The organism is Photobacterium satsumensis, from assembly GCF_050336935.1.
Taxonomy (GTDB): domain Bacteria; phylum Pseudomonadota; class Gammaproteobacteria; order Enterobacterales; family Vibrionaceae; genus Photobacterium; species Photobacterium satsumensis.
In genome coordinates this window covers 1-57671 of record NZ_JAKJSK010000015.1, presented here as the reverse complement: position 1 = coordinate 57671, position 57671 = coordinate 1, and the positions used below count along the sequence as shown (strand labels likewise).

53 protein-coding genes, 8 tRNA genes and 1 rRNA gene (1 of these 62 running past the window's edge) are annotated in these 57671 nt (G+C 50.2%); 49 read left to right on the top strand and 13 right to left on the bottom strand.

From position 1 onward, the window contains the following. Positions 1 to 114, bottom strand: the 5' portion of a protein-coding gene (rsgA, locus tag L4D79_RS25070; protein WP_428655580.1) for a small ribosomal subunit biogenesis GTPase RsgA. It extends 939 nt beyond the left edge of the window; 114 of the gene's 1053 nt are visible here — the first part of the coding sequence; its start codon is at positions 112 to 114; its stop codon lies off the left edge, out of view. A 138-nt stretch (positions 115 to 252) separates the two neighbouring features. Between rsgA and orn the strand changes: the two genes are divergently transcribed. From orn to L4D79_RS25025, 9 genes are all read left to right on the top strand, one after another. After that, positions 253 to 798, top strand: a complete 546-nt coding sequence (gene orn / locus L4D79_RS25065; protein ID WP_428655578.1) for an oligoribonuclease — start codon at positions 253 to 255, stop codon at positions 796 to 798. A gap of 132 nt (positions 799 to 930) precedes the next feature. Then, a tRNA-Met gene (locus tag L4D79_RS25060) sits at positions 931 to 1007 on the top strand. 18 nt (positions 1008 to 1025) lie between these two features. Then, a tRNA-Gly gene (locus L4D79_RS25055) sits at positions 1026 to 1101 on the top strand. A 95-nt stretch (positions 1102 to 1196) separates the two neighbouring features. Further along, a tRNA-Gly gene (locus L4D79_RS25050) sits at positions 1197 to 1272 on the top strand. A 95-nt stretch (positions 1273 to 1367) separates the two neighbouring features. Next, positions 1368 to 1443, top strand: a tRNA-Gly gene (locus L4D79_RS25045). A gap of 69 nt (positions 1444 to 1512) precedes the next feature. After that, positions 1513 to 1589, top strand: a tRNA-Met gene (locus L4D79_RS25040). Between the two features lie 24 nt (positions 1590 to 1613). Beyond that, positions 1614 to 1689, top strand: a tRNA-Gly gene (locus L4D79_RS25035). Positions 1690 to 1757: 68 nt separating this feature from the next. Then, positions 1758 to 1834 (top strand) — tRNA-Met (locus tag L4D79_RS25030). 24 nt (positions 1835 to 1858) lie between these two features. Next, positions 1859 to 1934: transfer RNA gene (locus L4D79_RS25025), tRNA-Gly, on the top strand. Between the two features lie 846 nt (positions 1935 to 2780). Here L4D79_RS25025 and queG read toward each other — a convergent pair. Continuing rightward, positions 2781 to 3914: a tRNA epoxyqueuosine(34) reductase QueG gene (gene queG / locus L4D79_RS25020; protein WP_428655576.1), complete on the bottom strand. Its 1134-nt coding sequence runs from the start codon at positions 3912 to 3914 to the stop codon at positions 2781 to 2783. Between the two features lie 175 nt (positions 3915 to 4089). On the opposite strand from queG, the gene L4D79_RS25015 reads away from it, so the two are divergent. From L4D79_RS25015 to motX, 12 genes are all read left to right on the top strand, one after another. Next, positions 4090 to 5580, top strand: coding sequence for an NAD(P)H-hydrate dehydratase (locus tag L4D79_RS25015; RefSeq protein ID WP_428655574.1), 1491 nt, complete (start codon positions 4090 to 4092; stop codon positions 5578 to 5580). A gap of 7 nt (positions 5581 to 5587) precedes the next feature. After that, entirely contained in the window at positions 5588 to 6052 is a 465-nt protein-coding gene (gene tsaE, locus L4D79_RS25010) for a tRNA (adenosine(37)-N6)-threonylcarbamoyltransferase complex ATPase subunit type 1 TsaE (RefSeq protein WP_428655571.1), read from the top strand. A gap of 4 nt (positions 6053 to 6056) precedes the next feature. Further along, positions 6057 to 7946 (top strand): LysM peptidoglycan-binding domain-containing protein, encoded by a 1890-nt coding sequence (locus L4D79_RS25005; protein ID WP_428655569.1) that lies wholly within the window; start codon positions 6057 to 6059, stop codon positions 7944 to 7946. 2 nt (positions 7947 to 7948) lie between these two features. Then, the gene (gene mutL / locus L4D79_RS25000) at positions 7949 to 10138 is read left to right on the top strand and encodes a DNA mismatch repair endonuclease MutL (protein WP_428655567.1); all 2190 of its coding nucleotides are present in this window, start codon (positions 7949 to 7951) and stop codon (positions 10136 to 10138) included. Further along, positions 10131 to 11066 (top strand): tRNA (adenosine(37)-N6)-dimethylallyltransferase MiaA, encoded by a 936-nt coding sequence (gene miaA, locus L4D79_RS24995; protein WP_428655565.1) that lies wholly within the window; start codon positions 10131 to 10133, stop codon positions 11064 to 11066. Before mutL ends, miaA begins: the two co-directional genes overlap by 8 nt. An 86-nt stretch (positions 11067 to 11152) precedes the next feature. Continuing rightward, entirely contained in the window at positions 11153 to 11422 is a 270-nt protein-coding gene (gene hfq / locus L4D79_RS24990) for an RNA chaperone Hfq (protein ID WP_428655563.1), read from the top strand. A 25-nt stretch (positions 11423 to 11447) separates the two neighbouring features. Next, positions 11448 to 12737 (top strand): ribosome rescue GTPase HflX, encoded by a 1290-nt coding sequence (gene hflX / locus L4D79_RS24985; RefSeq protein WP_428655561.1) that lies wholly within the window; start codon positions 11448 to 11450, stop codon positions 12735 to 12737. A gap of 57 nt (positions 12738 to 12794) precedes the next feature. Further along, complete coding sequence (gene hflK / locus L4D79_RS24980; protein ID WP_428655558.1) at positions 12795 to 13952, top strand: FtsH protease activity modulator HflK; 1158 nt, start codon at positions 12795 to 12797, stop codon at positions 13950 to 13952. Between the two features lie 2 nt (positions 13953 to 13954). Next, on the top strand, positions 13955 to 14953 hold the full coding sequence (gene hflC / locus L4D79_RS24975; protein ID WP_428655556.1) for a protease modulator HflC: 999 nt from the start codon (positions 13955 to 13957) through the stop codon (positions 14951 to 14953). A gap of 89 nt (positions 14954 to 15042) precedes the next feature. Further along, positions 15043 to 15237 carry a DUF2065 domain-containing protein gene (locus tag L4D79_RS24970; RefSeq protein WP_428655554.1) on the top strand — a complete coding sequence of 65 codons (195 nt, stop codon included), beginning with the start codon at positions 15043 to 15045 and terminating at the stop codon, positions 15235 to 15237. A 121-nt stretch (positions 15238 to 15358) separates the two neighbouring features. Further along, positions 15359 to 16675 (top strand): adenylosuccinate synthase, encoded by a 1317-nt coding sequence (locus L4D79_RS24965; RefSeq protein ID WP_255045088.1) that lies wholly within the window; start codon positions 15359 to 15361, stop codon positions 16673 to 16675. A 272-nt stretch (positions 16676 to 16947) separates the two neighbouring features. Then, positions 16948 to 17577, top strand: a complete 630-nt coding sequence (gene motX / locus L4D79_RS24960; RefSeq protein ID WP_428655550.1) for a flagellar protein MotX — start codon at positions 16948 to 16950, stop codon at positions 17575 to 17577. Positions 17578 to 17671: 94 nt separating this feature from the next. On the opposite strand, the gene hmpA is transcribed toward motX, so the two are convergent. Next, complete coding sequence (gene hmpA / locus L4D79_RS24955) at positions 17672 to 18856, bottom strand: NO-inducible flavohemoprotein (protein WP_428655548.1); 1185 nt, start codon at positions 18854 to 18856, stop codon at positions 17672 to 17674. A 104-nt stretch (positions 18857 to 18960) separates the two neighbouring features. Here hmpA and nsrR point away from each other — a divergent pair, with 104 nt between their 5' ends. From nsrR to rplI, 6 genes are all read left to right on the top strand, one after another. After that, positions 18961 to 19392: a nitric oxide-sensing transcriptional repressor NsrR gene (nsrR, locus tag L4D79_RS24950; RefSeq protein ID WP_428655546.1), complete on the top strand. Its 432-nt coding sequence runs from the start codon at positions 18961 to 18963 to the stop codon at positions 19390 to 19392. 117 nt (positions 19393 to 19509) lie between these two features. Next, on the top strand, positions 19510 to 22065 hold the full coding sequence (gene rnr / locus L4D79_RS24945; protein WP_428655544.1) for a ribonuclease R: 2556 nt from the start codon (positions 19510 to 19512) through the stop codon (positions 22063 to 22065). A gap of 3 nt (positions 22066 to 22068) precedes the next feature. Next, on the top strand, positions 22069 to 22809 hold the full coding sequence (gene rlmB, locus L4D79_RS24940; RefSeq protein WP_428655542.1) for a 23S rRNA (guanosine(2251)-2'-O)-methyltransferase RlmB: 741 nt from the start codon (positions 22069 to 22071) through the stop codon (positions 22807 to 22809). 257 nt (positions 22810 to 23066) lie between these two features. After that, entirely contained in the window at positions 23067 to 23465 is a 399-nt protein-coding gene (gene rpsF / locus L4D79_RS24935; RefSeq protein WP_255044247.1) for a 30S ribosomal protein S6, read from the top strand. A gap of 302 nt (positions 23466 to 23767) precedes the next feature. Continuing rightward, positions 23768 to 23995 (top strand): 30S ribosomal protein S18, encoded by a 228-nt coding sequence (gene rpsR / locus L4D79_RS24930; protein ID WP_005421136.1) that lies wholly within the window; start codon positions 23768 to 23770, stop codon positions 23993 to 23995. Positions 23996 to 24032: 37 nt separating this feature from the next. Further along, entirely contained in the window at positions 24033 to 24485 is a 453-nt protein-coding gene (rplI, locus tag L4D79_RS24925; protein ID WP_107351036.1) for a 50S ribosomal protein L9, read from the top strand. Between the two features lie 109 nt (positions 24486 to 24594). Here rplI and L4D79_RS24920 read toward each other — a convergent pair whose 3' ends face one another. Further along, a complete protein-coding gene (locus L4D79_RS24920) occupies positions 24595 to 25350 on the bottom strand; it encodes a DUF481 domain-containing protein (RefSeq protein WP_428655537.1) in 756 nt (251 codons plus the stop codon). Positions 25351 to 25576: 226 nt separating this feature from the next. On the opposite strand from L4D79_RS24920, the gene L4D79_RS24915 reads away from it, so the two are divergent. The 6 genes from L4D79_RS24915 (at position 25577) to L4D79_RS24890 (ending at position 32005) form a co-directional block, all read left to right on the top strand. Continuing rightward, complete coding sequence (locus L4D79_RS24915; RefSeq protein ID WP_107351039.1) at positions 25577 to 26974, top strand: replicative DNA helicase; 1398 nt, start codon at positions 25577 to 25579, stop codon at positions 26972 to 26974. Positions 26975 to 27065: 91 nt separating this feature from the next. Further along, positions 27066 to 28145: an alanine racemase gene (gene alr / locus L4D79_RS24910; RefSeq protein ID WP_428655534.1), complete on the top strand. Its 1080-nt coding sequence runs from the start codon at positions 27066 to 27068 to the stop codon at positions 28143 to 28145. A gap of 40 nt (positions 28146 to 28185) precedes the next feature. Then, positions 28186 to 29436, top strand: coding sequence for a BamA/TamA family outer membrane protein (locus L4D79_RS24905; RefSeq protein WP_428655532.1), 1251 nt, complete (start codon positions 28186 to 28188; stop codon positions 29434 to 29436). Between the two features lie 185 nt (positions 29437 to 29621). Next, on the top strand, positions 29622 to 30377 hold the full coding sequence (locus L4D79_RS24900) for a hypothetical protein (RefSeq protein ID WP_428655530.1): 756 nt from the start codon (positions 29622 to 29624) through the stop codon (positions 30375 to 30377). After that, positions 30374 to 31264: a Sec-independent protein translocase family protein gene (locus tag L4D79_RS24895; protein WP_428655527.1), complete on the top strand. Its 891-nt coding sequence runs from the start codon at positions 30374 to 30376 to the stop codon at positions 31262 to 31264. The genes L4D79_RS24900 and L4D79_RS24895 overlap by 4 nt, the downstream gene beginning before the upstream one ends. Before the next feature lie 54 nt (positions 31265 to 31318). After that, entirely contained in the window at positions 31319 to 32005 is a 687-nt protein-coding gene (locus L4D79_RS24890; protein WP_428655524.1) for a hypothetical protein, read from the top strand. A 33-nt stretch (positions 32006 to 32038) separates the two neighbouring features. Here the strand turns inward: L4D79_RS24890 and L4D79_RS24885 are convergent, their stop codons facing one another. Next, positions 32039 to 32458 (bottom strand): secondary thiamine-phosphate synthase enzyme YjbQ, encoded by a 420-nt coding sequence (locus L4D79_RS24885; protein ID WP_428655522.1) that lies wholly within the window; start codon positions 32456 to 32458, stop codon positions 32039 to 32041. A gap of 280 nt (positions 32459 to 32738) precedes the next feature. Between L4D79_RS24885 and pgi the strand changes: the two genes are divergently transcribed. Next, positions 32739 to 34391 carry a glucose-6-phosphate isomerase gene (gene pgi / locus L4D79_RS24880; RefSeq protein WP_428655520.1) on the top strand — a complete coding sequence of 551 codons (1653 nt, stop codon included), beginning with the start codon at positions 32739 to 32741 and terminating at the stop codon, positions 34389 to 34391. A gap of 73 nt (positions 34392 to 34464) precedes the next feature. On the opposite strand, the gene L4D79_RS24875 is transcribed toward pgi, so the two are convergent. The 3 genes from L4D79_RS24875 to zur form a co-directional block, all read right to left on the bottom strand. Next, the gene (locus tag L4D79_RS24875) at positions 34465 to 34674 is read right to left on the bottom strand and encodes a cold-shock protein (protein ID WP_428655518.1); all 210 of its coding nucleotides are present in this window, start codon (positions 34672 to 34674) and stop codon (positions 34465 to 34467) included. 270 nt (positions 34675 to 34944) lie between these two features. Beyond that, on the bottom strand, positions 34945 to 35409 hold the full coding sequence (locus L4D79_RS24870) for a chemotaxis protein CheX (protein WP_255044256.1): 465 nt from the start codon (positions 35407 to 35409) through the stop codon (positions 34945 to 34947). A 37-nt stretch (positions 35410 to 35446) separates the two neighbouring features. Then, complete coding sequence (gene zur / locus L4D79_RS24865) at positions 35447 to 35890, bottom strand: zinc uptake transcriptional repressor Zur (RefSeq protein ID WP_428655516.1); 444 nt, start codon at positions 35888 to 35890, stop codon at positions 35447 to 35449. A gap of 987 nt (positions 35891 to 36877) precedes the next feature. Between zur and dusA the strand changes: the two genes are divergently transcribed. The 7 genes from dusA (at position 36878) to L4D79_RS24830 (ending at position 43909) form a co-directional block, all read left to right on the top strand. Further along, positions 36878 to 37897, top strand: a complete 1020-nt coding sequence (gene dusA, locus L4D79_RS24860) for a tRNA dihydrouridine(20/20a) synthase DusA (protein ID WP_428655696.1) — start codon at positions 36878 to 36880, stop codon at positions 37895 to 37897. A gap of 219 nt (positions 37898 to 38116) precedes the next feature. Beyond that, positions 38117 to 38347 (top strand): envelope stress response protein PspG, encoded by a 231-nt coding sequence (pspG, locus tag L4D79_RS24855; protein ID WP_428655514.1) that lies wholly within the window; start codon positions 38117 to 38119, stop codon positions 38345 to 38347. Positions 38348 to 38495: 148 nt separating this feature from the next. Next, positions 38496 to 39140 (top strand): TIGR04219 family outer membrane beta-barrel protein, encoded by a 645-nt coding sequence (locus tag L4D79_RS24850; RefSeq protein WP_428655512.1) that lies wholly within the window; start codon positions 38496 to 38498, stop codon positions 39138 to 39140. Positions 39141 to 39257: 117 nt separating this feature from the next. Then, positions 39258 to 39491 (top strand): thymidylate kinase, encoded by a 234-nt coding sequence (locus tag L4D79_RS24845; RefSeq protein ID WP_255044259.1) that lies wholly within the window; start codon positions 39258 to 39260, stop codon positions 39489 to 39491. Positions 39492 to 39634: 143 nt separating this feature from the next. Beyond that, positions 39635 to 41464, top strand: coding sequence for an assimilatory sulfite reductase (NADPH) flavoprotein subunit (locus L4D79_RS24840; RefSeq protein WP_428655509.1), 1830 nt, complete (start codon positions 39635 to 39637; stop codon positions 41462 to 41464). Further along, positions 41464 to 43155 carry an assimilatory sulfite reductase (NADPH) hemoprotein subunit gene (gene cysI / locus L4D79_RS24835; protein ID WP_428655507.1) on the top strand — a complete coding sequence of 564 codons (1692 nt, stop codon included), beginning with the start codon at positions 41464 to 41466 and terminating at the stop codon, positions 43153 to 43155. The genes L4D79_RS24840 and cysI overlap by 1 nt, the downstream gene beginning before the upstream one ends. Next, on the top strand, positions 43148 to 43909 hold the full coding sequence (locus L4D79_RS24830) for a phosphoadenylyl-sulfate reductase (protein ID WP_428655505.1): 762 nt from the start codon (positions 43148 to 43150) through the stop codon (positions 43907 to 43909). Before cysI ends, L4D79_RS24830 begins: the two co-directional genes overlap by 8 nt. Before the next feature lie 131 nt (positions 43910 to 44040). Here L4D79_RS24830 and L4D79_RS24825 read toward each other — a convergent pair whose 3' ends face one another. Together L4D79_RS24825 and bamJ are read right to left on the bottom strand one after the other, a co-directional pair. Then, a complete protein-coding gene (locus L4D79_RS24825) occupies positions 44041 to 44529 on the bottom strand; it encodes a DUF2780 domain-containing protein (RefSeq protein ID WP_428655503.1) in 489 nt (162 codons plus the stop codon). Between the two features lie 211 nt (positions 44530 to 44740). Continuing rightward, on the bottom strand, positions 44741 to 45361 hold the full coding sequence (gene bamJ, locus L4D79_RS24820; protein WP_428655501.1) for a BamJ family beta-barrel-assembly machinery protein: 621 nt from the start codon (positions 45359 to 45361) through the stop codon (positions 44741 to 44743). 122 nt (positions 45362 to 45483) lie between these two features. Here bamJ and L4D79_RS24815 point away from each other — a divergent pair, with 122 nt between their 5' ends. Continuing rightward, complete coding sequence (locus L4D79_RS24815) at positions 45484 to 46197, top strand: LysM-like peptidoglycan-binding domain-containing protein (RefSeq protein WP_428655499.1); 714 nt, start codon at positions 45484 to 45486, stop codon at positions 46195 to 46197. Positions 46198 to 46268: 71 nt separating this feature from the next. On the opposite strand, the gene L4D79_RS24810 is transcribed toward L4D79_RS24815, so the two are convergent. From L4D79_RS24810 to L4D79_RS24800, 3 genes are all read right to left on the bottom strand, one after another. Next, the gene (locus L4D79_RS24810; RefSeq protein ID WP_428655694.1) at positions 46269 to 46721 is read right to left on the bottom strand and encodes a GNAT family N-acetyltransferase; all 453 of its coding nucleotides are present in this window, start codon (positions 46719 to 46721) and stop codon (positions 46269 to 46271) included. A gap of 108 nt (positions 46722 to 46829) precedes the next feature. Next, positions 46830 to 47384: a Crp/Fnr family transcriptional regulator gene (locus L4D79_RS24805; protein ID WP_428655497.1), complete on the bottom strand. Its 555-nt coding sequence runs from the start codon at positions 47382 to 47384 to the stop codon at positions 46830 to 46832. Positions 47385 to 47488: 104 nt separating this feature from the next. Then, positions 47489 to 49450 carry a bifunctional 2',3'-cyclic-nucleotide 2'-phosphodiesterase/3'-nucleotidase gene (locus tag L4D79_RS24800; protein ID WP_428655494.1) on the bottom strand — a complete coding sequence of 654 codons (1962 nt, stop codon included), beginning with the start codon at positions 49448 to 49450 and terminating at the stop codon, positions 47489 to 47491. A gap of 411 nt (positions 49451 to 49861) precedes the next feature. Here L4D79_RS24800 and cysG point away from each other — a divergent pair, with 411 nt between their 5' ends. The 7 genes from cysG to L4D79_RS24765 form a co-directional block, all read left to right on the top strand. Beyond that, a complete protein-coding gene (gene cysG, locus L4D79_RS24795) occupies positions 49862 to 51286 on the top strand; it encodes a siroheme synthase CysG (protein ID WP_428655491.1) in 1425 nt (474 codons plus the stop codon). A 13-nt stretch (positions 51287 to 51299) separates the two neighbouring features. Continuing rightward, the gene (gene cysD / locus L4D79_RS24790) at positions 51300 to 52208 is read left to right on the top strand and encodes a sulfate adenylyltransferase subunit CysD (protein ID WP_428655489.1); all 909 of its coding nucleotides are present in this window, start codon (positions 51300 to 51302) and stop codon (positions 52206 to 52208) included. A 10-nt stretch (positions 52209 to 52218) separates the two neighbouring features. Beyond that, the gene (cysN, locus tag L4D79_RS24785; protein ID WP_428655486.1) at positions 52219 to 53649 is read left to right on the top strand and encodes a sulfate adenylyltransferase subunit CysN; all 1431 of its coding nucleotides are present in this window, start codon (positions 52219 to 52221) and stop codon (positions 53647 to 53649) included. A 5-nt stretch (positions 53650 to 53654) separates the two neighbouring features. After that, positions 53655 to 55382, top strand: coding sequence for an SLC13 family permease (locus tag L4D79_RS24780; RefSeq protein WP_428655484.1), 1728 nt, complete (start codon positions 53655 to 53657; stop codon positions 55380 to 55382). Positions 55383 to 55406: 24 nt separating this feature from the next. Beyond that, entirely contained in the window at positions 55407 to 56027 is a 621-nt protein-coding gene (cysC, locus tag L4D79_RS24775; protein ID WP_428655482.1) for an adenylyl-sulfate kinase, read from the top strand. A gap of 15 nt (positions 56028 to 56042) precedes the next feature. After that, positions 56043 to 56789 carry a 3'(2'),5'-bisphosphate nucleotidase CysQ gene (gene cysQ, locus L4D79_RS24770; RefSeq protein ID WP_428655480.1) on the top strand — a complete coding sequence of 249 codons (747 nt, stop codon included), beginning with the start codon at positions 56043 to 56045 and terminating at the stop codon, positions 56787 to 56789. A 693-nt stretch (positions 56790 to 57482) separates the two neighbouring features. Then, positions 57483 to 57671: ribosomal RNA gene (locus L4D79_RS24765) — 16S ribosomal RNA — on the top strand; the annotation flags it as partial.

Below are 57671 nucleotides of genomic sequence, written 5' to 3'. Positions count from 1 at the left end.
TTCCAGTAGGGCTTCATCCCACTGGACGTCATCTTTTTCGCGTTTCAGGCGTTTGTTTTGGTTTGAGCGCACACGGCGGCTCTGACCTTTAGTAAGCTTTTTCTTTTTTGCCACAAGAATATCGTTCAGTTAAGTTGGCTTACGGTAATATACCGATGCATAGCCCGCCGAAAAACCTGCAGTTGCAACCTCGGCATTGGCGCTAGTTTGGTATTATCATACATGGTTTACTCATAGAATAGGCAATATCCGATGATGATCAGCGATCAGAACCTAATTTGGATCGACTTAGAAATGACCGGGTTGGATCCAGAAACCCATAAAATCATTGAAATTGCGACAGTTGTAACCGATGCGCAGCTCAATGTTTTGGCTGAGGGGCCGGTACTCGCGATTCACCAGCCTGAAACTGAATTGGCCAAGATGGATGAATGGTGTACAACGACCCATACCAGCAGTGGCTTAGTTGAGCGGATCCGCCAGAGTAATGTGAGCGAAGAGGAGGCTATTCGCCGGACTGTAGCGTTCTTGGAGCAGTGGGTACCGAAAGGGGCTTCGCCAATTTGTGGCAATAGTATTGGCCAGGATCGCCGTTTCCTATACAAGCATATGCCGGAACTGGAACAGTACTTCCATTATCGTTATTTGGATGTCAGTACGCTCAAAGAACTGACTCGTCGCTGGAAACCGGAAGTGCTTGATGGTTTTAGCAAGAAAGGCAGCCACTTGGCACTTGATGATATTCACGATTCGATAGCTGAATTACGGTACTATCGTGAGCAAATAATGAAAATTTGATGCCTAAATAGGCGGTTGGATAGGAAAGATCAAAATTTTTTTGAGAACTATTGCATCCGTCTCATTTCCTCGTATAATGCGCAGCCTCGAAAGGCAATTCTTACTTTAGTTTGCCTTTCAATAAAATACGGACGCGGGGTGGAGCAGCTTGGTAGCTCGTCGGGCTCATAACCCGAAGGTCGTCGGTTCAAATCCGGCCCCCGCAACCAATTCTCTGATGAGAATATGCGACACTAGCTCAGTTGGTAGAGCGCAACCTTGCCAAGGTTGAGGTCACGAGTTCGAACCTCGTGTGTCGCTCCAAATTTAAGGATAGATGTGCTCCCACGAGGAACCTCGTGTACCTAGTCGGCCACGTCTCTCCAGATTCAGGCTTTCATTGTGCCTAACAGTGACATGCGACACTAGCTCAGTTGGTAGAGCGCAACCTTGCCAAGGTTGAGGTCACGAGTTCGAACCTCGTGTGTCGCTCCAAATTTAAGGATAGATGTGCTCCCACGAGGAACCTCGTGAACCTAGTCGGCCACCTCTCTCCAGATTCAGGCTTTCATTGTGCCTAACAGTGACGTGCGACACTAGCTCAGTTGGTAGAGCGCAACCTTGCCAAGGTTGAGGTCACGAGTTCGAACCTCGTGTGTCGCTCCAAATTGGTTTTATTGCTAAGGCGATGAAACAATAGTTGTTACCGTACTTTAACGGTGAATATAAATCGGACGCGGGATGGAGCAGCTTGGTAGCTCGTCGGGCTCATAACCCGAAGGTCGTTGGTTCAAATCCAGCTCCCGCAACCAATTTACTTGTTGAAATACAAGCATGCGACACTAGCTCAGCTGGTAGAGCGCAACCTTGCCAAGGTTGAGGTCACGAGTTCGAACCTCGTGTGTCGCTCCAAATTGGTTTTATTGCTAAGGCGATGAAACAATAGTTGTTACCGTACTTAACGGTGAATATAAATCGGACGCGGGATGGAGCAGCTTGGTAGCTCGTCGGGCTCATAACCCGAAGGTCGTTGGTTCAAATCCAGCTCCCGCAACCAATTTACTTGTTGAAATACAAGCATGCGACACTAGCTCAGCTGGTAGAGCGCAACCTTGCCAAGGTTGAGGTCACGAGTTCGAACCTCGTGTGTCGCTCCAATTTCAGGAAAGATGTGCTCCTACGAGGAACCTCGCGTACCTAGTCGGCCACGTCGCTCCAATTTCATTGCTGCCGCTGCATGAGCAGGGGAACGGCAAAGCTACTACTGTGAAGTATTAGTTCAATTACAACATTCCTGGGTTAATCGATTCTCGATAACCTTGTGTGTTGTTTCAATGTTCCATAACCTGAGGGTTATTGGGAACCATTATGAAGCGATCAGCTTCGAAAACATCATTGTTGAGTTGCCCCTACAGCCTTATGGCTGTTTATTTTTATTCGGCAATATCAAGATGCTCTGTTTAGTGTCACATGACGACACAAGCTCTTTGAATGGTTTGATACGGGTAATGTAAATTGCCAGCAGGGAGCTGTGAATCGTATCTGTCTTTATTTATCCCGACCAACTTATGCCTGAGCGCCTTGCCGTTCGTGGCTTTGAGACGGTGGCGGATAGACAACTCTTTGATCGTGCACAGAGTTATCCACAAAAATATATTGTGGGTAAGTCGGTTGATTACGTGTGCCGATACCGTGTGAACAAGTCTGTATCTATCTTTTTTTTATTCAAAAAAACATTAGTCGATAATATTTTATCCACAATATAAATCTTTGTTTTATATGGTTTTAAGTGTTTTTGTTCAAAGCTTATATACAACCTGATCCACTCTGTGGATGTTTGGATAACTTTTTTAGAGCTGTCTATCTCGGGCTGTGTTTAATATTGGAAATAGCAGATAAAGAGACAAATTTGAAAATGTTTTCCACATTTGTTCAGAAGCCTGATCGGGCTCTCACTCTGTGTGGATAACGTTGCAATATGACAGCCGGATAGATTTTCCTGGCTAGGCATCACGCGGTAGGCCTTTCTCTACAATTCGAATAAGCCGTTTGGTACTGGCAGGGAGAACACTGATAGTATCCTGCTGACGCTTGTTGAGTTGCTTGTCTTTCGCCCATTGGATATGAACATCCAGTAGCGCATTTTCACCCATTCTTGATTCCAGAGCCTCGATAATGTCGGAACTGTAGGGCGCGTTCCCCATCGCAATCGTTAAATTACGGAGCCATTGGATATGCCCGATGCGGCGGATTGCCGATCCTTCGGTATATTTCAGAAAGGCGTCTTCTGTCCAAGCATACAGTGTAGTCAAAGGTTGCAGGCGTAAGCTGTCACGACAGTGATAATCGGTTTCTTTTGTCAATTCGGCAAAGCGGTTGAACGGACAGACAAGCTGGCAATCATCACAGCCGTAAATCCGGTTACCAATTGCTTCCCGGAACTCTTCAGGGATCACTCCGTCAAACTCAATGGTGAGGTAAGAAATACACCGTCGAGCATCAACCACGCCTTCAGCGACAATCGCTTGGGTGGGGCAACTGGTCATACAGGCAACGCATTTTCCACATTGGTTTTCCTCTTGTCTATCAACAGGCAATGGTAAGTCGATAAGCAGTTCACCAAGGAAAAACCATGAGCCAGCTTGTTGATTTAGCAGTAACGAGTGCTTGCCGGTCCACCCCAGTCCGGCTTTTTCAGCCAGTGGGCGCTCCAAGATAGGGGCCGAGTCAACGAATGGCCGGTAGCCATATGGCCCGACTTCCTGCTCAATCAATTGCCCGAGGCGCTTGAGCCGGTTGCGGATCAGTTTGTGATAGTCGCGGCCGAGAGCATAGCGGCTGATATAGGCGGTGTCGGGTTGGTTTAGGCTGTGGGCAAAGCCCGCTTCTGGCGGAAGGTAATCCATCCTAGCGCTAATAACCCGAACGGTACCTGGGTGTAATTCGGCCGGTCGCGCACGCATCATACCGTGACGGGCCATCCAGTCCATGTTGCCGTGGTAGCCGGCATCGAGCCAGCGTTGAAGCTGTGCTTCATGTTGGCTGAGGTCGACATCGCTGATCCCAATCTGCTGGAAGCCGAGTTCTAGGCCCCATTGCTTGATTTTTTGGGTCAGATCGCGATAGTCGATGGTCATACTTGCAGTGCCTGGCTGGATTGGGGGCGGAAGTTTACCACAACCACAGCAAATGTTGAGAGGATCATCATGAAGATCTTAGCCTGTTGCTAGTACTGGGCAATGCTGCCGTTACAATGGAGTATGTCTGGGGAGACAAAGGCCCGTCATTGCCACCGTAAAAAGAGAGGATGCCATGAATACGGAACTATGGTCTGGCAAGCTGTTTAGAGCTGAACAGGTTCGCCGGGGAGAGCAACAAGCAGCCGCGCAGCAAAAATTGGTTATGTACCAATTGATGGAGCGGGCCGGTGCCGCGGTGTTTCGAGTGCTTGAACAAGGGTTTTCCCGCCAGCAGCACGTATTGGTATGCTGTGGCGGCGGTAATAACGGCGGGGATGGCTATGTTGTCGCCCGTTTGGCACGTGAAGCGGGCTATCCGGTGACGCTTTGGCAACAGGGAGACGCGGCGAAGCTCAAAGGAGATGCCGCCAAAGCACGGGATGCCTGGCTGGAGGCTGATGGTCAGATCTTGCCGCCGGGTAAGGCGATCCCAGCCTCGATCGATGTCGTGATCGATGCCTTGTTGGGAACCGGACTCAGTGGTGAAATACGCCCTGAGGTGCAGCGGTTGATCACGATGATCAATCGGATCGCGCTGCCTGTGATAGCTGTCGATGTTCCTTCAGGTCTTTGCGCGGATACCGGAAGGTGTCTCGGTCAGGCCGTCAAAGCCCAGGTTACGGTGACTTTTATTGGCAGCAAGCAAGGATTATGGACGGCACAAGCTGGCAACTATGTTGGTCAGGTGCAGTTTGCCGGGTTGCAGGTGGCCGATGCCTTTGAGCAAATCGAGTCGCCATCGGCCATTGTGACCCAGGCCTCGGATATCGCTTTATGTCTGCCTCCTAGGCAGCGCGATGCCCACAAAGGTGATCATGGCCGGATCTTATTGGCCGGTGGTGATCATGGGATGGGCGGGGCGATCCGCATGGCGGCTGAAGCGGCAGCAAGATCGGGAGCGGGTCTGACAGCCGTACTGACGCAACCTGACAATGTGTTGGCAATTGTGGCAACCAGACCTGAAATAATGTCCCTTGGTTGGCGGGATTCGGACAGTGCTACTTTGGCCCAGCGTCTACTTTGGGCTGATGTGCTGGTATTGGGCCCCGGGCTCGGTCAGTCGGCGTGGAGCCGATCTTTATACGATGTGCTCGCCCAAACAGAAAAAAGACACGTGGTGGATGCGGATGGATTGAACTTATTAGCGCATTCACCAGACTATAAAAATAATCGTATAATTACTCCTCACCCTGGAGAGGCGGCAAAGCTGCTAGCCTGCTCGGTTGCGGAGGTGGAAGCCGATCGCTTCTGCGCCGCAAGAACCCTGCAACAGAAGTATGGCGGAGTGGTCGTGCTAAAAGGTGCAGGGACCTTGGTGGATGATGGTACCCTGTGCTGGGTATGTGCAGCGGGGAACCCTGGAATGGCAACGGGTGGGATGGGTGATGTGCTCTCCGGTATCATCGGGGCATTGCTGGGCCAAGGTTTGTCTTTGGCGGCGGCTGCCAGATGCGGGGTATGGATCCACAGTACTGCTGCCGACAGCTGCGCAGCAGAGGGGGAGCGTGGTATGCTTGCCAGCGATTTGTTCCCTCATATTCGACAATTAGTAAATCCAAGATAAGAATACAATGCATAGTTTTGAAATCTTGCTCGTTGATGAGCAGGCGACGGTAGATTTAGGCCACAAGCTGGCCCATTCCTGTCAGCACCAGACCACCATTTATCTTCATGGTGATTTGGGCGCTGGAAAAACCACCTTTAGCCGAGGTTTTATTCGTTCCTTGGGTCACCCGGGGAATGTAAAAAGTCCTACCTATACTTTGGTGGAACCTTATGAACTTCCGCCTTGGCAGGTCTATCATTTTGATCTGTACCGGCTTGCGGATCCTGAAGAGCTAGAATTTATGGGGATCCGTGATTATTTTGCCGCAGATGCCATCTGCCTGGTGGAATGGCCAGAAAAAGGGGCGGGCGTATTGCCAGAAGCTGACCTTGAATTAGATATGCGCTATCACGGTGAGCAACGTAAAGTCACCCTGACGGCAAATAACGAATACGGTAGTGAACTCATTAAGTGCTTGGAGTTGTGTTGATAGGATGTCGTTACGGGCTTTTTTGAATGCTGTGATTTTAGGGGTCAGTCTGTTTAGCTCATTGGCCATGGCAAATGAGTTGAAAGGGATCCGGGTTTGGCCGGCACCAGAGGAAACCCGCGTGGTGCTGGATCTCAAGGATGAAGCTGTTTTTAGCTACTTTACCCTGACCAAGCCAGATCGCTTGGTGGTAGATCTCAAACAGACCTCGCTGAAAACCAAGCTACCTGTGGTGGTGAAGGACAGTGCGATCCTGACCAAAATCCGCAATAGTGGTGCACCAGAAAAAGGGACCTACCGTCTGGTGTTGGAAATGAAAGCGGGGATGACCCCGACGCTGTTTACGCTGGCACCCACGCCCGATGGCCATTACAGCCACCGCCTGGTGCTGGACTTGCCGCATGGCAAAGCCGTCTCAGTAAAAAAGCCTGAACCGACTTCGCAACCGTCTGTTGCGAACCAACAGGCCATGTTGCCTTACGGCAGTGACGATATCATTGTCGCTATCGATCCCGGACATGGGGGCGAGGACCCGGGGTCGATAGGCCCGAGTCGTTTGTATGAAAAAAACGTGACGCTGGACATTTCCAAGAAAGTTGCAGCGCGGATCAATGCGACGCCGGGGATGAAGGCCGTGATGACCCGTCAGGGGGATTACTTTGTCAACCTCAACCGACGTACCGAACTGGCCCGTAAAAAGCGTGCTCACTTGCTGGTCTCTATCCACGCTGATGGTTTCCATAAACCTCAACCACGTGGCGCATCGGTATGGGTACTCAATACCCGCCGGGCGAACAATGAGATTGGCCGCTGGCTTGAACAGCATGAAAAGCAGTCCGAGTTGCTCGGTGGCGGTGATGTACTGTCCGGTGGCAGTGATGATCAGTACTTGAGCATGGCGGTTCTCGATCTGCAGTTTAGCCACTCCCAGAAGGAAGGGTATGACGTTGCTAGCCGGGTGTTGAAAGAGATGAGCAAGGTCACTACCTTGCACAAAAGCAAGCCGGAGCATGCCAGCCTGGCGGTGTTAAAGTCTCCGGATATCCCGTCGTTGCTGGTTGAAACTGGGTTTATCACCAACCCGACAGAGGAGCGACTGCTAAACTCGAAGTCACACCAGAACAAACTGGCGGATGCAGTCTATCGTGGCGTATTGTCGTATTTTAACGAGAAGCCACCGGAAGGGACCCTGTTTGCTTCTCGCAATCAAGGTATCAAGCACAAGGTGGCCAGTGGTCAGTCGCTGAGCGTGATTGCTAGCCGTTACGGCACATCTGTGGCAGCCATAAAACAGGCGAATAACCTCAAGTCGAATACCTTGAAGGTTGGCCAGGTTTTGGTGATCCCGGGCAAAGCCCCGGTAACGGCACCGGCATCGACAGCTGTTGCGACCACCACCAAAACGGTGACGCATACGGTGAAGCGCGGTGATTTCCTTGGCAAGATAGCCAGCCAGTATGGAGTGACCGTCGCGAGTATTAGGCGTGATAACAAGTTACGTTCCGATGAACTCGCAATCGGCCAAAAGCTGAGAGTTTCAGTGACTGCCCCGGTAACGGCACCAGCAAAGGCTGCTGTTGCGACTACCACCAAAACGGTGACGCATACCGTGAAGCGTGGTGAATTCCTAGGCAAGATAGCCAGCCAGTATGGGGTGACCGTCGCGGATATCAGGCGTGACAACACGTTGCGTTCCGATGAATTGGCGGTTGGGCAAAAGCTGAAAATTTCAGTTAAGGCGCCGGTATCGGTGGTCCATACCGTGCAGCGGGGGGATTTTCTCGGTAAGATTGCCACTCGCTATGGAGTGACTGTCAGTCGTTTGCGTGAAGCGAACCAATTACGCTCAGATAAATTGGCGGTTGGACAAAAACTTACTATTCCGAGTAGTTGATTATGCCTATTCAGATCCTGCCAGCTCGTTTGGCGAACCAAATTGCTGCTGGTGAGGTGGTAGAGCGACCCGCGTCGGTGGTCAAAGAGCTGGTTGAAAACAGCCTTGATGCCGGGGCAACCCGCATCGATATCGATATCGATAAGGGCGGTAGTCGGACGATCCGGATCCGTGATAACGGTAAAGGGATCCCAAAAGACGAGCTGGGCTTGGCGTTGAGCCGTCATGCGACCTCAAAAATTGCCACGCTCGATGATCTTGAAGCCATCGCCAGTCTGGGCTTTCGCGGTGAGGCACTGGCCAGTATCAGCTCGGTGTCGCGCCTGACCTTGACCTCCCGCACTGCCGAGCAAGAAGAGGCCTGGGCTGCGTATGCCGAAGGGCGGGACATGGAGGTGCAACTCAAGCCCGCCGCCCATCCTATCGGGACCACGCTGGAGGCGTTGGATCTGTTTTTCAATACACCGGCCCGACGTAAATTCCTCCGTACCGAAAAAACTGAATTCGGTCATATCGATGAGCTGCTAAAGCGCATTGCCCTTAGCCGAATGGATGTCACCATTAATCTACGCCATAACGGCAAGGTGATTCGTCAGTATCGTGCGGCCAGCACCCAAATCCAAAAAGAACGCCGCCTGGCCGCTGTGTGCGGGCAGGCCTTCTTGGAGCATGCTCTGGCGGTTGAGTTGGCCCACGGCGATCTCAAGCTGGGCGGTTGGATTTGCAGCCCGCAGGGCGCAAGATCACAGAACGATATCCAGTATTGTTATGTCAATGGCCGGATGATGAAAGACAAGCTGATCAACCATGCAATCCGTCAAGCCTACGAGAGCAGCCTGGCTCCCGATCAGTATGCGGCCTATGTGTTGTTTATCGAAGTCGATCCACACCAAGTGGATGTCAATGTGCACCCGGCTAAACATGAGGTGCGCTTCCATCAGGCCCGTTTGGTGCATGACTTTATTTGCCAGGGGCTGCAAAGTGCCCTGATTGAAGGGGCGGCGGATGACGCTGATCTGGTGGTGAATGCGCCAGCTCCTAGGGCCAGTGCCCGGGCACCGGAAACGCCGTACTCTTCGGCTCCTCCTTTAACTCAGTCTTCCCAATCTCATGGTATTGCCGAACCTGATGCGGCGTTGGCTGCCGTGGCGCGTACACCGGATTACCCCAATAAGGCCCCGGCCAGTGACTGGTTAACAAGCGGCGCTCCTGCTGGGACAAGAGGTACCAGTGGCCGCGAGGCTGGCTACCAACGCGCTGAACAGGCAGCGTCATCAGGCTATCGTGACCGGACGGATACCTCCCATGCTCAGCGAAGGAATGAACACGCCTATCGTGACAGTGAGGGAGCCGCCAGTGGTACTGGTCGCTCTGGTGGTAATAGCCGTCCTCGTTATCAGGATGAAGGCCCAACTCCGGAAGAAGTTGAAGCCTACCAGCAGCTGATGCAGACGGTGGAATCGTCGCCGCAGCCAGCATCGCCGAGTTTACCGCTATCCAGTCCGCCTCTTGCTAGCCAATCGCCTGCTCAACCGCAGGTAAAGCAGCCCGCTTCCTTCCAAGAGAAGAAAGCAGCCAGCCAGGTACCAACCCGTCAGGATGCTATCGATACGACCAATGGTGTCGGACTGGGTAAGGCTCTGTCGCTGGTGGCGCAGCAATACCTGCTGCTTAACCGTGATGACGGGTTGACACTGTTGTCATTGCCCCGGGCTCAGAGCCTGCGGACCAAAGGGCAGTTGCGTATGGCTCAGGGGGAAGGGCTGAAGCCGCAGCCCCTGCTGATCCCGCATTCCATTCCCGTCGAGCCGAATATGATAAACTGCGCCGAGCAGCACGCGATGTTGCTAAAGCAGCTAGGTATTCAGCTCAAGGCCAAGAACAAACAGCAGCTGATTATTTTGTCGGTATGCCAGCCATTGCGCCAGCAGAACCTGCAACAACTGATACCGGCGCTGTTGGCCTATCTTGGGGCCGTGGCCGAAGACGCCGAAGCGCAAGGGTGGGATAAACTGTTAGACTGGCTGGCAGGGCAGCTGACTGTGCCCACAGAAGCCTATACCTTATCCCAAGCCATCCAGTTGGTAACCGAACTGGAGCAGCTATGGGGCCCAGAACTCGAACATTATTTTTCAGACTTGTTGCGCCCGGTTGACGTGAGCGCAGCAATAGAAGCTTTTAATTATGACTAAGCCACTACCACAGGCAATTTTCCTGATGGGCCCGACAGCGTCGGGCAAAACTGATTTGGCGATCCGATTGCGCCAACAACTTCCGGTAGAGTTGATAAGCGTTGATTCAGCCCTTATCTATAAGAATATGGATATTGGTACTGCGAAGCCTGATGCTAACGAGTTGGCGCAGGCGCCGCACCGATTGATCGATATTCGTGATCCAGCGCAAAGTTATTCAGCTGCAGACTTTCGCGCTGATGCACTGAAAGAAATGGCTGATATAGTTGCACAAGGGCGCATTCCTTTATTGGTTGGTGGTACTATGTTGTACTACAAAGCATTATTGGAAGGTTTGTCGCCATTGCCAGCGGCTGATCCGGTGATCCGTACTCAGATTGAGCTGGAAGCGGCGGAGAAAGGTTGGCAGGCGATGCATGAGGAATTGGTACGGATCGACCCGGTTTCCGGAGCGCGTATTCACCCCAATGATCCCCAGCGCCTTTCACGCGCATTGGAAGTTTTTCGTATTTCGGGTAAAACTTTAACTGAGCTGACGAAAACTCAAGGCGATACTTTGCCTTACAGGGTTCACCAGTTTGCAATAACGCCCACGGATAGGGCTGTGCTGCATCGGCGGATCGAGCAACGTTTTGAAAAGATGATCGACGCAGGTTTTGAGCAGGAAGTACGAGCTTTGTATGAACGCGATGATCTGCACCCAGACCTTCCTTCAATTCGTTGTGTTGGTTACCGTCAGATGTGGGAATATTTGGACGGGCAGTGTTCTTTGGATGATGCGGTTTTCCGCGGTATCTGTGCTACTCGTCAATTGGCGAAGCGTCAAATTACCTGGCTGAGAAGCTGGAAAGATCTGACGTGGTTGGATAGCAGTGACCCAGAATTGGCGTTACAAACCGTCACAAACTCAGTTAGATGTGATGTTTGATTAACGTGTATACTGGTTACTGTTTTGCGTATTTTTAATTTTGTTCGTTGCTAACTACAACTACAAACAAATAAGGAAAAGAAATAATGGCTAAGGGGCAATCTCTGCAAGACCCATTTTTGAACGCTTTGCGTCGTGAAAGAATCCCAGTTTCAATCTACCTGGTTAACGGTATCAAGCTACAGGGCCAGATTGAGTCTTTTGATCAGTTTGTGATCCTACTGAAGAATACTGTTAACCAGATGGTGTACAAGCACGCGATCTCAACCGTGGTGCCTGCTCGTCCAGTTAACCACCACCATACAGGTGATCGCCCAGCTACGGCAGAACGTTCACAAGAAAAAACCGAAGAATAATACTCTTCATTAAGGAGTTGATTGCTTGTTTGACCGTTATGAAACCGGTGAGCAGGCAATTCTTGTTCATATCAACTTCACGCAAGAAGGGGAGTGGGAAGACTTAAGCGAGTGCGAAATGCTAGTCTCCTCGGCGGGAGTTAATACGCTACGGGTGGTAACCGGTAGTCGTAAAACTCCCCACCCTAAATATTACGTGGGTGAAGGTAAAGCACAGGAAATTGCCGAAGCGGTTCGGGCTGAAGACGCCGAAATCGTCATATTCAACCATTCTCTTTCTCCAGCGCAAGAGCGCAACTTGGAGCAGATTTGCAAATGCCGTGTATTGGACCGTACCGGTCTGATCCTCGATATCTTTGCTCAGCGAGCGCGTACCCACGAGGGTAAGCTGCAAGTCGAGCTGGCACAGCTACGTCACATCTCAACCCGACTGATCCGCGGTTGGACCCACCTTGAGCGTCAAAAAGGCGGGATCGGCTTGCGTGGACCGGGTGAAACCCAGTTGGAAACGGACCGCCGTTTGCTTCGCGACCGGATCAAGACGATTTTGCGCCGCCTTGAAAAAGTCTCTAAGCAACGTGATCAGGGACGCCGTGCACGAAACCGTGCCGAAATCCCAACGATTTCACTGGTTGGTTATACCAACGCCGGTAAGTCGACGTTGTTTAATCGGGTGACCGATGCTGGGGTGTATGCGGCTGATCAGCTGTTTGCCACCCTGGATCCGACCTTGCGCAAGATTGATGTGGCCGATGTTGGTACCTCGATCTTGGCCGATACGGTCGGTTTTATTCGCCACTTGCCCCATGATCTGGTCGCGGCCTTCAAGGCCACCCTGAAAGAAACCCAGGATGCCAGTTTGCTGTTGCATGTGGTCGATGCCAGCGATGACCGTTTCCGTGAAAATATTGAAGCGGTTGAGACGGTGCTCGACGAGATTGATGCCGGTGAGGTGCCAATCTTGGTGGTGATGAATAAGATCGATAATCTAGAAGGTGCATCGCCACGTATTGAACGTGATGAGAACGGTGTTCCTCAACGGGTTTGGGTCTCGGCGATGGAAGGGCTGGGGATCGAGCTGTTGTTTGAAGCTCTGACCGAACGTCTCTCTGGAACCATGGTGAAACATACCCTGCGGTTACCGCCCCAGTATATCGGGCGCTACCGGAGTAAGTTTTACCAGTTAGGGTGCATTGTCAGTGAGGAATATGACACTGATGGCAGCCTGCAAATTGACATCCGCTTGCCTTTGGTAGAGTGGTCTAGGTTACAAAAAAGAGAAAGTACTTCGTTAGATGACTTTATCGTTGCTTAATGGACTGCTAGAGTAATAAGAAAAACTGTCGTCATATCATATTGATGGAGTTCTATAATGGCGTGGAATGAGCCTGGTAACAACGGCGGCCGTGATAAAGACCCTTGGGGGAACAATAATCGCGGTGGTCGAGATCAAGGTCCGCCGGACCTCGATGAAGTTTTTTCGAAACTGAGTCGTAAATTCGGTGGTATTTTGGGGAATAAAAAGGGACCTTCGACCGGCGGCAGCGCTGCAGGTCTTGGGGCAATTGCAGTTGTGGCTGCTGCGGTATGGGGCTTTTCCGGTTTCTATACCATTGGCGAAGCAGAGCGTGGGGTTGTCCTGCGTTTCGGTAAAGTCTACGAGATGGTAGATCCAGGTCTGAACTGGAAACCTACTTTTATCGATGAAGTTGAGCCAGTTAACGTACAGGCTATTCGCTCTTTGCGCAGCTCTGGCTTGATGCTGACCAAAGACGAAAACGTACTGAAAGTCGAAATGGACGTTCAGTATCGCGTGTCTGAACCACAGAAATACCTATTTAGCGTCACCAATGCTGATGACAGCTTGCGTCAAGCGACTGACTCTGCACTGCGTGCGGTGATTGGTGACTCGACAATGGATGAAGCATTGACGACGGGCCGTCAGGTGATCCGTGCCAATACGCAGGAAGCAATTGACAGTATCATTCAGGGCTATGACATGGGTCTGTTTGTCGTCGATGTCAACTTCCAGTCTGCACGTCCACCGGAAGCGGTTAAAGATGCTTTCGATGATGCGATCGCAGCGCGAGAAGATGAAGAGCGTTTCGTTCGTGAAGCAGAAGCATACAGTAATGACATCTTGCCGAAGGCTACCGGTCGTGCTGAGCGTCTGAAGAAAGAAGCGGAAGGTTACTCTGAGCGTGTGATCAACGGTGCATTGGGTGAAGTGGCTCAGTTTGAAAAGCTGTTGCCTCAATACCTAGCGGCACAAGATGTAACGCGTAACCGTCTGTACCTTGAGACGATGGAACGTGTTTATTCTAACACCAGCAAAGTCATGGTCGACTCGCAATCAAGCGGCAACCTGTTGTACTTGCCTCTGGATAAGCTGATTAACCCAGCCCAGCAGAGCAGTCAGCCGAAGAGCGGCTCGTCTACCGATTACGGTATTGAGTTGGAGAAAGTCGAGACCGCCCCGGTATCAACCGCTCCACGTAGTTCCGATACTGGCCGCCAGGGGAGATTTTAATTATGCGTAAGTTAATGATCCCGGTGATTGTTGTCTTTATCGCGACGTTGCTGATGTCCATGTTTGTGGTACAAGAAGGCGAGCGCGGTATTGTTGTCCGTTTTGGTCGTATTCTTAAGGATGCCAATTCCGATGTTGCACGGATCTACGAGCCAGGCCTGCACTTCAAAGTGCCAGTGTTTGACCGTGTCCGTACCTTGGATGCCCGTATTCAGACCATGGATGACCAAGCTGACCGTTTCGTAACGTCTGAGAAAAAAGACGTTATCATCGATACCTACGTGAAGTGGAAAATCGAAGATTTCGGTCAGTACTACCTGACAACAGGTGGTGGTGATGCATCAACGGCAGAAGCACTGCTAAAACGTAAAGTGGTGGATAGCCTACGTGCTGAAATCGGTTCACGTGAAATCAAGCAGATTGTTTCCGGCCCTGATCGCGGTAACCAAATCGACAGCAATGCCGTTGTTGAAGAAGATGATGCACCGGCAACGGAAATCGTAGCTGAAGTCGCTCCTCGTAAAGAGGTAGAAGGCCAGCGTGATCAAATCATGGCCAATGTATTGGCCGACATTAAAGTCAGCGCATTTAAAGACTTGGGTGTTGAGGTGGTTGACTTCCGTATGAAGAAAATCAACTTACCGGATGAGATCAGCGAATCAATCTACCGCCGTATGCGTGCTGAGCGTGAGTCGGTTGCCCGTAAGCACCGTTCACAGGGCCGTGAGAAAGCCGAGGTTATCCGTGCCCAGTCTGAGCTTGAAGTAGCAAAGATATTGGCCGATGCTAACCGTCAGGCTGCAGTGGTTCGTGGTAGTGCCGATGCGCAAACTGCGGAGATTTACTCAACAGCTTTCAATCAGGACCCAGAGTTTTATAACTTCCTGCGTTCTTTGAAAGCGTACGAGAACAGCTTCAATTCGAAGAACGATATCTTGGTTGTTGACCCGAATACGGATTTCTTTAAGTACATGAAAGAATCCAATGCGGTAGCCAACTAAGCATCATTCTGGTTGCGATGAAAAGGCAAGACTTCGGTCTTGCCTTTTTTATTGGGTATAATTCCTGCCAGTAATGTGAGGAGAGAATCATGAGTAAGGCGATATGGATGGCGTTGGGGCTAGTCCTTGTCTTTGAAGGGCTTGGGCCTTTGTTGGCACCGAAAGGCTGGCGAGAGATGGTGAGCCAGCTAAGCCAGCAGGATGACAATGCCCTGCGCCGTATCGGTGGCTGTCTGGTGGTTGCCGGCAGTGTCATCTCATATATGATGTACACTAGTATGTAAATTCCGCTAGCACGTTTGCGTGACAGGCATCTTTCACATTTGCCGCCTATGGTCAAAAAATGACTGCAAGCCAACGTTGAAGGTGCTAGAATCCCTTTTTAACTACTATAGATGAAGAAAGATGGCAAATAATGTAGTCGTTCTTGGCACCCAATGGGGTGACGAAGGTAAAGGTAAGATCGTTGATCTGTTGACCGAAGATGCAAAATACGTAGTGCGCTACCAAGGTGGTCACAACGCCGGTCACACCCTTGTCATTGACGGTGAAAAAACTGTCCTTCACCTGATCCCATCAGGCATCCTACGTGACAACGTTAAATGTATCATCGGTAACGGTGTTGTACTTTCTCCTGACGCGCTGATGAAAGAAATGGGCCCACTAGAAGAACGTGGTATCCCTGTGCGCGAACGTCTGTTCCTGTCAGAAGCTTGTCCGCTAATTCTTCCATACCATATTGCTCTTGACCAAGCGCGTGAAATCGCACGTGGTAAGAAAGCGATCGGTACAACTGGTCGTGGTATCGGTCCAGCATATGAAGATAAAGTTGCTCGTCGCGGCCTACGCGTTGGTGACCTTTTCGACAAAGAAGCATTTGCTGAGAAGCTTAAAGAAGTTATGGCTTACCACAACTTCCAGCTTGAGCATTACTACAATGCTGAGCCTGTAAGCTACGATGAAGTCCTTGAGACGATCATGTCTCAGGCTGATATTCTAACTTCAATGGTTATCGACGTAACTAAAGAGCTTGATGATGCCCGTCTACGTGGCGACAAGATCATGTTCGAAGGTGCGCAAGGTACACTGCTTGATATCGACCACGGTACTTACCCGTACGTAACCTCTTCAAACACGACTGCTGGTGGTGTTGCTGCAGGTTCTGGTTTCGGTCCGCGTCACCTTGGTTACATCCTAGGTATTGCAAAAGCATACTGCACACGTGTTGGTGCCGGTCCATTCCCGACTGAGCTATACGACGGTCTGGATAAGCAAGACCCAGTTGGTAAGCACCTAGGTGAAGTCGGTAACGAGTTTGGCGCTACAACAGGCCGTCTACGCCGTACAGGTTGGTTTGATGCGGTTGCTATGCGCCGTGCGGTACAAATCAACTCAATCTCAGGATTCTGCCTAACCAAGCTAGATGTATTGGATGGCCTAAAAGAGCTTAAGATCTGTACTGGCTACAAGACCAAAGATGGCGAAATCCTAGAAGTATCACCAATGGCGGCTGATGCTTACGAAGATCTAGAGCTAATCTACGAAACGGTTCCAGGTTGGTCTGAGAACACCTTCGGTGCTAAGTCTTTGGATGCGCTTCCACAAGCTGCTCTAGATTACATTGCACGTATCGAAGAGCTAACTGGTGTACCAATCGACATCGTTTCTACCGGTCCTGACCGTAACGAAACAATCATCAAGGTTCACCCATACGGTGAATAATTGCTGATTACAGTGATTGATTTGAAAGCCAGCCCTATGGGGCTGGCTTTTTTTATGGCTAAATTACTCGTTAACAACCAGTAAGCACTCAGTTGTGTATTGGTGCTGTCTAAATGGGGGTTGGTTCCAAAAATAGGTGTCGAGGATTGCGTCAAAAACTGATTTATACTATGTCATTGATGTGCCAGAAAATTGCCGCTTAGGCGGTTTTTTCTCTAAAGTCTCAGCGCCTGCCGCCGATAAGGTTAGCACGTTCGGAAAGAGATCCATCCATGAGCCTACGCCCGTTAATAGTTGCTATTGCCCTGTGCAGCGCAGTCCCCGCTTCCGCCCTGGAAGAGGTCGGCGAGGCCGTACCGGTGTATAGTGAAAATGAGCTCAGCCGGATGTTCGTCTCCAACAGTCACTTACAAAAGGTTCAGGCCGACGATTGCCAGTTAGTTCAGGACATTGAGGCCAGGGCTATCCGGGTGGAGTCTCCCTCCTATCAGTTCCTCTACGGCGATATGTTAGCTTGGGGCGTGTGCGTCGAGCGGGATGTCGAGCTTGGGGTTCATTATATGCAGTCGGCAGCCCAGCAAGGCTCTCCGGCGGCACTAGAACAGCTGGGGCGTTACTATGCCCGTGGTACCTTGGTTCAGCAAGACCGAGAGCGGGCGATCCCTTACCTGCGTGAAGCCGCAGCCATGGGGAATGTTGATGCCCGTATCCAGCTTGCCGAGTTACTGCTGAGTAATTATGGCAGCCCTCTGGACTTTGAAGATGCTTATCGCTGGTTATATAACACCGCGACCGCCAGCCAAAATACCCATAACAAGATTGCCCGCCTGCGGCGCGGGTTGGAAAATCGGATGCCGGCCAATGTGATTGCCAGGGCCAAGCGGCGGGATAGCTTTTGGTAGGGCAAGCATTTTGCTCGATGAGGCGTTTGAGCTAATCGATTGATTGAAGAGACAAGAAAAAAGAGAGGCTTAAGCCTCTCTTTTGCGTTTTTGCTTAAAGCACTTTATGTGGTCCGAAACATTCATAGTGGAGTTGCTCCTCGGCGACCCCCATCTCGATCAGCTGCTTGGCCACATGCTGCATGAACCCTACCGGACCACAGAAGTAGTACTGCATACCCGGTGTCGTCACCAGCGCTTTGACCTTGCTGAGATCCATCATACCGTCGAATTGATAGTCTTCGGCCGGGCTGTCAGTGACCAATGGCTCGCGGTACCAGATGTTGCTGGAAATATGCTCTTGGGCGGCCACTATGCGGGCAACTGAATTTTTGAATGCGTGGTGTTTACCGTTTTCAGCGGCGTGCAGCCAGTGCACGTCAGCCTTGTGGTTAGTCAGGGTTTCTAGCATTGACAGGGTCGGGGTCAGGCCCACACCGGCTGATATCAGTGCGATTGGGGTTGCGGCTGCCACATCGAGGAAGAAGTCACCGGCCGGTGGAGCAAGCTGGATGTTATCGCCGACTTGCAGGGTATCGTGCAGGTAACTCGACACCGTGCCTCCCTCTTCGCGTTTGACCGAGATGCGGTATTGATCGTTTTGAGGTGCCGAAGACAGGCTGTATTGGCGGATCTCCTGGAATTCGAACCCTTCTGGCTGGAGGTAAACCCCCAAATATTGGCCCGGCAGGTAACCTGCGACAGCACCGCCGTCGACGGGTTTGAAAGTGAAACTGGTGATCACATCACTTTCTGGGGTTTTCTCAACCAAGGTAAATTCACGGGTGCCGCGCCAGCCGCCGGCCTTGTTTTCGTTTTCCTGATAGATTGTTTCTTCCCGTTTGATAAAGATGTCTGCAAGCAGGCCGTAGGCTTCGCCCCAGGCATCCAGGACTTCTTGGCCCGGCGAGAGCAGCTCGTCAATTGTACCCAGCAGGTGGCCACCGACAATAGCGTATTGCTCTGCAGTGATCATGAAACTGGTGTGCTTGTGGGCAATCTTCTCGACCGCTGGCAATAGGGCTGGAAGATTTTCAATATTGTTGGCATAGGCGCAGATTGCATTGAACAGCGCTTCGCGTTGGTCCCCGTTACGCTGGTTACTCATATTGAAAATATCTTTGAGTTCGGGGTTATGGTTGAACATACGATCGTAGAAATGTGCGGTCAAAGCAGGGCCGGTCTGGGCAATAACTGGCGCGGTAGCTTTAACGATCTCAATAGTTTGGGAGCTGAGCATGACTTTACCTTATAATGGTGTATTTATAATATATGTTTTAAGTTGTATCGTATCTGTATCTTTTAGTCAATATCCAGATTAAAATGTCGGCAGGAGGAGTTATTGTGCAACTGACGAGTTTTACCGATTACGGCCTGCGTGCCCTTATATACCTAGCTACCCTGCCACAGGGGGAGCTCGCGAGTATCAGCAAAGTGACCGAGGTGTACGGCGTGTCACGTAACCACATGGTGAAAATCATCAATAAGCTGGGACAGCTGGGTTACGTCGAAACAGTGCGCGGTAAAAATGGCGGGATCCGCCTGGGTATGCCTGCCGATAAAATAGTGATCGGCGACGTCGTGCGGGCGATTGAGCCTTTGCAAATCGTCAATTGCAGCGAGGATTTTTGCCATATAACACCAGCCTGTCGGCTGAAAGGTATCCTCTTCGATGCGCGCAAAGCCTTCTTGGATGAGCTGGACAACCACACCTTGTCAGAAATGATCGATGACAACCCGCCTCTACGTGTCCTGTTGGACCAGTCAGCGCACTGATAGAAACGCAATAACTTCAAAATCTCTCTGGGGAGCTGATTTTTCGACTTGGCTCCCGTCTGTTCACCTAGGGCGCAGATATACTTGAAGTATCTCTTCGCTAACTTGGATCTAATTATGTCAAAAGGTACTACCGATTTACCGGTCGATCCTTTTCGCGATCGCGAAGCATCAAACTACGAAAACCCTATCCCTAGCCGTGAAATGCTGCTGGAAGTGATCCGGGGTTACTCGGCGCCTGTTAGCCGCGATCAGCTATTTGCAGAGCTGAAACTTGAGGGTGACGACCAATACGAAGGTCTGCGCCGCCGCCTTCGCGCCATGGAGCGTGATGGCCAACTGATATTTACCCGCCGCCAGTGCTACGCCCTGCCGGAGCGTCTCGATTTGATCAAAGGCCATGTGATTGGCCACCGAGATGGGTTTGGTTTCCTGCGCCCTGAGGGCACCAATAGCAAAGAAGAAGATTTGCTATTGCCGCACCACCAAATGCGCGGTGTGATCCATGGCGATTACATCTTGGCTCAGGTGGCGGGCACGGATAAGCGTGGCCGTCGTGAAGGCCGCGTGGTACGTGTTCTGAAGCATTACGATGGACAAATTGTCGGCCGTTTCTTTATCGAAGACAATATGGGCTATGTGGTACCGGATGACTCCCGTATTGCCCAGGATATCGTGATCCCGAATGACCAGCGCATGGGTGCCCGCATGGGCAACGTGGTGGTGGTGGAAGTCAACCAGCGTGCGACACGTCAATATAATGCTGTTGGTAAAGTGGTTGAGGTGCTGGGTGAAAACATGGCACCAGGTATGGAAATCGAAATTGCTTTGCGTACTCATGATATTCCACACGAATGGCCGTCTGAAGTTGAAAAGCAAATTCAGGGTCTTGGCGAAGAAGTGCCTGAAGAGGCGAAAAAAGGCCGTGTTGATTTACGCGACTTGCCGCTGGTTACCATTGATGGTGAAGATGCCCGCGACTTCGATGACGCTGTGTATTGTGAGCGTAAAAAATCCGGTGGTTGGCGCCTATGGGTTGCGATTGCTGATGTCAGCTACTACGTACGTCCAGACACGGCACTCGATAATGAGGCGGTGAAGCGCGGTAACTCCGTATATTTCCCGTCTCAGGTGATCCCGATGTTGCCGGAGGTATTGTCCAACGGCCTGTGTTCACTGAACCCGCAGGTTGACCGTTTGTGTATGGTGTGTGAAATGACCATATCTGAAACCGGCAAACTGTCAGGCTACAAGCACTACGAAGCGGTCATGAATTCTCATGCCCGTCTAACTTACACCAAAGTTAGCAAGATGCTGGACGGCGATGAAGAGCTGCGCGAGCGCTATGCTCCCTTGGTGCCGCATATCGAAGAATTGTACAGCATGTACAAGGTGCTCAAAAGCGAGCGTGAAGTGCGTGGTGCGATTGAGTTTGAAACGATTGAAACGCAGTTTATCTTTAATGCTGATCGCAAGATTGATCGTATTGTGCCGGCTGTTCGCAATGATGCACACAAGATCATCGAAGAATGCATGATCCTGGCGAATATTGCATCCGCCCGCTTCGTAGAGAAAGCCAAAGAGCCGGCCCTGTACCGAGTACATGACTCCCCGGGTGAAGAGCGCCTGCTGGGGTTCCGTGATTTCCTTGGTGAACTGAGCCTGCAGTTGTCAGGTGGCTTGGAGCCATCACCAAAAGATTATGCAGAGCTGGCCGCGTTAATTCAGGATCGTCCAGACAAAGAGTTGATACAAACCATGCTGCTGCGCTCGATGAAGCAAGCGGTTTATCAGGCCGATAATATCGGTCACTTTGGCTTGGCATTGAAGCAATATGCCCACTTTACTTCACCGATTCGCCGCTACCCAGATTTGACCCTGCACCGCGCGCTTAAGTATCTCGTGGCCAAGCAGGAAGGGACCAATAAGGATCGCTGGACGCCAACAGGTGGTTACCACTATTCTTTTGATGATGTTGACGGTCTTGGCGAGCAGTGTTCAACCACCGAGCGCCGTGCCGATGACGCGACCCGCGATGTGGCTGATTGGCTGAAATGTGAATACATGCAAGATCACGTCGGCGATGAGTTCGACGGTGTGATTGCCAATGTAACCGGCTTTGGCTTCTTTGTTCGCCTCAATGAGCTGAACATTGACGGCTTGGTGCATATTTCCAATTTGGCCAATGATTACTACCAGTTCGATCCGGTTGGACAGCGCTTGATTGGTGATAGCTCCGGGCAGGTTTACCGCCTGGGTGATACGGTAAAAGTGAAGGTCGCATCCATTAACCTGAATGATCGCCAAATTGACTTTGATATCGTAGGCAGCAACCGCAAGCCTCGTGGTGATGGCAAGACAGCCAAAAACCGCGATAAAAAGCAGCGTATGCGCAAAGCCGAAGGCATGCAGCGCCAGAGTATGAAGGTCTACCGCGTGGCTGATGGTGAAGCTCAGCAGGAGCAACGCTCTAAATCGAAGAAAGAGCGCAGCTCGGTGCGCCAGAAGCTAAAAGCGGGGGCGATCCCGAAACTCGAGGACGACAAAGCACCGGCAGGCAAAACGGACAAAGGGGACGGCAAGGGTAAGCCGGCCGTGAAGAAGAAATCGACCAAGGCCCGTAAGAAGAAACAGCGTGCCGGTAAGAAAGAACGAGCAGCTAAGAAGAACTAAACCATGAGTAATGACATGATTTTCGGCATTCATGCCGTGAAAGCCGTTTTGGCATCGGATCCTTCACGCTTCATTGAAGTTTTTGTGCTGAAAGGCCGTGAAGATGACCGTTTACTGCCAGTGATCAATGAGCTGCAAATGCTGGGTATCACGATTCAGCAAGCTGGCCGCAAAGCGCTGGATGATAAAGCCCAAGGTGCATCGCATCAGGGCATTATTGCCCGTGTGCGTCCGGGTAAGCAGTTCAATGAAAATAACATTGATGACCTTCTGGCTAGCCAAGAAAACCCACTGTTGCTGGTATTGGATGGGGTAACCGATCCGCACAACTTGGGTGCTTGCCTGCGTAATGCCGATGCGGCCGGTGCCGTCGCTGTGATTGTACCGAAAGACCGTTCGGCCCAGTTGAATGCCACGGCAAGCAAAGTGGCTTGTGGCGCGGCTGAAATCGTCCCATTGGTGCGAGTAACCAATTTGGCCCGTACCCTCCGTGCGCTGCAGGACAAGGGCGTGTGGGTTGTGGGTACGGCCGGTGAGGCCACCCACGATGTTTACCAAAGCAAGCTGACTGGCCCGTTGGCCATTGTGATGGGCGCCGAAGGCGAAGGTATGCGTCGCCTGACCCGTGAGACCTGCGATGACTTGATCAAGATCCCGATGGCGGGTTCGGTATCTAGCTTGAACGTCTCGGTCGCAACCGGCATTTGCTTGTTCGAAGCGGTACGTCAGCGTCAATCACAATAGAAACTAGGAAAAACAGAACCTAGTTCCTAGCAAAATCAGGCGTGCAGTGAATATTGCACGCCTGCCTTTTTATTGCCCATTACCCACTTTCTTCCCCTAGCCACTTAACTTGCCTCCAAGTCATAAAATTCTCTTGCTTCAATTGTCCATTCTCTGTACTATTCAGCGTCCAAATTCTCGGTTCTATTTTTAGTTCCTTGCTTCCTCTGGATAACCGAGCCAACTCAGGAAGCTGATTAATCCGTAAGGAGCAACCAATGCGTCATTACGAAATCGTATTCATGGTGCACCCTGATCAAAGCGAACAGGTTGCTGGCATGGTCGAGCGTTACACTGCTGCTATCAAAGATTCTGGTGGCCAGATCCATCGTCTAGAAGATTGGGGCCGTCGTCAACTGGCTTACCCAATCAACAAACTGCACAAAGCACACTACGTTCTACTGAACGTTGAAGCTGAGCAGTCTGTAATTGACGAGCTGGAGTCTAACTTCCGTTTCAACGATGCAGTGATCCGTAACATGATCATGCGTACTAAAGGCGCTATCACTGAGCCATCTCCAATGATGAAGGCTAAAGAAGAGCGTGCCCCACGTCGTGAAGAGCGTGCAGAGCAACCAGCTCCAGCACCATCTGAAGGCGAAGCAGCAGCTGAGTAATTTTTGAATGACCAATCGTCTGGTGTTGCCTGGCTTTATTGCCTAAGACCCCAAGCGAAGCAAATTGCTAGCAAGAATCGCTTAGCGTTCTGATTAGCAGGAAGCCAACTTACTGCGGCAAGTGTATTGTTACATTAACGTAGTAGTTAGCGAGCAAGGTCAACAAATACTCACTCAAGTTTTAGCTGTTGGCGGTCACATTAAGGTAGGAGGCTCTGTCTCATACCACACCAGCCGTAAGGTATTGGTAATTAGTGTTGCATGCCAACCACATTGAAAAAATTTAGATCAGGAGATAGCCCATGGCACGTTTCTTCCGTCGTCGTAAATTCTGCCGTTTCACTGCAGAAGGCGTACAAGAGATTGACTACAAAGACGTAGCAACTCTAAAAAACTACATCACTGAAGCTGGTAAAATTGTACCAAGCCGTATCACTGGTACTCGCGCTAAATACCAGCGTCAGCTAGCTCGCGCTATCAAGCGTTCTCGCTACCTAGCACTTCTACCATACACAGATAAGCATCTGTAATCGGTAGCGGTTTAATTAAGTTTAAGAGGACAAGATAATGCAAGTTATTCTACTTGATAAAATCGGTAACCTAGGTGGCCTTGGCGATCAGGTTAACGTTAAAGCGGGTTTTGCTCGTAACTTCCTTATCCCACAGGGCAAGGCAGTAATGGCTACTAAAGCTAACGTTGAAATGTTCGAAGCTCGTCGTGCTGAGCTAGAAGCTAAAGTTGCTGAGCAACTGACTGCTGCTGAAGCACGCGCTGAGAAAATCAACGCGCTTGAAGCTGTAGTTATCGCTTCTAAAGCTGGTGACGAAGGTAAACTATTCGGTTCTATCGGTACTCGTGATATCGCTGACGCAATTACTGCGGCTGGCGTTGAAGTAGTGAAGAGCGAAGTTCGCCTACCAGAAGGTGCACTACGTACGACTGGCGAATTCGAGATCAGCATCCAGCTGCACTCTGACGTATTCGCAACTGCTAACCTAAACGTTGTTGCTGAAGACTAATAACGTTTTTGTTGGTAGCTTAAAACCAGCCTCCGGGCTGGTTTTTTTATACCTGTAAAACAGTGGAATGGGTGTTGCGGAGGCTAAAGCCGCTGGGGGATGGCAAACGTTACATCTTGAACAGCAAGTTCACTGTCATGGCTGAGTCGCGTTTTTTCAAGCCTTCGGGTACCCAGCTGTTGAGCTTTTGGTTGTTGCTGATTTTGATTGCGGCAAAGTCACTGATGTCTGTTGTGAGGTTGAACTCGGCTTCCATCGTGCTGTTACTGTTACCGGCAATACCGGTGAGTCGGACACCGATCTCGACGGTTTTCGACGGCTTCCAGGTCATCTTGGCACTGCCACGGAGGATCAGCTCATCCACCGTTTCCTGCACAATGATGTCATCATCATCGATTTCATCGAGGTTGGGTTCTTGATGACGGTAGCCTGGGCCGGCTTCCACTTCTACCTGCAAGGTCTCCTTCCGTATAAGCTGGTAACCCATACCGGTTGCTAAAGTGAAGTCGGTAAAATAGGGGCCGTAGCGGTCATCGATATAGTTGATGTTGCCCAATACATAGGTCCGTTCGTTGACCTTTTTATCACTCTGTAGTTCGATCTGGCCCTTGCGCTTGTCTTCTTCACCGTCTTTTTCGGCGAGGAGAAATCGCAGCTCGCCGCTATGTCGGTACTGGTTCTTGAGGTAGGTGCCGCCGATTCGGGTGTTGAGGGTTTGCGAGTCCGAGTTTCCCCCCAGGGACTGGTAGCCGAGCTCTAATTCGGTGGTTAATGGCGGCGGGATCCGGGTGGGGCGCTCATCGCTGGCGTCGGCATTGGCATGGGTGCTGGCAAGCAGTAATAGAGCTAACAGGGTTCTTGCCAAGCGGCCTCCTCATCGGTTGAAACAAACAATTACCAAACAAAGCAGTGTAACCGATTTATGTCATATTTTGGTCAGGAAATGCCAACTGAATGTACCTATCAGCTTGTAAGCGCCTAATATGGCATTTCAATCGGGAAAATCGCCATCAACGTTATTTTGATAGATAGACTCTTTGTGAATTAAGGTATAATACACGGCCTAGTTTCCGGCAATCATTTCAATTTCTATGGCAGAGAATAGCAAACCGAACCCCCAGAAAGACTCCAAGATGGACGCAATCAAGATGGCGCCGCACTCGCTCGAGGCAGAGCAGTCGGTCCTCGGCGGCCTGATGCTGGACAACGAAAAATGGGATGTTGTTGCCGAGAAAGTCGTGGCCAAAGACTTCTACAGTCGCCCTCACCGGATTATTTTCGAAGGCGTGGCCGCCTTGTTGGAAGGTGGCAATCCGCTTGATTTGATCACCTTATCCGAGCACCTTGAAACGGCGGATCAACTTGAAGATGTCGGTGGTTTTGCCTATCTGGCAGAGCTGGCTAAAAACACGCCCTCAGCGGCCAATATATTAGCCTATGCCGAGATTGTCCGTGAGCGTGCGCTTATCCGTGACATGATCAGCGTGGCTAATGAGATCGCTGATGCCGGCTATGATCCCCAGGGACGTGACAGCGAAGAACTGCTGGATATGGCAGAAAGCAAGGTCTTTGCCATTGCCGAGCAGCGTACCTCGGAAAACGAAGGCCCGCAGAATGTCGAGGGTATCCTAGAAAAAACCCTTGAGCGTATTGAGATCCTTTATCAATCGCCGCAGGACGGCGTGACCGGGGTGACAACGGGCTTTACCGACCTAAACAAAAAGACGGCTGGCTTGCAGGGATCGGACTTGATTATCGTTGCCGCCCGTCCTTCTATGGGTAAGACCACGTTTGCCATGAACCTGTGTGAGAACGCGGCGATGTCGGAAGAAAAACCGGTCTTGATCTTCTCGCTGGAGATGCCTTCGGAGCAGATCATGATGCGTATGCTGGCCTCGTTGGCACGCGTCGATCAAACCAAGATCCGTACCGGCCAGCTTGATGACGAAGATTGGGCGCGAGTGTCTTCTGCTATGGGTGTTCTGATGGAAAAGAAGAACATGTATATCGATGACAGTTCTGGCCTGACGCCGACAGAGGTGCGCTCGCGGGCACGGCGTATTGCCCGTGACCATGGCGGCCTTAGCCTTATCATGATCGACTACCTTCAGCTGATGCGGGTACCAAGCCTGCAAGATAACCGTACCTTGGAGATTGCGGAAATCTCCCGCTCGCTCAAAGCTCTGGCCAAAGAGCTCAATGTGCCGGTGGTGGCACTGTCGCAGTTGAACCGCTCGTTGGAGCAACGTGCGGATAAGCGTCCGGTAAACTCGGATTTGCGTGAATCGGGCGCCATCGAGCAGGATGCCGACTTGATCATGTTTATCTACCGTGATGAGGTTTATCACGAAGACAGTGCCCTGAAGGGTATTGCCGAAATCATTCTTGGTAAGCAGCGTAACGGCCCAATTGGTACCGTGCGACTGACATTCCAAGGCCAGTATTCCCGGTTCGATAATTACGCCGGTCCAGCCTTTGATGATGAATAAGGGGTATATCCAAGTATCTTGAGGTTACATGGATATATACCGCCACATGATGTAATACCGGTTTGCCGGGGCATAATAAGTAGGAACAAAGATGAAAGCGGCAACAGCGTATATTCGTACCGAGGCATTGACTCACAACCTGCAGCAAATCCGCAGCCAGGCACCAAACAGTAAGATCCTGGCGGTGGTGAAAGCAAATGGCTATGGCCATGGGTTGGAGCATGTCGCCAAAAGCCTACCCGACGTCGATGGCTTTGGTGTTGCCCGCATTGAAGAAGCCCTGACCCTGCGCGCCGGTGGTGTCGTCAAGCCGGTGTTGTTGCTGGAAGGTTTTTATGCCCCGTCGGATCTTCCGGTTCTGGTAACCAACAATATCCACACGGTTGTCCATTCCATCGAGCAGCTTGAAGCGCTGGAGCAAACCAAGCTTGATAGCCCTGTGGTGGTGTGGTTGAAAATCGATACTGGCATGCACCGCCTCGGTGTCCGCCCTGAGCAATATACCGACTTTGTTGAGCGGCTCCATGCCTGCAATAATGTTGCCAAACCGTTGCGTTACATGAGCCATTTCGGCTGTGCCGATGAGCTCTCGAGCGAGGTGACGCCGCGTCAGATCGATGCCTTCATGGCCTTGACCGATGGCTGCCGAGGGGAGCGTTCGCTAGCGGCTTCGGCGGGTATATTGGAATGGCCGGATAGCCACCTTGAGTGGATTCGCCCTGGGATCATTATGTATGGTGTTTCGCCGTTTGCCGAAGCTGGCCGTGGAGCGGACTCATACGGTTTGAAGCCGGTCATGACGCTGACCTCAAGCTTGATTGCTGTCCGTGATGTCAAGCAAGGCGAGTCGGTGGGCTATGGCGGGATTTGGACCAGCGAGCGTGATACCAAGGTAGGGGTGATAGCGATCGGCTATGGCGATGGTTATCCACGTACCGCACCCAATGGTACGCCAGTGTTGGTCAATGGCCGTGTCGTCCCGATGGCAGGCCGGGTGTCAATGGATATGCTGACGGTCGATCTTGGCCCGGACAGCACCGACAAGGTGGGTGATGAAGCGATCTTGTGGGGCGAAGGCTTGCCAGCAGAAGTTGTTGCTGGTCATATTGGAACTATTGCTTATGAGCTGGTGACTAAACTAACATCAAGAGTCGCAATGGCGTACCAGTAACCGGCTTATTAATCATCGACAGACGAACAAACTCATTATAATGACAAGAATTATCAAAGCCGCAGCAATGATTGCGGCTTTTTCATGCTCAACGACTAGTCAGGCTGATAGCTGGCCGACATGGGATCCCGAGACGGCCTTTGTTCCCTTTGTGTTCTCCACCGATGCCATGGGAGTGTCTGTCGGTATGGCTGGTTTGCTCAAGGGGGCTGGTCAGCCACAAGCCGCCTTGCTCGGGGCTGGGGTATACAGCGAGAAGGGTACGTGGCTCACCTATTTGGGAGCCAGCAACTATATTGTTAGCCAAGACAGTCGTTGGTTGTTCGGGGCTGAGCTGTTTGATGCTAACTACAAGCAATTTGATTATTACCTCGGTGAAGCTTCAGGTAATGAATCCAGTGCGGATGACAAGGTAATAGCTGATGCCAAGGAGTTCCAGTACCGGTTGTCGATGCGCTATATTTTGCCATTTGGGGCCGGTGAGCGTCAGGGGATCCGTGCTGCTCTGATGCCGGTGCGTAAGCTTACCGGGCATACGCCGTGGGAAAGTGGCGTTAGTTCCGTGGAGTTCCGGCCGTTTTACCAAGGGCGGGAGTTTGATGAACTGCCTACCGCCCAAATAGAACCGACTGAATTCAGTGAGGTCGAGGACGTGTGGGGGCTGGAAACCCGTTTTGACTGGGATAACCGCAATAACACCCGTAATCCGACCGAGGGTAGTCAAAGTCAGCTATCTGTGACCATCGATCCCGGTAGCAGTGAGCGGCCAAGCTGGTGGAAGTGGGAGTTTGAACAGAGCTGGTTCTGGTCTTTCGGTAATCTTGGGGAGCTGTTCGATCAGCAAGTGCTGGCACTGAACATGTACACGGCCGATATCCCGACCTGGAACAGTACAGAGCAGGTGAATGGCAGCGAGGCATTCCGTCGTCCACCGACCTATGCGGGAAATCGCCTCGGGGGCCTATTCCGATTGCGAAGTTTTTCCGGCGGCCGTTTTGTTGATCGGGCGGCATTGAGTTATAGCATGGAGTACCGAGTAATGCCTGACTGGCAGCCGCTGGAAGACTGGCCGGTATTCGAATGGTATGACGTGCCTTGGTGGCAGTGGGTGGCTTTTGTCGATGTCGGGCGGGTGGCCGATGAATATGATCTGGCAGAGCTGCACAGTGATATGAAATGGAGCGCTGGCGGTGCGGTGCGCTTCCAGGTCGAGGGCATCGTTGTTCGGACCGAAATGGCCTGGGGTAGTGAAGAAAGCCTATTCCGGGTAATGATCAACCAGCCGTTCTAGAGGGGGGCCTGATGGAGCCCATTGCCCATAGCATGCCTTAAAAGGCGAATGCGGGCAGCTTTGCGGGCTCTGGGCCCGTCTGGTCAATAAATAAACTGCGCTATACTTGTTCGTACCACCGTCTGTGTTTGTTACAATATGTTCCTGTCTCGCCGTTATCCATAAATTCTCTGGTATAGATACTCATGTCATCGAAATTTCTCGAAAAGGCCTGGAGCCAAAAAACCGTTAACCTTGAAGATAAGCTGCTGCTGGTTGCTCTGGCGGAGCTATCGGACAGAGACGGTGCCTTCATTACTAGCATGTCCCAACTTAAAGAGATGATGTGCGCCTCTGAGAGTATGATTGACAACCTGATTGCCAAGCTATCGATGGATCAGCTGATCATTGGGGTTAACAAGGCATCCGCGAGTTACCGTACTAGTGGCAAAATCAATGGACGGCTGAACTTCGATACTTATGTGGATCACCGCGCGGTTGATCAAAACGTACCGCAAGGCAATACGGGCTATGCCCAACCCCATGCCAATCAAGATGTGTATAGCAATGCCAAGCGGGTGTCGAGCTTCCATCGCTCTCAAGTTACCCCAGTGAATAAGACGATTTCAGGCAAAGCGATCAATATCCTCGAACTCTCCCCGAATGTGATTGAGCCCTGGGCCGAAGCCGTGATGTTCAAGAGTGGCTATGGCAACCAGACTCAGGTTTGGTCGTCGTTTATCGAACGGATCAGGGAAACGCCAAGCAAACAGCTTTATTCGCTCGATGAGCTAAGAAGTCGGCTGCACTCCCATCTTCACAGTGAGAAAAGTTACAAGCAGGGCTATAGCCGATCAGCTTCTAGACCTCAGGCTGTGAAACGTGGTGCCATCGATATCTTGGAAGAAAAGATTGCTAACTTTAACTTTAAGAGTGACGACGAAGGGGATGACTTATTATGAGTTCGCCAAAGAACATCAGTGAAACTCACGCCGAGTATTGGAATCGAATTAAAAGCGAGCTTAAAGCACCCAAGCAACCAGATAAAAGTGCGGCGCCTACAACGTCTACCCCCGTTCCCGCTCAGCGTCAACCGGCAGCACCGGCTGTCAGGGGCACGGCACCTGCTCCTGCGTCACAACCAGATGATGCCAGCGCAGTAGGCTTTTCGGCTGATGGCCAAGGGGTCTCGGGGTTCACCCCGAAAACCCAGGTGATGCTGGATAAGTACAACGGCACCAGCCAAAAGAAAATCATGCAATTCTGGTATGATATGAACATGAATTTCGGGCAGAGCAAGGTGCGCCAGGAATTCGGTGACGAGCCGGGTGAAAGGCTGATGCAGTTTGCAGCCTCGCTGGATCGCAATAGCTATCGCCGGCTCAAAGATAACCTGGATGAGCGCTTGAAAAAAGGTCAGGAATGGCCGCCTTCTTTTGCGGTATTCAAAGCCCTGAAAGATACCCCGACCGATCGTGAGATCCTCGAAGCCCGGACCAACATACTGACGCTGAAAAAACCGGTTAGCCGGGTTGAAATCTATATCAGCAAGCGTAAATCTGCCAAGCTCAGAACGTTATCTGAAAAATATATCGCGGAAGAATTTCGTACGCTCTACCTCGAGGCGTTTGAGGAAGTGGAAATTTATGACCGTGATATCAAGCTGGATGAAAGGGAGTCGGCAATCAGTGAAGTGACCAATAATATTCCCAAGTCAGAGATGGATAAGGGCATTGATGACAGAGTGGCACATGGTTACAAACTACCGGGTAAGCTAGGGGAAACTTTCGACAGGATCCAATCCCTGAGGTCGAGTAACAGCCATGTGGTTATCGACGAGATTGACTAATCTTATGCCATGCTCGCAATATAGCGCTGTTTTGTTTCTATAAGGTTTGGGTCGATGCAAGAATTCACAGTGCTAGAGCGTAAAGAGTCCTACTTCCTGTGCAGAAAGGGCACTGGCCATTGCCGTATCATTATTGATGAAAATAGCCAGACTCTGCCTTTGGGCACCTTCATGCTGCATGCTGAAGAGATCTCTGATCGTTATACCCACCATGCCAACGATAGCGTGTTTCGATTGCTGATGCCTTTTGAACAGCAGGGGAACATCGACATCTGTACCCTAGCGACGGGCCGAAAGAACCACTTTGTATACAAGCGCTGTTTGCAGCTCGGTGGTAAGTGGGAGCCGGTGCTCAATGAATGGGTTTTCTCAGCGGCCATCAAGCATGAAGTCGACAAATTAGCCGAGCAGATAAACTCTGAGCTGCTCTATATCGAAGCCACCTTCAACGAAACAATCAAGTTAACCACAGGGCCACTGACCCTGTTTGGCTACCCCCTGGTCAAATCCGTCGGTAGCAATGGTAGGGTGTTGTTAAATTATGGGGTGAAGCTGACGGCCGGCGAGATTGTGTGTATGCCAGCAGCTACGCTGCAAACCATTATCCTGGCCGACTCGAAAGTTCAGCTATTCGTGCCAAAGGCGATCCTAGACCTTCCACAGTTTCATGAAGACTTCCTCTGTATCGTTGAGATTGAGAAAAAGCGCAAGCCCCGCAAGAAACCTACTTTTCCGTGGTAAATCCGCCTCGGTGATTTAATCGTTCGGCGAGTATCATTCACCCTGCAGGGTGACCACTATCCGACGGCTGCCACCATGGTCACGGTGTTCACCCAGGTAAACCCCCTGCCAGGTGCCTAAGGCCAGCCGACCATGACTAATCGGTATGCTAACACTGGTTCCGAGTGTTGAGGCCTTGATATGGGCTGGCATGTCATCATCGCCTTCATAGGTATGCTGGTAATAAGGCGCACGTTCGGGAGCTGCTTGGTTGAAATGCGCTTCCATATCGCTGCGTACCGTCGGATCAGCATTTTCATTGATGGTCAGACTGGCTGATGTATGCTGGATAAAGAGGTGAGCCAACCCGATATTTATCTGGGCCAATTCCGGAATTTGTTGTTCAATTTCATCGGTAATGAGGTGGAAGCCACGGGCTCGTGGGCGAAGCTGGATTGTTTTTTGGTACCACATCGTTATTATCCTTACTGATACTAGAGCAATAAATACCACATAGATTGAATATATGGCGATTTTATGAGCCTGCAGCTTACTCTTGAATTTCGTGACCTGACGCAATGAAGGTCACGAAATTCAAGAGTAAGTTGTAAAATTACAAAAATTTAGCTGGCCTGATAAGTTGAGCTACACTAGGGCCAACGCAACGAACTACATTTACTAAGATCGGGGATCCATTGCTTGGGTTTTGCTGTCAAGACTAATGGATTAACAATTAAAAATCAGGAACTTCATCATGTTGAAAAACATCAATCCAACCCAAACTGAGGCGTGGAAAGCGCTGACTGCACACTTCGAAGATGCTCAGGACCTTCAGCTTAGCGAGCTTTTTGCCAGCGACAGCGAGCGTTTCAACAAGTTCTCGGCCAACTTTGGCGATGACATCCTATTGGATTTCTCCAAGAACCTGATCACTGAAGAGACCATGGGTAAACTATTTGCCCTGGCTGAGCAGACAGAAGTAAAAGCTGCGATTGCAGATTTGTTCAGCGGTGAGAAGATCAACCGAACTGAGAATCGTGCAGTACTTCACTCTGCATTGCGTAACCGCAGCAACACACCGGTTATGGTTGACGGTGAAGACGTAATGCCAAACGTCAATGCGGTATTGGAAAAGATGGAAGCCTTCACTGCACGCATTGTTGACGGTGAATGGAAAGGTTACACAGGTAAAGAGATCACTGACGTTGTTAACATCGGTATCGGTGGTTCGGATCTTGGTCCATACATGGTGACCGAAGCACTGGCACCATACAAAACCCGCCTTAACATGCACTTCGTCTCGAACGTTGACGGTACTCACATTGCTGAGACGCTAAAAGAGCTTAACCCTGAAACGACGCTGTTCTTGATTGCTTCCAAGACGTTCACCACTCAAGAAACCATGACCAACGCGCACTCTGCACGTGATTGGTTCTTGGCAACAGCGGGTGATCAGGCTCACGTTGCTAAGCACTTCGCCGCGCTATCAACCAACGCTCAATCTGTATCTGAGTTCGGTATCGACACTGACAACATGTTCGAGTTCTGGGACTGGGTTGGCGGTCGTTACTCACTATGTTCAGCGATCGGCTTGTCTATCAGCCTATCCATTGGCTTTGACAACTTCGTGGCGTTGCTTGACGGTGCCCACGCAATGGATCAGCATTTTACCCAAGCGCCGCTTGAGCAGAACCTGCCAGTGATCCTTGCGCTTATCGGTATTTGGTACAACAACTTCCACGGTGCTGAAACTGAGGCAATCTTGCCGTACGATCAGTACCTGCACCGCTTTGCTGCTTACTTCCAGCAAGGTAATATGGAGTCAAACGGTAAGTGCGTTGACCGTGGCGGTAACCCTATCGATTACCAGACTGGCCCAATTATCTGGGGTGAGCCAGGGACTAACGGCCAGCATGCGTTTTACCAGCTGATCCACCAAGGGACGAAACTGATCCCTTGTGACTTCATTGCCCCGGCAATTAGCCACAACCCGCTGAGCGATCACCATCCGAAACTGATGGCGAACTTCTTTGCCCAGACCGAAGCACTGGCATTCGGTAAGACCAAAGAGCAGGTTGAAGCTGAATTCCTGGCTGCTGGTAAAACTCAGGAAGAAGTAGCTGAGCTAGTACCATTCAAGGTATTCGACGGAAACCGTCCAACCAACTCAATCCTTGTTAAGCAAGTGACCCCTGAGGTATTGGGCTCTCTGATTGCGCTTTACGAGCACAAGATCTTCACTCAAGGTGTTATTTGGAATATCTACACCTTTGATCAGTGGGGTGTTGAACTGGGTAAGCAGCTGGCGAACCAGATCCTACCAGAACTTGGTGGTGAAGAAGCGGTGGCGAGCCACGATAGCTCAACCAACGGTTTGATCAACGCATTCAAACAATGGCGCCAGTAAGGGCCATCGGTTGTTGAACTAATAAAAAACGCCGCTTAGCGGCGTTTTTTTTATGAAGAGTAAGTCGGTGGCACTAAGCTAGGGCAACAACTTCGCTAGCTTGTGGACCTTTCTGACCATCTGTCACGATAAACTCAACACTTTGACCTTCCTGCAAGGTGCGACGGCCCTGAGCCTGAATAGCACTGAAGTGGACGAATACATCTTTGCCATCAGCACCAGAGATGAAGCCAAAGCCCTTTTCATCGTTGAACCATTTAACGGTTCCAGTCAGTTTGTTCATGTTACGTTCTTTCCTTTGAATGAGGGTATTTCCTTGCTTAGTCCCTACGGGCAAGCAAAATGACGCGCAGGGGACATCAAACCATAAGTGTCTTGATGCCTATCCAGCATATCGAGTCTAGATCGAATATATGACAGTTGGTAGTTTTTTGTTCGAGATTTGTGGCAACTTCACATAAAAATCAAAGTGATAAGTTTGATGATACGTTGCGGGAAATACTTTCAGCCAGCGAGGCTAGCTGAAAGTCAAAGGAGAGCGTAGAGCGGGGGGTTAGCCGTCAAAGCATATTTCGATAAAGGCTTTACCGTATTCGGAATCAAACGGCATGATGATGATGGCACTGTCGCACTTGTGGGTGATGGTGTGGCCACGGCCAGAGACGACGGCAGGCGTTGCCATATCGAACTCGTAACCCTTCTCGGCCAAAATGCGTTTAGCGCCACCGGTCACCATGTTGGTGATTTCACCCACCATGTCGGTGACTTCCTCGTTAATACTGTGTGGGCGTTCGCCCAGCATTCTCTGCATGATCTCCAGTGCTAGCCCTTCATCAAAGGTGATCGACATCGAGCCTTTGGTTTTCGGCCCGACCATACCAATCAAGCCTGAGACATCGCCTCTGGCAACTTCATCTTTTTTTAGCCGGGGTTTCTGAGGAGCCAGCTCCATTGACGCCATTGTTTTGAGAACATTCAACAGTGACGCTAAGAAAGGGTTTACGAATTCTGCGCGCATAATTTAATAACGACGATCTCTGTCTGAATAAAATAACTTACTTGTTTTTACAATGCTGGCAAACACCATGGCTTTCAACGACATGGTTAGTGACCTCAAAGCCTCGTTGCTCGGCACGCTGGCGAAGAAGTTTGGCAAGTTCTTCGTCGTGGCACTCTTCGACGTTACCGCACTGGCTACAGATAAGAAGCTGGGAACAATGATCTGCGTGGCCCAGTAAGCAACAGGCAATATAGCTATTGGTTGACTCGACTTTGTGGACAAAGCCTTGGGCAAGAAGAAAGTCCAGCGCTCGGTAAACCGTCGGCGGTTTGGCTTGGGGTTCGCTTTCGCGCAGCAAATCCAAGAGTTCATAGGCACTGATGGAACTGTGGTGTTCAATGATCAGCGCCAGAACTTTCAGTCTTTGAGGTGTCAGTCTTACTCCTCGTTGCTCACAGAGCTGCTTGGCGGTTGCCAGTAACTGACCTTTATTTGCCATATAACCTCAAAATACAAGCGATAAGTCTTACATATTACCACACTCATGCCCAAAGTGACCTTTGTTATGGCGATTCCGTTAATCACGCCTGAAAACGGGAGAGGGGGAAGAGGCTTATGGGTCAGTGGCAAGTATCCTAATTCATTGGTGTTTAGCTTTTTGTGTTAAAGTCACCAAAAAGCTGAACGGTTGCGCTGTGGTGTTCTGGTTTTAAGTTAACTTGTTGAAAAGTAAAGGGGTTAATTGGTTGTGCAGCTTTTCTTGTTTTTTTCTCAATAAGCTATAAAGGCAATTTGCCTATTAGTATCTTTCTTCTAAATTCTTTAAAATCAATTGCTTATATTTTGTTGTGAAAATTATTATTAACCATTTTGCCCATGATGATCTTTATACAATTAGTTTTTTTAATGTAATGATCCTTTTGCTATTAGTATTTGGCTTATGATGATCTTTTAGGTTGGATCAATTGGCCTGCAATGATCATTTTACCTAGGGTGTTGATCCATATTCATCGCAACATAAGCGCGCATCTTTTATGTCTCATTTCAGCGAAAAGGTGAACATGTGTTTTGGTTGTTAGTTGGTGTTTATTGTTAATCTATAAAATTCAGTAGCTTACGGTATGTGTGCAGCTTTCTTGGTTTTTTCTTTGGGTTGCTGTTACCAAAGTGGTGAATGAGCTGTGGGTGATGAATGTGGTGTTTTTAAGTTGTTGTTTTTGTTTTCTTTATGACGTTTATCAAAAGGGTTGTCATGTACCAAATACTACTAGATAAGCCACTTGTTTGTGGTGGTTTACAGTCAGAGTCACCTACATCTCTGGGGGAATTTCGGCGGTATTTGGGATCAAGGCAGGAATAGGGTAGAATCCGCCTCCTTGCAGCGTTGTGAGATCCATGGTGAGGGAGGATCCTTCCCCCAAGCTTCTGGAACGAGAGATTTAGCGGTCGATAATGAGGTTTTCCGATGACAGATACTGCTGTTGTAATGAACGAACAGTCTAATGATGAGCAACCACAGTTGGGTCAATACCCAGACTGTCGTTTATCTATTGCGCCAATGCTCGATTGGACTGACCGCCATTGCCGTTATTTCCACCGTTTGCTCAGTGAGCGTACTCAGCTTTATACCGAAATGGTGACCACAGGAGCCATTATCTATGGCAAGGGCGACTACCTGGCCTACAACGAAGAAGAGCACCCGTTAGTGTTGCAACTGGGTGGTTCAAACCCGGTCGATCTGGCCCAGTGTGCCAAGCTGGCTGCAGAGCGCGGTTATGACGAGATTAACCTTAACGTCGGTTGCCCGTCTGATCGCGTGCAGAATGGTCGTTTCGGTGCATGCCTAATGGGCGAGGCCGATTTGGTGGCACAGTGTGTGTCTGCAATGCGCGAAGTAGCGGATATTCCGGTATCGGTAAAGACCCGAATTGGTATTGATGATCAGGATTCATATGAGTTTCTGACCGACTTTATCCGCACCGTCAGCGAAAAAAGCGGCTGTGAAGATTTTACCATTCATGCTCGCAAAGCTTGGCTGAGTGGTTTGAGTCCGAAGGAAAACCGCGAGATCCCACCATTGGATTACCCGCGTGTGTACCAGCTGAAGAAAGACTTCCCACACCTGACCATGGGTATCAATGGTGGTGTGAAGACCATGGAAGAGATTGAAGCGCACCTTCAGCACATGGATGGCGTCATGGTTGGCCGTGAAGCTTACCAAAACCCCTACTTGCTGGCTGAGGTTGATCAGCGTTTGTATGGCTCTGACAAGCCGGTGAAAAAGCGCCGCGAAATTGTGGAAGCTATGTTCCCGTATATTGAGCGTGAGTTGGCTAAGGGGGCTTACCTGAACCATATCAGCCGCCATATGCTGGGCTTGTTCCAAGGTATGCCGGGTGCACGACAGTGGCGCCGTCATATCAGTGAAAATGCCCATAAACCAGGTTCTGGTATCGAGGTACTGCAGCAGGCGATGGCGAAGATCCCGGCTCACCTTGATGTTTAAGCCTAGGGGTTCACAGTGGTGAATTAAGCCTAAAAGTTGGCGAATTATACCAAGCTAAATATTTTGAAGGCATACCGTATTACGGTGTGCCTTTTTTAATGTGCTGATTTTTATTAGGAAAGTGCTTTTTTTACAACTTGGTCTACTTTGTGCAGTGTCTAGATTATACAAGGCAATGATATTGCTAATGATGCTTACTGGATGTCGAAGGAGAGAGCGATGATTGAGTTTCTATTTTTGCTGGTGTTTGCGGTGGTGCTGGTCTGTACCGGTGTGAGTATTCTGGGGATGGCGTTGGCGGTTGCCGCAGGCTTTGTGGTCATGGCGGTCGCGGGCATGATTGGGGTGATGTTTAAACTGCTGCCTTGGTTGCTGCTGATTGCTGTCGGGGTATGGTTTTATCGTGAGTATAAGGCCGAGCAAACGCACAGAAAGCGTTATTACCGCTGACAGTGGTAGGAAATTAGACCATAAAAAAGAATGTAAAATTTTGAAAAGAAACTAGATGATTGACATTACAGGTGCAGTTTTATTAACCGGCTTCTGATATAGTCTGGCCGTTTTTTATCTAAATACTAATAAAGAGCGGAGACTCGAAATGAATAAATTAGCGCTTTCTGCGGTAGCCGCTGCAGTTGCACTGTCTGCGGCAGTACCTGCCCAAGCAGCAACGCTTTTTGGGGTGAAAGCCGGTGCCGATGCTTGGTTCACCGATGCCAAGGTTAATGATAGCCGTAGTGACTCTGATAGCAATACTTCAGGCTCTTACTATGTGGCGTTTGAGCACTTCGTTCCTTTGGTGCCAAACTTCCGTTTGCGTTACACCGATGTCGACAATGGTAATGTTTCATTCGGTCAAACGGATTACACCGCGTACTACGAGATCCTGGATAACGATGCCGTGGCATTCGATATCGGTGTGACCATGAGCAAGTTCAACTCGGGCAAGTTCGATGGTGAGAACTTCAGCGAGTGGCAGCCAAACATCTACGGTAACGTAGAGCTGGGTATCCCAATGACGCCAGTATCACTGTTCGGTGATCTTAACTTCGGCAACTACGACAGCACCAGCACCGTAGACGGCCAGGCCGGCGTGAAGTGGAGCATCCCACTGGTAGCGGCAGATCTGAACCTGCGTGCAGGCTACCGTGTGATGGACTACGACTTTGACTTCATCAAGGGTTCTAACGGCGGTGAATTCTTCGCTGATGGTTGGTTCCTAGGTGCAGAGATAGATATCTAAGCGACTCAAATAGCACATCTATTCCAAAGCCACGAGAAATCGTGGCTTTTTTGTTGCCTATTTTCTCGTTTTTGTACCATTTTTATAAAAGGTGCAACTGGAAGGGGGCAGAGGCTTATGACGTTAACAGAATTGCAGAACCTCTATACCAATAGCGATATAGTGGAAGCCGTAATTGAACCCTCCATTCAGGCGAATGGATGGATTGTCGAGTTTCGCCATCGCCGGGGCGGCTTTGTTCCTCTAACCGATGGGTCGGGGAGTGAAAAGTGCTATCACGACATTGATACGGCCACTGAGCGGGCATTCGAGGTTGGTTTTCACCAAGTGAGGATAGCCGATACGTTTTGAATACAAAGAAAAACTGCAGCGTGAGCTGCAGTTTTTTCCTGCCACCCTTACAAATCGTTATAAAACATTCTTATCTATTCTTTCTTGTTATTTCCCTGAGTAGCTAATCTAACCCATACGCAATGTATAGGGATCGTCGTGTCATGTTACTTAAGGAACTTTCAGCTTTGGCCAGCCCGCTCAATGATCAGCAAATAGGTCAACTACAGCAGGCTGCTGCCGAGCTATCGCCACAACAGTTGGCGTGGATCAGTGGTTATTTTTGGGGCCTTAGCCAAACTCAGGTGGCTGATCAGGCTCAGCCTTCTCAGGCACCCGCATTAGCAACCAGCAATCAGCCTGCCGGTAAGCTGACCATCATTTATGCCTCCCAGACCGGGAATGCCAAAGGGGTGGCTGAACAGCTGAAAGACGAAGCCGATGCCAAAGGCATCAAGGCTGAGGTGTTTGCTACCGGGGATTACAAGGGGAAAAACCTCGCCAAGGAGACCCATGTCATTATTGTGGCCTCAACCCATGGTGAGGGAGAGGCGCCCGATGATGCTATTGAGCTGCATGAATTCCTGCAATCGAAGAAGGCCCCGAAACTGCCTAATTTGCAATACGCGGTGATTGGCTTGGGTGACTCCAGCTACGAGTATTTCTGCCAGACCGCCAAAGACTTTGATGCCTTCCTCGGAAAACTTGGGGCAACGGCGTTTCTGCCTCGTCTCGATTGTGATGTCGACTATGAGTCAGAGGCTGCGCAGTGGCGCGCTGAGGCATTGGGTAAAGTTGAGGAAACCCTGAAATCTGATCTGGCATCCGGCGAAGCGGATGTTGTCCAGTTGCCGGTAGGCCAGGCTACTCCCGTCGTATCGGCTTACAACAAGAAAAACCCTTACCCTGCGGCGTTGCTGACTAGCCAGAAAATAACCGGCCGGCAGTCGGGCAAAGATGTCCGCCATGTGGAAATCGATCTTGAGGGCTCCGGCCTTAGCTACCAGCCGGGTGATGCGCTGGGAGTGTGGTACGACAATTCTCCGGTCTTGGCCGAGGCGATTCTGAATAGGGCTGGCTTAGCGGCCGACGAGTTGGTTGAGGTTGATGGTGAGTCGGTGTCGCTGCGTGATGCCTTGATCCACCACTATGAAATTACGCTGGCCAACCCGCAACTGGTGACGAAATACGCCGAACTTTCTGGCAGTAAAAAACTGGCCAAGTTGGTCGAAGACAAAGACAAGCTGCGTGAATACGCTGCCAATAGCCAAGTTATTGATGTCCTTGGTGAGAAAAAGGCGGCTCTGAGCGCAGAACAATTACTAGGCTTGCTACGCCGTTTGACCCCACGTTTGTACTCGATAGCCTCAAGCCAAGAAGAGGTGGGTGAAGAAGTGCACCTGACCGTTGGACTGGTGGAGTACCAAAAAGGGGACGAAACCCGCCAGGGTGGGGCCTCTAGCTATTTGGCCCAGCGTTTGGAAGAAGGCGAAAGCGTAAGGGTGTTCGTCGAACCCAACAATCATTTCAAACTGCCGGCAGATGATACAACACCGGTGATCATGGTCGGGCCGGGCACCGGTATTGCCCCGTTCCGTGCCTTTGTTCAGGAGCGGGATAACCGTGATGCCGAAGGAAAAAATTGGTTGTTCTTTGGCGACCGAACGTTCACTGAGGATTTCTTGTATCAGGTTGAATGGCAGAAGTATTTGAAATCCGGTGTGGTTGACCGGATCGATGTGGCATTTAGCCGCGATCAGGCTGAAAAGGTGTATGTCCAACACCGATTGCTCGAGCATGCGGCAGAAGTGTGGCAATGGTTGCAAGATGGTGCCCATTTTTATGTCTGCGGTGATGCGACTCGTATGGCCAAAGATGTCCACGATGCCCTGCTTTCGATTGTCGAACAGCAGGGGAACAAAAGTCGTGAGCAGGCCGAGCAATATTTAAGTGAACTACGCAAGAGCAAGCGTTATCAAAAGGATGTGTACTAATGAGCGAGCAAAAACTGTCGGATAACGAACGCCTCAAGCGTGAAAGTAACTTCCTGCGTGGCACCATCGTCGAGAACTTGGATGACCGGATCACCGGTGGTTTTACTGCTGATAACTTTCAGTTGATCCGTTTTCACGGTATGTATCAGCAAGACGATCGAGATATCCGTGCCGAGCGCGCTAAGCAGAAGCTGGAGCCGCTGCATAATGTGATGTTGCGGGCCCGGATGCCGGGTGGGGTGATCACCCCTAAGCAGTGGCTGGCGATTGATAAGTTTGCCGAGGAGCATTCGCTTTATGGCAGTATTCGCCTGACGACCCGCCAGACTTTTCAGTTTCACGGTGTGCTAAAGCCGAATATCAAGCTGATGCACCAAACCCTGAATCAAATCGGGATTGATTCCATTGCCACCGCCGGTGATGTGAACCGAAATGTGCTGTGTACCACTAACCCGGTCGAGTCGGCACTGCATCAGGAAGCCTACGAGTGGGCGAAGAAGATCAGTGAGCACCTGTTACCGAAAACTCGAGCTTATGCCGAGATTTGGCTGGATGGTGAAAAGCTGGAAACCACAGATGAAGAGCCGATTCTGGGTAGCAATTACCTGCCGAGGAAGTTCAAGACCACCGTGGTGATCCCGCCGCAAAACGATGTTGATGTCCATGCCAATGATCTGAATTTTGTTGCGATTGCCGAACAGGGCCAGTTGGTTGGATTCAATGTGCTGGTGGGCGGCGGTCTGGCTATGACCCATGGTGATAAGGCAACTTACCCTCGCCAAGCGGATGATTTTGGTTTTATTCCGCTGGAGAAAACCCTCGATGTTGCAGCGGCAGTCGTCACCACCCAGCGCGATTGGGGTAACCGTTCCAACCGCAAGAATGCCAAGACTAAGTACACGCTGGATCGGGTCGGTGTTGATGTATTCAAGGCCGAGGTCGAGAAACGGGCGGGGGTTGTATTTTCCCCGAGTAAGCCATATGAGTTTACCGAGCGTGGTGACAGTATTGGCTGGGTTGAAGGGATTGATGGCAAACATCACCTGACTTTGTTTATTGAAAATGGTCGTTTGTTGGATTACCCGGGCAAGCCTTTGAAAACAGGGGCGGCGGAGATCGCGAAAATCCATAAAGGGGATTTTCGCATGACGGCTAACCAGAATTTGATTGTTGCTGGTGTCCCTGCGGCAGATAAAAACAAGATCGAGAGGATCGCGCGCGATCATGGTCTGATCGATGAGGGCGTTTCCGAGCAGCGGAAAAATGCCATGGCCTGTGTCTCACTGCCTACCTGCCCATTGGCAATGGCTGAGGCGGAGCGTTTTCTACCGGAGTTTGTGACTGACATCGAACAGTTGTTAGCAAAGCATGGCCTGCCGGAAGATGACAACATCATCTTGCGGGTTACCGGTTGCCCGAATGGCTGTGGCCGGGCGATGTTGGCTGAAATCGGCTTGGTGGGTAAGGCGCCTGGGCGATATAACCTGCATCTTGGTGGTAACCGCAATGGTACCCGGATCCCGAAAATGTATCGTGAAAACATTACTGTCGAACAAATTCTTACCGAGATAGATAGCCTGGTTGGACGTTGGGCTAAGGAAAGGGAAGCAGGGGAAGATTTTGGCGACTTTACTATCCGTGCCGGTATTATTGAGCCGGTCCTTATTTCAAAGAGGGACTTTTATGCCTGATAGCCAATATGCCTCGTTGCTGCAAGCCAGCAAGGTGGAGCAAATCCTGAAGCTGGCTGAGATTAATGCCCAGCTAGAAGTGATGAGCGCCGAACAACGCATCCGTTGGGCCTTGGGCAATTTGCCTGGGCAGTTTGGCTTGGCGTCGAGCTTTGGCATTCAGTCAGCCGTAATGCTGCATTTGGTCACGCGGATCAAGTCCGATATCCCGGTGATTTTAACTGATACTGGTTACCTCTTTCCGGAAACGTACCAGTTTGTTGATGAGTTGACTGCTCGCCTAGGGTTGAATTTACATGTTTACCGCGCGGAATTGAGCCCTAATTGGCAGGAAGCGCGATTTGGCAAGTTGTGGGAGCAGGGGCTTGATGGGATCAAGCAATATAACCGACTGAACAAGGTAGAGCCTATGCGCCGTGCTTTAGATGAGCTCGGAGTGTCGACATGGTTCTCCGGATTGCGCCGTGAGCAGTCACAAAGCCGGGCGACTTTACCGGTACTGGCGGTGCAAAACGGCCTGTTCAAGTTTCTGCCTCTGATTGATTGGAGCGACCGGGACATTGAGCAGTATCTGGCCCAGCATAAGCTTCCTTACCATCCACTCAAGGATGAGGGGTACCTCTCTATTGGTGATATCCATACCAGCCAAAAGTGGCAGCCGGGTATGAAGGAAGAGGAAACCCGATTCTTTGGCCTCAAGCGTGAATGTGGTTTACATGAAGATGATGTCGAAGCCGATGGTTCAGGTATATAGCGGGTTCAGGTTGCTTAGGTAGCGGCAGAAAATAAGCCTTACTCATTGCTGGGTAAGGCTTTTTTACATCATGCTGACAGAAGGGCTGGACTTGCGCGGTATCTTTGCGCGCGATTTTTAAAGGCTGTTAGCTAGCCTGCAGCTTGCCAGATACTTCCTAGGTTATCGAGCAGGGGTGTACTGGCTCCCTGGTCGCCCAGAAACTGCATGACAACCGGAATAAATTGGCTGACCATGCTGGGATCCATGCCGAGGGCACTAAAGACCTGATTGATGGTATCCATATTGCCAAGCAATGCACTGGTGCCGGGAGGAAGGCTGCCGGTCAGGGAGTCCAGCCCTGGGATCATCTGGGTCAGCTCAGTGGCTTGTTCACCGCCAAGCTGGCTAGCGGCAATGGAAAGCAGGGCGCCGGCTCCGCCAGCGGCCTGCTCAGTCGAAACATCGAGTTGGCTGCTGAGTAAATCGGTCAATGGGTTGCTGAGGGTTGATGCTGCCTCTTCGTCATCGCCGCCGAATAAGTCAGAAAGGCTGAAAGCATGGCCGGTGGCTGGCAGTAGCAAGCTGCCAATAAGTAGCAGTAGCCAAGTTTTGGCTCGAGTTCGGGTCAATAGGTACATCTTTCGCAATCCTCCATGTGGGCGTCGGCTATTGGGTTTCCCATTAAAGATTAGTCAGGAATGCGGGTTAGATACCAAATTCTATGGCAAAAAATGAATTAAAAGATAAAAAGAGACAAACTTTGGGTAGGATAATACGGGAAGGGCTGTGGGATTAGGCCAATAAAAAACGGTGCCAGAAGCACCGTTTTTGTCAGTAATCGCAGGGCGATTAAAGGATGTCTAGTAGTTCTACTTCGAATACTAGCGCTGCATATGGAGGGATCGCTGCACCTGCGCCGCGCTCACCGTATGCTAGGTCTTGTGGGATGCATAGCTTCCACTTAGAGCCAACAGGCATCATTTGTAGAGCTTCAACCCAACCAGCGATTACGCCAGTTACAGGGAATTCTGCTGGCTGACCGCGAGATACAGAGCTGTCGAATACCGTACCGTCAGTTAGTTCGCCGTGGTAGTGAACGCGTACTTGCTTGTCTGAAGTTGGAATTTCACCGTTACCTTCAACAAGAACTTCGTACTGAAGACCAGATTCAGTTACTGTAACTTCTGAGCGTAGTGCGTTATCTTTTAGGAACGCTTCGCCTTCAGCAGCTGCAGCTTTAGCTTGCTCTTGACGAACAGCTTCTGCACGAGTGTGTAGATCGCGTAGTGCATTGTTGATGTCGTCAACTTCGATTTCTGGCATGTCGCCAGTTAGAGAAGTAGCGATACCTTTGGCGATGGCAGCAACATTCAGGCCTTCTAGACCACTTTGTGCTAGCTGCTGGCCCATTTGAAGACCGATACCGTAGCTTGCTTTAGTTTCAACTGTATCTAGTTTTACGTCAGACATGGTGTCATCTCTTTAGTAGAATAAATAAAGCAGGCAGGATAACAGTTTCTCCCCCTAGGGGTAAACCATTGTAACGAGCTGTCGATGGATAGCGTGAATTAGATAGCGCTGGAGTGTTGTGTATGGGACAGGCCAAACGCCGTTCGAACAAAAAGAGTGAATTTACGTGGCCTCGTATCACCTTTGATAAGGAGGCGTTCAAACAGGGAGGGGCGGCTATCCGTGCCAAGTTTGCACCGCTGGAAAACAAGTGGCAGCAGTTACCGAAACTGCATCGCCGTGCATTGGCTGTATTGGTTCCGGTTACGGCTGTCTTATTGATCATGCCAGTGGGAAAGCAAACAGTGCAGGTTGAGCCATCCGAGCCTGTCCGACGTGAGCTGTCACTGAATCTGGAGAGCCAGCCGCCGCAAAGTGTGGTGACTGGAGAAAGGGAAGAGCCGGTATCGCCGCCGCGTCCTTCCAACATTAGACCGTTAGAGCCGGTTAAGAGTAAGCCTGTTGCCTCCAAGCCTGTCGCTAAACAGCCCGAAAAAACAGTGGCGTCTTCATCTTCTCAGTCAGCGAACGCTGATTGGCAGCGCTATCAGGTCAAAAGTGGCGAGACCCTTGCCAATATTTTCCGCCAGCATAATCTGCCGCTCACGGACCTCTATGCGGTCGCTGCGATTGAAGGGGATGACAAACCCCTAAGCCGGATCAAGGCTGGTCAATGGTTGCGTTACCGCCAGACCGCACAAGGGGGCTTGGATGCTTTGCAAATAGAACGCAGAAATAGCGAGCCGGTCTTGTTCTTTCGTCGCTCTGACGGCAGCTTTGTTCGCCGTACCCAGTAATCCATTATTTACGGCGAGATAAATACAAATAAAAAAGCCACCTCGGTGGCTTTTTTACTGTCTTGCTGTCGCTATTTGGTGATCCGCATATCGATATGCGGGATGCCATCCTCAAGGTATTCCTCTGAGAAGGTCTCGAAGCCAAAGCGCTGGTAGTAATGCAGCAAGTGCGACTGGGCGCCTATCTCGATGGTTTTCCCCGGCCAGAATTGCTCGGCCATAGCCAGTCCCTGCTCAAGCAAGGGGTTACCGAATCCCTGTCCGCGAACAGCCGGCGCAGTCACAACCCGGCCAATACTGACTCCTTCATAGGTTGTACCAGCAGGCAACAGGCGTAGGTAGGCAACCAGAGTCTCTTCTTGATAGCCGAGCAAATGGTAAGTTCCGGCTTTTCTGTCATGGTCATCCAAGTCCGGGTACGCGCAAGTTTGTTCAACCACAAAGACGTCGCTACGTAGCTTGAGCAAGTCATAAAGTTGGTGTGTGGTCAGTTGGTCAAAGCGCAGGCACTGCCATTGCATCACATTCTCCTGGTGGTTGGTGTGGTTCATCTGCCCATCAGGATAAATTAACCCAATGGGCTTGGCATTAACTTAAGGTAAGTTGAACCGTTATTTGTGCTGCTCTTCACTTCAACGGTTTCGGATCCGGCTCAGGCTGGTGGCGGTGATCCCTAGGTAGGAGGCAATTTGGTAGTCGGCAAGTAGTGCTTGAAGCTCAGGAAAGTGCTCGCAAAATAGGGTGTATCTTTCTTCCGGTGAGTGGATGAGCATAAAGCGTTCTTTGTGCTCCTTAAATAGCAGTTGTCGCTCAAGCAAGTCCATATAGAGGCGAGGGCTGGTCGTTTTCCATTGTTCAATAAGCACAAGGGGCAGTGCCAGTAACTGGCTGGCTGACAGTGTCTCCAGTAAATACTCGGAGGGGCGGCCTGTCAGCAGGCTTTCAAAACCGATGATGAGCTCCTGCTCCCAGTAAAACTCCTTGCTAAAATGGCGGCCTTCAGGTGTTAGGTAGCATGCGTGGCAAACGCCTTCGGCCAGAAAAAAGGCATACTCAGGTTGCGCGCCTTGGTTGAGCAGGATATGGCGGGTTGGTAGTTCCATCGGTTCGGCTGCCGAAACGGCTTGGAGGATGATCTCCTCATCGGCGCCATGGTTTTGGAGATACTGGGTCAGGGCTGTTTTCATCTTGTGCTCGCAGGGTTGGGTATCACATTGACCGTGGTTTCATCATATCAAAAAAATACCGCAGCCGAGGCTGCGGTATGTTAATGGGCGATTAGCTGTCCGACTTACTTTTGCAGGTCGATTCGGTAAACCGCAAAACCGATTTCATCTTTACCGGTTTTTTCCATTGGGTACTGTGCTTTGTCTTTGATAAAGCTGGCCGCTTTGTCACCCGGCGAGGTTTCGAAAGTGATGTTCAGCTCTTTCTCGCTCTTCAATGGAGCAAAACGCCAGTTGTTGTCCGCGCTTGGTGTAACTTCACCGTGCTCTTTGCTGACGCGGGTAATGTAATCCGCGACGACAGTGCGGTTTTCATCTGGCGAGGCAAAGGCAATGTACTCTTCACCGGTACCGGCAAACTTGCCGCTGTAGGCGCGGTAGTTGTTGGTGGCGATGATAAATGGCTGAGCTGGGTCAACAGGCTTTCCATTGAAGGTCAGATCTTGAATACGCTCTGCCTTGTCGTTGATTAGCTTACAGTCGCCATCGTAACGGGCTGGCTGGGACACATCGATGGTGTAGTTGACGCCGTCGATAACATCAAAGTTATAGGTACGGAAACCATCCCAGTTGATCAGACCCTGTTGCTTGGTGCTGTTCAGGTCGATTTGGTTGAACTGACCGGCAGAGCACTCCAGCCATTCTTTCACTTCTTTACCGGTGACTTTCAGGGCCACGAGGGTATTTGGGTACAGGTAAAGATCTGCCGCGTTACGGAAGGTCAACTGACCAGATTCTACCTCGGTAAAGTTTGTTGGATCGTTACCACGGCCGCCGGCCTTGAATGGAGCCGCTGCAGACAAGACTGGAATACCGTCTAGATCCGGGTCGCCCTGGATAAAACGTTCAACATAATCTTGCTGGGCCAGGCTGACGATTTGTACCGTTGGATCATCCTGAACCAGAGCCAGGAAGCTGTACATAACATCGTTGGCTTTACCGATTGGCTGGTTGACAAACTCGCGGGTACCATCGTGTTCAGCTTTAACGGCTTCGACCATCTTCTCGTCGGCTTCAACGATGGCTTCGCCTTTGATCTTATCGAAGATTGGGCGGGCTTCAGTTTGTGCACTGGTTACTGTCCAGCTTTCGTCTTTTTGCTTCAATACCAAGTCAATCACGCCTAGGTGGTCACCCCAGCGGCCTGGCATGACGGCAGGAATACCGTTAATGGTGCCTTTTTCCACATCGGTATTAGGCAAGTTGGCAAACGCTTTGCTCGGGAAAACTGCATGCGAGTGGCCAAAGGCGATCGCATCGATGCCTTCGACTTCTGTGAGGTAGTACACCGAATTCTCGGCCATGACTTTGTAAGGGTCTGTCGACACGCCAGAGTGCGGGATTGCGACAATGATATCTGCACCTTCTGCTTTCATCTGAGGGACGAATTTTTCAGCAGACTGCTTGATATCTTCAGCCTTGACCTTACCTTCTAGGTTGCGTTTATCCCATATCAGGATTTGCGGTGGTACAAAGCCGATGTAGCCGATTTTCACTTCGTGCTCTGCACCATCGGTATCCTTGAACGTGTGAGACTTGATCACGTAAGGCGTAAATAGGTTCTTACCCGTTTTCAGATCGTAGACGTTGGCATTGACGTATGGGAAGTTCGCCCCTGCAATGGCCTTGTCCAAGAAGTCTAAGCCGTAGTTGAACTCGTGGTTACCAATGTTACCCACTTCGTAGTTCAGTTGGTTCATCGCTTTGTAAACTGGGTGGATATCGCCTTGGTTTAGTCCCTTGGCTGCCATGTAGTCACCCATTGGGCTGCCTTGGATCAAATCCCCGTTATCAACCAAAACACTGTTGGTTACTTCAGACTGGGCTTGCTTAACCAATGTCGCAGTACGGACTAGGCCAGTTTTTTTGGTTGGCTTGTCTTTGTAGTAGTCATAGTCCATGACATTGGTATGGATATCCGTTGTTTCCAGGATGCGAAGCTTGATGGTGTCTGCTGTAGCCGGTCCTGCCATAGCCAGCATGCCGCCCAAAATCGCAATCGATAAGGGTTTGGCTGATAACTTCATAATTTTCTCCGTGAGTGTCGGTATAGGAAAGCGTGCATAAGGTAACAAAAACGCTCACAAAGTTGCGTAACAGAATAGCTTTTATGTGTGATTAATCGCGTTTTTCTGCACATTTTCTCGAGTTGTTGGAATCGGTTGGATCAGAAAACAACATTTCGGCTAAGCATAAGCCTAGGCCAAAAAGTCATAGCTTATGAGTAAATCGCCTATATCACCGTGATGAATCATTCCTTTCCCGACAATCGTAGGCATTTTGCCAAATAAGCTGATTTATCTCTGTTTTTCTGGAAGTGGCGAGGGATTAATTTTGGGATGAACTTTTTGGAATAAAAAATGAAATTTAAGAATTTCAGGTAATAAACCACCGCAACTATAGTGCTTCTATCAACGGATTCTCAGGGGCACTCTTTTATGGACTATCTGCCAATTTTTGCTGATTTAAAGCGCCGACCGTGCTTGGTCGTCGGTGGCAATGATATTGCTTGGCGCAAGGCGAAGATGTTGCTCAAGGCAGGGGCCGATGTCAAAGTCATCAGCCCGGAGTTGTCACCTCTTCTTCAGCAAGCGGTCGATAACGGCCAGCTGACTCATCTGGGCGAGGAATTCTCGCCGCATCACCTTGATGGCATTTTTCTCGCTATCGCTGCTACGGAACGTAAGGCGTTAAATGCCCTTGTTTACCAATCTGCCAACCAGAGGCAGGTGTTGGTCAATGTGGTGGATGATACCCAACGCTGCAGTTTTATCGTTCCATCGGTTGTCGACCGTTCTCCGATTATTGTCGCGGTATCGTCATCGGGACAAGCGCCGGTACTGGCAAGATTAATACGTGAAAAACTCGAGGCATTACTGCCACAACATCTTGGCCAGGTAGCAACGATCGCAGGACGCTTTCGTTCTCGCTTAGCCAAGACGGTCACATCGTTCTCTGCCCGTCGCCGTTTCTGGGAGCAAGCTTTCAATGGGCGCTTTGCTTCATTGGTCGCTGCCGGACAGATTGAATCGGCTGAGCAGGAGCTGGAGCAATTGAGCCTAGGACAACGTTCTGGCGGCGAAGTGGCTCTGATTGGTGCCGGCCCGGGTGATGCTGGGCTACTGACACTTAGGGCGCTGCAGTTGCTGCAACAAGCTGATGTGGTGCTGTTCGATTACCTAGTCTCGGATGAGGTGATGGACTTAGTCCGCCGTGATGCCGAACGGGTTTGTGTCGGTAAGAAAGCGGGCTTTCACAGCGTGCCTCAAGCGGAAACCAACCGCTTGCTGGTGGAATATGCCGCCAAAGGTCAGCGTGTTGTCCGCCTTAAAGGGGGGGATCCTTTTGTCTTCGGCCGCGGAGGCGAAGAGCTGGAAGTCTTATTTGACCACAATATTCCGTTTGAGGTGGTACCGGGGATCACTGCGGCTGCAGGGGCGACGGCGTATGCCGGCATTCCATTGACTCATAGGGAGTATGCCCAAACCGCGATGTTTGTGACTGGGCACCTTAAAGCCGGTAGCGATCAGCTCGATTGGCACACCCTAGCCCGGGGTAATCAGACCTTGGTGATCTATATGGGACTAATGAATTCCTCAGATATACAACAGCAGTTGATTCAGCACGGCCGCGAAGCTTCCACCCCGGTTGCGATTATTGAGCGTGGCACTCAGCCAACCCAGAACATTTACAAAGGCCAACTCGGAGAGTTGGAAGATTTAGCTCAACAGGCGGCTTCCCCAGCACTGATCGTGGTGGGTGAGGTAGTCAATTTATCAGAAAAATTACATTGGTTCGGAAAGCAACCACAACCTGCGAATCCCAATACGGGTGAACAAGGTGCCGTGGTGAAGCTGGCTTAGCATGGAGAGAGTAATGGACCCGAAAAGATTCACCCATTTAAAGCAACTGGAAGCGGAGAGTATTCATATTATCCGTGAGGTTGCCGCCGAGTTTGATAACCCCGTCATGATGTATTCCATCGGTAAGGACTCCTCGGTCATGCTGCACCTTGCTCGCAAGGCCTTTTACCCGGGGAAGATCCCGTTTCCGCTGTTGCATGTCGATACCGATTGGAAATTCCGTGAAATGATCGAGTTCCGTGACCGGACCGCCGAGAAATACGGCTTTGATCTGTTGGTGCACAAAAACCCTGAAGGGTTGGCTATGGGGGTGGGCCCGTTCACCCATGGCTCATCCAAGCATACCGACATCATGAAAACCCAAGGCCTCAAGCAGGCGTTGAATAAATACGGGTTTGATGCCGCTTTTGGTGGGGCGCGTCGTGATGAAGAAAAATCTCGCGCCAAAGAGCGGGTGTATTCATTCCGTGACAAGAACCATACCTGGGATCCCAAGAACCAACGACCGGAACTCTGGAAGACTTACAACGGCCAGATAAACAAAGGTGAGAGTATTCGAGTCTTCCCGTTATCCAACTGGACGGAATTGGATATCTGGCAATACATCTACCTCGAAGGTATCGAAATTGTGCCTTTGTACCTGTCGGCTGTGCGCCCGGTTGTTGAGCGTGATGGCATGTTGATCATGGTCGATGATGACCGGATGGAGCTTCAGCCCGGTGAGCAAATAGAGCAAAAGAGTGTGCGGTTCAGAACCTTGGGCTGTTACCCACTGACGGGAGCGATTGAATCAGAGGCCGATACGCTCCCCGGCATTATTGAAGAAATGCTGGTGGCTACCTCAAGTGAGCGCCAAGGTCGGGCGATTGATCATGATCAGTCCGGTTCGATGGAGCTCAAGAAACGTCAGGGATACTTCTAAGGAGAGAGTCATGAATAGTGCAATTGAACAACAAGTGGCTGAGCTGGGTATTGAAGCCTACCTCGATCAGCATCAAAACAAATCCTTACTGCGTTTTCTGACGTGTGGATCGGTAGATGATGGAAAGAGTACCTTGATTGGTCGTCTGCTCCATGACTCGCAGCAGATTTATGAAGATCAATTGGCTGCCATTCATGCCGATAGCCAGAAGGTCGGGACGACTGGCGACAAACCTGACTTGGCACTGTTGGTCGATGGCCTCCAGGCCGAGCGGGAGCAGGGGATCACGATTGATGTCGCCTATCGTTATTTCTCTACCAAAAAGCGCAAGTTCATTATTGCCGATACGCCGGGGCATGAACAGTACACTCGGAACATGGCGACGGGTGCTTCGACCTGTGATGTGGCGGTTATCTTGATTGATGCCCGCAAAGGGGTATTGGATCAGACCCGTCGTCACTCCTACATTGCCAGTCTACTGGGGATCCGCCATTTCGTTGTGGCGATCAATAAAATGGATTTGGTGGGTTTTGAGCAGTCACGGTTTGAATCTATCCGTGATGAATACCTTGCGTTTGCCGAGCAACTCAATCCGCAGCTGGATATCAAGCTGGTACCGCTATCTGCCTTAGAAGGGGATAATGTGGTCGATCTCAGTGACCAAACTCCGTGGTATGGCGGTGAATCGTTGCTTTCGATGTTGGAATCAGTGGACATCAATGTTGACCGTCAAGCGGGGGATTTCCGTTTACCGGTTCAGTATGTGAATCGACCTAATTTGGACTTCCGTGGTTTTGCTGGCACCGTCGCATCGGGCACGATTAACGTAGGCGATGCGATTAAGGTATTGCCATCGGGTAAGCAATCCCATGTTGAGCGTATCGTAACCTTTGACGGGGATTTACCAACAGCTTTTGCAGGGCAAGCCGTGACGCTGACATTGGCCGATGAAATTGATATTAGCCGAGGTGATACTTTGGCTGCTGCCGATAACGAGGTTCCTTTGGGCAACCGAGTACTGGCTGATATTGTGTGGATGGCAGAAGCACCGCTTGAAGTGGGGCGGCAGTACGACATTAAAGTGGCTGGTAAAAAGACAGTGGGGAGCATTTCAGCCATTCGTCATCAGGTGGACATTAACAACCTTGGCACATTTGACACTGACAGCCTGCCGTTAAATGGCATTGGTTTATGTGAAGTGACTCTGACTGAGTCAATCGCCATTGATCCCTACTTTAATAGTTCAGATACCGGTGGCTTCATTGTTATCGACCGCTTAACCAATGTGACTGTTGGCGCTGGTATGGTGCGAGAAGCACTCGTCGAAGATCAAGCTTTCACCTCAACATCGGTATCTGCATTCGAAGTGGAACTCAATGCCCTGGTCCGTAAACACTTCCCTCATTGGCAGGCGAAAGACATCAGTAAGTTGTTGGGATAATGGCGATGCAATGGGAACAAGGGATGGTTCTTACCATGTTGATGGTGATTGTAACCTGTCTGCTAACAACAAGGATCAAGCCCGCATATTTGTTTGCTGGAGCGGCCTTTGTTGGTTTTCAGGCTGGGATGATTGATCTGCCAACACTGGCAGGCAATTTTACCAATTCATCACTATTGACTTTGGTGCTGCTGATCCTTGTTTCTATTGGATTGGAAAAAACCCGATTGATCAGTTGGGTCGGGAAACAAATATCAAGTGGGGGGCAATCGACAGTCGTGGCTAAATTAGGGCTATCGACCGCATTCTTGTCCTCCTTTACCAATAACACTGCTGTCGTGGTGTCTTTAATCGGGGCGATCAAACGCAATCAGCGTCATGCCCCATCGCGTTTGTTAATCCCCTTATCCTATACCGCTATTTTGGGCGGGACGCTTACCTTGATTGGCACCTCGACAAACTTGATCATCAATAGCTTTGTCGAAGATGCCGGGTTGCCAAGTTTAGGTTTTTTTGCGCCGACGACCATTGGCTTGGCGGTATTGGCTGTGGGTTTGCTGATATTGATCCCACTGAGTTATTTACTGCCTATCTATGACGAGAGTTCGCAAGATGATCTTCCTTATTTCTTGGAGGCGAAAGTTGTTGGGGGCTCCCCTTTGATTGGTAAAAGTGTTGCCGAAAATGGCTTGAGAGCGTTAAGGCGGTTGTTTTTGGCGGAGATCATCCGTGATGGCCAAACACTGGCGCCGGTCTGTCCTGACACACAGCTCAAGGCTGGTGATACTTTACTCTTTTGTGGTGATGTGGAGAGTGTGACGACATTACAGGAAATTAATGGGCTCCAGCTTTTCGGCCAGCATCACCTCAACGGTCAGTCCATGCTTGAAGTTATTGTCAGTCATTCTGCCGGGATCCGTGGCAAGACTTTAAAGAGTGTCCAGTTTCGTGAGCGGTTCGACGCGGTTGTTGTCGCTATTCGTCGAGGCCATGAACGGTTAGCTGGTGGGCTTGGCAATATTGAATTGCATGCTGGCGATACCTTGGTGGTGGTACCGGGTAAAACCTTTAATACTAAAAAGCAGCAACTTAATCGCGAATTTGTCCTCGTGAACGGGCTGGATTCGAGTGCTAGATTGGATAGCCAGAAAAGTATGATGGTCCTCTTTGGTTTCATGCTGGTTATTGCGACAGCTTTATTGAATGTGTTGCCCATCATCAAGGGATTGGCCGGTTACCTAGTGTTGCTTATTGCCTTCGGAGTGATCACGTTTGCCGAGCTGAGGCGACGCTTTCCGGTTGATATTGTCGTGATTGTTGGTTCGGCCTTGTCACTGGCTCAATTGATGTTATCTAGTGGGCTCTCTGAGCGCATGGGAGATATGCTGATGACCGGATTTGCGGGGTGGGGAATATACGGTGCTTTGGTTGCGGTGTACCTACTGACCTTGGTATTAACGGAGCTTGTGACCAATAACGCTGCAGCTGCATTGGCATTTCCTATTGCTTACAGTCTATCGCTGAGTTATGGCGTTGATCCTATGCCTTTCATCATGGCGATTTTATTTGGCGCCAGCGCCAGTTTTATTTCTCCTTATGGTTATCAAACTAATTTGTTGGTCTATAGCGTGGGTAATTACAAGCTGAAAGATTACTTACGTGTTGGGTTGCCTATCTCATTGGTTTACTCGGTGGTCGTACTGGCCTTGATACCGCGACTTTTTCCTTTTTAATGATATATGTAAATGGAGTTAGCTATGACGTCGGTTTTTCGTTCGGCAAATAATGACAATATTGTTTGGCATACCCACCCAATCGATAAAGCCTTTCGGGCAGAGCAGAAAAAACAACAACCGTGCGTATTGTGGTTTACAGGGCTTAGTGGAGCAGGTAAATCGACGGTCGCAGGGGCATTGGAACACCGCTTGGCAGAGTTGGGCTATCACACCTATTTATTAGACGGTGATAATGTTCGCCATGGGCTATGCCAAGACCTTGGGTTTTCCGCTGAAGATCGCAGGGAAAATATTCGTCGTATTGGGGAAGTGGCAAAACTCATGGCCGATGCCGGCTTGATTGCATTAAGCGCGTTTATTTCACCTCACCGTCACGAGCGTCAGTTAGTACGTGACATGCTTCCCTCGGGCGAGTTTCTGGAAGTGTTTGTCGATACACCGCTGGATGAATGTGAAAGGCGAGACCCGAAGGGCCTATATAAAAAAGCACGTGCAGGTGAGATCAAACAGTTCACTGGTATTGATTCTGAGTACGAGCAGCCGCTGAAGGCAGAGATTCACTTATCAGCGGGCCATAATGATGTTCGACTGTTAGTTGATCAATGCGTTGATGCTCTGAGAGCTCGCAAAATTATTGAATAACGGAAGGAGTGATGTGTGGGAAACCAGCTTGAATCACTGTACCAAATTGCATTGGAAGCCGGTAAGGCCATTATGGCGCTGTACCATTCTCATATCGAGGTGTCAGAAAAAGAGGACCGCAGTCCGGTTACCGCAGCCGATCTAGCTGTAAATGCAATTATCATAGAACAACTGGGTGCATTAACACCTGATATCCCTATCGTCTCTGAAGAGTCTGCACATATCCCTTGGTCTGAGAGAAAACACTGGCAGCGTTTTTGGTTAGTTGACCCTTTAGATGGCACGAAAGAGTACCTTCGTAAAAATGGTGAGTTCACCGTTAATATTGCGTTGATTGAACATGGGCAACCGACCATGGCTGTTGTCCACGCCCCCGCTCTCGGTAAAACGTGGCTAGGCAATGGTCATAAGGCTTGGCTCGTTAGCAATAATCAACGAGAGGAAATTAAAGTAAAAGCTGCCAACTCACCGATTGTGGTCGGGAGTCGCTCTCATCCAAGCCCTAAGATGGAGGAGTTTTTGGCACAGCTGTCGACATACCAATTAATCGCGGTGGGCTCATCGTTGAAGTTTTGCTTAGTGGCAGAAGGACGAGCTCAATATTACCCGAGACTTGGCCCGACGATGATGTGGGATACTGCAGCGGGTCAGTGTATTGCTGAAAGTGCAGGAGCTATGGTCAAAAACCTTGATGATGCCCCATTGCGTTATGATCGAGAAGATCTACTCAACCCTTCTTTTATTGTCAGCCTACCAACCTAAACTATATTAGGGGGCTAATACGCCCTCTTTTTTGAAGGTTCTACCACACAGAAGGCAGATATTGTCTACGCTTAATGTTGCGCTTCAATAAACAAAGGGTACCGGAAGCGTTACTTTGGCCGTTTTTTGTGTTTTTCACCTGATTTACGTTTCTTTTGCCATCAGTTGGCAGAAAAAGTCAAAAAAACCATTGCTAATACTTCTAGTCACCCTATAATGCCGCCACACCAACGGGATAACGGCTTCTTAGTAAGCTCTTCACAAATTGTGGATAACTTGTTGGTGAATGGTCTGCTAAGTTTTGTTGCCACTTTTGAGCTTGACTCTAAAGTGTAAATGATTAGAATTGCCGGCCTTGCTTGTTAAAATTGATGAGTTCTTTAAAATAAGAACCTATCTATTAACAAGCCTTGTCAGTAAAGAGTTTCAAGAAAATATTTTGAAATTAATTGTTGACATGGAGGTTGGCGGTGGTAAGATACGCAGCCTCAACCGACACGCAGTGTCGAGTTAACGTTCTTTAACAATTTGACCATGCAATCTGTGTGGGCACTCGTGAAATGATAGTCAACAAAAGAATTATCAATGAAACTGAGTGACCAATACAAATAGTAAGTTTACTTATTATTTGGCACAGTCAATTCAATCATTACTTCGGTAGTGATTTAACAGTATTTCATTGAGCCAAAACTTTAATTGAAGAGTTTGATCATGGCTCAGATTGAACGCTGGCGGCAGGCCTAACACATGCAAGTCGAGCGGCAGCGACAACATTGAACCTTCGGGGGATTTGTTGGGCGGCGAGCGGCGGACGGGTGAGTAATGCCTGGGAATATGCCCTGATGTGGGGGATAACCATTGGAAACGATGGCTAATACCGCA

Bases quoted from the DNA above. Each gene is read 5' to 3' on its own strand.
- orn (WP_428655578.1), top strand. From the start codon at position 253: ATGATGATCAGCGATCAGAACCTAATTTGGATCGACTTAGAAATGACC.
- queG (WP_428655576.1), bottom strand. From the start codon at position 3,914: ATGACCATCGACTATCGCGATCTGACCCAAAAAATCAAGCAATGGGGC.
- L4D79_RS25015 (WP_428655574.1), top strand. From the start codon at position 4,090: ATGAATACGGAACTATGGTCTGGCAAGCTGTTTAGAGCTGAACAGGTT.
- tsaE (WP_428655571.1), top strand. From the start codon at position 5,588: ATGCATAGTTTTGAAATCTTGCTCGTTGATGAGCAGGCGACGGTAGAT.
- L4D79_RS25005 (WP_428655569.1), top strand. From the start codon at position 6,057: ATGTCGTTACGGGCTTTTTTGAATGCTGTGATTTTAGGGGTCAGTCTG.
- mutL (WP_428655567.1), top strand. From the start codon at position 7,949: ATGCCTATTCAGATCCTGCCAGCTCGTTTGGCGAACCAAATTGCTGCT.
- miaA (WP_428655565.1), top strand. From the start codon at position 10,131: ATGACTAAGCCACTACCACAGGCAATTTTCCTGATGGGCCCGACAGCG.
- hfq (WP_428655563.1), top strand. From the start codon at position 11,153: ATGGCTAAGGGGCAATCTCTGCAAGACCCATTTTTGAACGCTTTGCGT.
- hflK (WP_428655558.1), top strand. From the start codon at position 12,795: ATGGCGTGGAATGAGCCTGGTAACAACGGCGGCCGTGATAAAGACCCT.
- hflC (WP_428655556.1), top strand. From the start codon at position 13,955: ATGCGTAAGTTAATGATCCCGGTGATTGTTGTCTTTATCGCGACGTTG.
- L4D79_RS24970 (WP_428655554.1), top strand. From the start codon at position 15,043: ATGAGTAAGGCGATATGGATGGCGTTGGGGCTAGTCCTTGTCTTTGAA.
- L4D79_RS24965 (WP_255045088.1), top strand. From the start codon at position 15,359: ATGGCAAATAATGTAGTCGTTCTTGGCACCCAATGGGGTGACGAAGGT.
- motX (WP_428655550.1), top strand. From the start codon at position 16,948: ATGAGCCTACGCCCGTTAATAGTTGCTATTGCCCTGTGCAGCGCAGTC.
- hmpA (WP_428655548.1), bottom strand. From the start codon at position 18,856: ATGCTCAGCTCCCAAACTATTGAGATCGTTAAAGCTACCGCGCCAGTT.
- rnr (WP_428655544.1), top strand. From the start codon at position 19,510: ATGTCAAAAGGTACTACCGATTTACCGGTCGATCCTTTTCGCGATCGC.
- rlmB (WP_428655542.1), top strand. From the start codon at position 22,069: ATGAGTAATGACATGATTTTCGGCATTCATGCCGTGAAAGCCGTTTTG.
- rpsF (WP_255044247.1), top strand. From the start codon at position 23,067: ATGCGTCATTACGAAATCGTATTCATGGTGCACCCTGATCAAAGCGAA.
- rpsR (WP_005421136.1), top strand. From the start codon at position 23,768: ATGGCACGTTTCTTCCGTCGTCGTAAATTCTGCCGTTTCACTGCAGAA.
- rplI (WP_107351036.1), top strand. From the start codon at position 24,033: ATGCAAGTTATTCTACTTGATAAAATCGGTAACCTAGGTGGCCTTGGC.
- L4D79_RS24915 (WP_107351039.1), top strand. From the start codon at position 25,577: ATGGCAGAGAATAGCAAACCGAACCCCCAGAAAGACTCCAAGATGGAC.
- alr (WP_428655534.1), top strand. From the start codon at position 27,066: ATGAAAGCGGCAACAGCGTATATTCGTACCGAGGCATTGACTCACAAC.
- L4D79_RS24905 (WP_428655532.1), top strand. From the start codon at position 28,186: ATGACAAGAATTATCAAAGCCGCAGCAATGATTGCGGCTTTTTCATGC.
- L4D79_RS24900 (WP_428655530.1), top strand. From the start codon at position 29,622: ATGTCATCGAAATTTCTCGAAAAGGCCTGGAGCCAAAAAACCGTTAAC.
- L4D79_RS24895 (WP_428655527.1), top strand. From the start codon at position 30,374: ATGAGTTCGCCAAAGAACATCAGTGAAACTCACGCCGAGTATTGGAAT.
- L4D79_RS24890 (WP_428655524.1), top strand. From the start codon at position 31,319: ATGCAAGAATTCACAGTGCTAGAGCGTAAAGAGTCCTACTTCCTGTGC.
- L4D79_RS24885 (WP_428655522.1), bottom strand. From the start codon at position 32,458: ATGTGGTACCAAAAAACAATCCAGCTTCGCCCACGAGCCCGTGGCTTC.
- pgi (WP_428655520.1), top strand. From the start codon at position 32,739: ATGTTGAAAAACATCAATCCAACCCAAACTGAGGCGTGGAAAGCGCTG.
- L4D79_RS24875 (WP_428655518.1), bottom strand. From the start codon at position 34,674: ATGAACAAACTGACTGGAACCGTTAAATGGTTCAACGATGAAAAGGGC.
- L4D79_RS24870 (WP_255044256.1), bottom strand. From the start codon at position 35,409: ATGCGCGCAGAATTCGTAAACCCTTTCTTAGCGTCACTGTTGAATGTT.
- zur (WP_428655516.1), bottom strand. From the start codon at position 35,890: ATGGCAAATAAAGGTCAGTTACTGGCAACCGCCAAGCAGCTCTGTGAG.
- dusA (WP_428655696.1), top strand. From the start codon at position 36,878: ATGAACGAACAGTCTAATGATGAGCAACCACAGTTGGGTCAATACCCA.
- pspG (WP_428655514.1), top strand. From the start codon at position 38,117: ATGATTGAGTTTCTATTTTTGCTGGTGTTTGCGGTGGTGCTGGTCTGT.
- L4D79_RS24850 (WP_428655512.1), top strand. From the start codon at position 38,496: ATGAATAAATTAGCGCTTTCTGCGGTAGCCGCTGCAGTTGCACTGTCT.
- L4D79_RS24845 (WP_255044259.1), top strand. From the start codon at position 39,258: ATGACGTTAACAGAATTGCAGAACCTCTATACCAATAGCGATATAGTG.
- L4D79_RS24840 (WP_428655509.1), top strand. From the start codon at position 39,635: ATGTTACTTAAGGAACTTTCAGCTTTGGCCAGCCCGCTCAATGATCAG.
- cysI (WP_428655507.1), top strand. From the start codon at position 41,464: ATGAGCGAGCAAAAACTGTCGGATAACGAACGCCTCAAGCGTGAAAGT.
- L4D79_RS24830 (WP_428655505.1), top strand. From the start codon at position 43,148: ATGCCTGATAGCCAATATGCCTCGTTGCTGCAAGCCAGCAAGGTGGAG.
- L4D79_RS24825 (WP_428655503.1), bottom strand. From the start codon at position 44,529: ATGTACCTATTGACCCGAACTCGAGCCAAAACTTGGCTACTGCTACTT.
- bamJ (WP_428655501.1), bottom strand. From the start codon at position 45,361: ATGTCTGACGTAAAACTAGATACAGTTGAAACTAAAGCAAGCTACGGT.
- L4D79_RS24815 (WP_428655499.1), top strand. From the start codon at position 45,484: ATGGGACAGGCCAAACGCCGTTCGAACAAAAAGAGTGAATTTACGTGG.
- L4D79_RS24805 (WP_428655497.1), bottom strand. From the start codon at position 47,384: ATGAAAACAGCCCTGACCCAGTATCTCCAAAACCATGGCGCCGATGAG.
- L4D79_RS24800 (WP_428655494.1), bottom strand. From the start codon at position 49,450: ATGAAGTTATCAGCCAAACCCTTATCGATTGCGATTTTGGGCGGCATG.
- cysG (WP_428655491.1), top strand. From the start codon at position 49,862: ATGGACTATCTGCCAATTTTTGCTGATTTAAAGCGCCGACCGTGCTTG.
- cysD (WP_428655489.1), top strand. From the start codon at position 51,300: ATGGACCCGAAAAGATTCACCCATTTAAAGCAACTGGAAGCGGAGAGT.
- cysN (WP_428655486.1), top strand. From the start codon at position 52,219: ATGAATAGTGCAATTGAACAACAAGTGGCTGAGCTGGGTATTGAAGCC.
- L4D79_RS24780 (WP_428655484.1), top strand. From the start codon at position 53,655: ATGCAATGGGAACAAGGGATGGTTCTTACCATGTTGATGGTGATTGTA.
- cysC (WP_428655482.1), top strand. From the start codon at position 55,407: ATGACGTCGGTTTTTCGTTCGGCAAATAATGACAATATTGTTTGGCAT.